The organism is Bradyrhizobium sp. 23AC (assembly GCF_054863025.1).
In genome coordinates, this window is sequence record NZ_JAVAYN010000034.1 from 1 (window position 1) to 47,323 (window position 47,323).

The following is a 47,323-nucleotide window of genomic DNA, read 5'->3' on the forward strand; positions in this document are numbered from 1 at the left end:
GCGGCGTGGAACACGATGTCCGGCTTGAACCCCGCCATCAGGCGCATGATGCGCTCGCGGTCGCGGATGTCGGCGATCCGCCCTTCGATCTCGGCGGCCGCGCCGCGCGCGGCGAGCGCTTCCGTGATGGCGTAGAGCGCCGGCTCGGAATTTTCCACGATCAGGAGCCGCGCGGCGCCGAAGGCCACGACCCGCTCGCAGATCTCCGACCCGATCGAGCCGCCGCCGCCGGTGACGATCACCGCCTTGCCGTTGATCAGCGCTTCCAGGCTCGCATAGTCGATCGTCTCGCTCGGCCGCAGCAAGAGGTCCTCGACCGCGACGGCCGTGAGCCGCGGCGTATCCCCGCTCTCGAGCGAGGGCATCCGGTTGACGATCACACCCAGCTTGCGCGCCCGCATCAGGATCGATTCCGGACGCGCTTCCGGCTCGAATGCCGACGGCGTCATGACGAGGCGCGCGATCGGCTTGTTGCGCTTGGCGAAATCGGCGACGACGTCCTCGACGTCGTCGATGCCCCCCAGCACCGGCACGTTGCGGATAAACTGGCCCCGATCCGAGCTCGACGGCGACAGCACGCCGACCGGCCAGATGCGCTTGATCGCCCCGCTCTCGATGCCGCGCAGGAGCACCTCGGCATCCGCGGCGCGGCCGATCAGCAACGTCGGCGCGGCCTCCTCGCCCCTGGCGTGACGCCGCACCCGCGTATAGCGGAAGTAGCGGTAGGCTATTCGCAGCGCGCTGAGGAACGAGATCTCGAGGAACCAGTAAAGGACGATCGTCACCTTGCCAAGGAAGAAGGCACCGCGGACATTGGGGGCGACGAAGATGTAATCGAGCACGAGCAGGGCGACCGTCAGCACGGTCGCGACGCGGATGATGTTCAGCGCGTCAGGCAGCGAGATGAAGCGCCACTTCGTCGTGGTCAGGTTGAAGATGAAGAACACGACCACGCTGAAGGCGAGAAAGTAGGGCAGGATCTGGAACAGCAGCGGCAGGCGGTCAAAGAAGCCGTCGCCACCCTCGAATCGCAGGTAGAAGGCAGCAAAAAGCGCCGCCGCGGTCGCCAGCAGGTCATGGAGCGCGATCAGGAAATTGCGCAAGGTGAGATGCGAAAGACGCGTCATCCGCCGACCGATGAAAATCCAGTTAGATGCAACCTGACCGCGCTGATAGCCCATCTCAGCAAGAGTTGCCAGTGCCGCGACATTGGCAAGATAGGGGCGCCTGTAACCTGACAGGAATCCGCAGCCCGCTGGCTTAAATGCGCTGCTTGCATTCCACTTTCACAATTTCAGGACGATCGGGTGGGAACCGCCTTCGGATTGCTCGCTGCGGGCAGCGGTCCACGCAACAACAGCATAAAAGACCAGGAGCTGAACACGAGGCAGATGCACTCGCCGAACGCTTTTAAGGGACTAGCCCTCTGGACATGGCGCACGATCCTGGCCCGATTTGAATTTGCCATCTAAGTGGACCAAGAAAAAGGGCCGAGTTGCGAGCGGCACAAACTTGCCAATGGCACGACGGACCGACTGGGAACTTGTCAGAAAGCTTAGCACGAAGAGCAAATCGGCCAGGCAGTTCACCTTGTGCGCTCATCCACGGGCCTGGATCCTGTTTAATTAGTTGGAAGAGCTGTTCAATCCCGGCAGATAGCCCTAAACCAATAAGCCTATAGATGATATCCAAAGCACTGGAGAGCAAAATGAGCGGAAGGAACGAGGTTATGCGCTATTTCTGAAATCGCTGAGGGCTGCATCACAAGTAGCGTTCCCTCGCAAACCATCAATCGATCGAGGGGGATATTGCGCGCGACGAAGATCTCTCCATGTACGACTCCGCCCGGCACGTCGGGATCAGGGCCATGGCGCGAAGCCAAGTGCTGAAAACTGGAGGCGGGCAAGCGACAGCCGATTTCCTCGTAAACCTCTCTTACGATACAATCCAAGAACGCCTCGTTGCCTTCGCGATGACCCCCAAACAATCCAACTTTTCCCGGATGCAGGATCCCAGGAATATTGTCACGCTGCTGCAGTAGAAGGCGCCCGTCCTGTGCAAAAAGAATGGCGGCTGCCGCTTCTCGTCGCTTACCATCCATGAGACTGCATCAGAGTACCATCTGATCGGGGGAAGAACCGACGGCCCGACGCCAGTTTATCAAACTTAGCACCAGACTATCAGGCGGACGCAAGGCAACTCACGGCCAACAATTAACATAGGTCAACATCAGGATACTTTCCAGTTTGATGTGGCGTTCACTGCAACCACTTGCATCCCAAGGCTGCTTCGCAATCAATAGCGGAGCAATTTACAATTTGACCCACGAGGCCCGCTTGTCTCCGTGGGGGTGGAGTGATTGATGATGCGATTGGCAAAGCGGCACAGTGAACTCAGCTCACCTTGCGCCCTAATGTTCTTGGCTAAGCAAACTTGAGGTGAATCAGCCGGTGGCCCAGGCCAGCAGCGCCTCGCCGTCGTCCTTGTGGGTAAGCCAGCTCAGGAGCCGGTAAAATACTTCGCAGTGCGTTCAGGAGATAAAGACGGGAGGGCGGTTCAGGACACCCTTCAGGGCTTTCCCTTCGTTCTTGGCACGATCTGTAGCTCGGTCGCAGCTGGAGGCCCTGACATAACATTAGGCACGTCCAAATCGCCCTCTCCGACGATCCCGACCTACTGTGTGCCCGCTCGCGCGCCGATACCAGGCGCGATTCAAGACCTCGGTCACGGTACCGAGCTGGGCGATCAGATCGTCCGAAAGGTCTTGCGGCTTGGTTCGCCGCGACAGGCGGACGAGGTTCTCTTGGTCGTCCCCATGATGATGCGTGCATCCGAGTCGCCGATGAAATGGCGCCGGTCGTTCGGGTTGTATCTGATGATTTGATGCTTGGGACGCAATCAAGAATGCTATCCAACCGTGCCGGATGTGTTGAAATGAAGCAGTGATTGTCGGAAGATCGGCAGTATCCCCTCTAGCGCGGGCTGATGAGCTTGATGCGTCCGGCAGTGTTTTTTGATCGTGACGGCGTCCTTAACGAGGACGATGGCTACGCTTTTGATCCGAACAAGATCCGGTGGGTTGAAGGAGCCCAACAGGCCGTCAAAGCGGTCAATGACGCCGGGTATTTTGCATTTGTGGTGACGAACCAATCAGGAATTGCGAGGGGATTTTACGAGGAGCGGCATGTTCGCAATTTGCACGAATGGATGTCGCATGAGCTTGAAAGCTTTGGCGCGCATATCGATGCGTTCGAGTTTTGCCCACATCACCCCGATGGCCTGATTGAGCGTTACCGCGTCCTCTGCAATTGTCGTAAGCCGCAGCCGGGGATGATCAAAGCCCTGCTTGAGCGGTACCCAGTTGATATCGATGCTAGCTTCATGATCGGCGACAAACAAAGGGATCTTGATGCGGCGCAAGCGGCTGGCATCGCGGCCTATCTGTTTGATGGGGCAAACCTCCATTCGTTCATCGCCCAGCTGTTAATGGACCGGTCCCCGGATCCCCCGCCTCAAATGCATTCGCGTCGCGGAGCTGCGAGGAATGAGGGTTGATGCCGTCGATTTCGCGACCGACGAATCATATCGCTAGCTAGTGCAATCCGAGGGGGAAGTTGGGGTCAAAGCGATAAATCGAAGCCAATCGCGCAAACGCAGCGAAGCGTACCGGTCCGCAAACAAGCGCTGCTGGCAAAGCAATATCGGGCCGCAACACTCGTCGGCATGGATTATCTCATTGGGCTGAAGCGGATTATGGCTCGAGTTCGATGCAGTTCTTGCCGAGGATCTGGCGCGGATATGCAAGTCGCACCTCAAGATCTGACTCAACCTAGGAGTCGGCTGGCTGCGAGTTCCTCCATCCTAGTCGTGGTTGAGGGCGCTGAACAAAAGAATGAGATTGCTGTCGAACTCGGAGCGGTATGAGAAGGCCGCGCTTTGGGCTCAAATTCTTGTAGCGGCACAACGTATCAAGATCACAAGCGGGTCGGGACCGTAGAGGCGGGATTAAGCGCGCGCGCAAGCCGGGGAACTTCGTCCGACTGGACAGCTCGCAATCCGTTGCTAGTATTTCCATAGCCTTGGAGGGCACATGAACTACATTTTCCCACTACTGGCCGTCGCCATCACCATCAGCCTTTTTGTGCTCTACGCGATGGTGCGGCAGCACTTTCGTCGATCCCGTCACACCGATGAGGTTCCTCACTGGCTTGACTCCAGCCTGAGATAGGCGCCATAGCAACTTACACCAGCCTTTCGGTAGGCGTCGGCATATGATCCAGCCGTCGCCAAATGGGGCGCATCGAAAAAACCGAAATTTCGCTTGCGTTGTCGGGCAAAACAGTGGCTTATGAGATGCTGGTCCAGCCGCTAATGGAGCCCAGCTAATGGCCGACGAATGCAAGGCTTTGTCCGACCTTCCGGAAGTAGCTAAGCTTAACGGAGAATTCCGAAGGAACTACGGGAAGCTTCTTGGAGCATTCTTATATCTGCGTTCGATCAGTGCCGCCCGTGGACGGTCCTGGTTTTGGACCGCTTTGCTTTCAGCCGTTTGCTCCGCCGGGCTGACGTGGCTGGGGAAGTGGGGTGTCTCGCTATGAGCCGCACGTGATAGGCTGGAAAACAGTCGGCTGTTGGCGGTGCATGATTTACGCCCGCGCTCTCTCAATCGAAGGGCGATGCACCTCACGACCAGGCGAGCGATTTCTCCAAGCGTGGGGCGAGATCGCTGCAAGGTGCAGACGTGCTGGCGAGGGGCCCGTTAAACCACCCCGCCGAAGTCGATGCCTTCCTTGGTGAGCTTCTCGGCTTCCTCTGATGGTCGTCAGCCACATTCTCGCCGCGAGATTCGTGGCGAAGAAAGCAGAGCTCGAGACGACTAGAGCTGCGGAAAAGAGGCGACAGCACTCCCGTAACTGGTTTTGGACCGGGGAGTGAGGTCGCCGAGAGGTGTCGGTCCTAAACTAAATGGCCTCAACCTTGAAGCTTCGGATATCCCGATGAGAATGCGATCATTTCTAAAAGCCGTATTCATCGTTCTCGGCATCTTCTTCGGATTGCTGGCGCTCGGCGTCATCACGTTCGAGGATAATGGCTCTGCCTATCTCGGCCCTCGGCACTAAAGGCGCACGGCCGTCCAGCCGCCACGCTTGACGCAAGCCTCGACCGCCGAGGCGCATTGCTCGCCGGCAGTCAAAATCCCGCGGTCTGCCCAAGATCGTTGGCGGCGGTCACCTGACCGGCCGACATCACGAAGTCACTCGGCAAAACCGAGCCGAGTTGAGACTTCCCGCTCTGTTGCTCGAGTTATAGGTCCAGACCACAATGGAACCTTCTGAGCTTTATTGACGGGGACGCCGGTGCAGGCGAGAACCTGTTCCTTCTTCATGCCCACTATCCGAGCTCGCGCGTCTTGAGCGATCTCCGCGCGCTGCAATACGCATGCGGCCACTGTCGCCGCCAGCGCTCGCCGAGCCGGGGAGGGCCGGCGCAAGCTGGTCACCGCGTCGGCAGCCGGTCAACCATATTCGCCAACACTTTTGGCGGCAGCCCAAGCCCCGAGAGCTTCCAGGTTGTCCCGTCGAGATGCATGCTGACGCTACCCGCGTCCTGACTCTCGCCAAGCCTCAACGCAAACTCGACAGGCTTCACTAGGGTGATCCGTGCGGCGAAAACGAAGATGTTCGAGACGTCGAGTTCGGCTAACGACGACATTGTCCCGAAAGTGACGTTCTCCGCGGCGTTGCGAACAGTACCGCTCTTCAAAAGGACGGAAAGGTTTTCCGGACTCATGAGCTTGATGGCGAGATCATTGGCGATGGTTGCGCCGAATGCGTTTATCGCCATTCGCTCTAACGGGCGCACCGGCCGCTTTTGGCCGAGTCGATCAAGGTAGGCGGACACAACCTGGTCGACGAGGGAATGGCGGATACGCGGCAAATCAGTTCGGGCCATAATATGAGCGGCGTCTCCGCTCCGAACGGCGGAAACCAGATCCAACGCGGAAACGAAAGCCGACCCAGCATACACCACAAGGCAGAGGAGGGCCGCAAAGGCGCCGAGGAGCCACTTCATGCAGCAGCAATCGTGGCGGCCGGGCTTTGTTCCCGGGCTACCTATCCGGTGGCGCCTTCGATGCATAGGATTGACGCGCGATTAGGCCTGTTCCGCCGTTGGTGCCGAGGCCGATGTCTAACCAATACGCCATCCCTGCGGAACGCGACACCGGCGAGGTGGTACCAAAGCGGGCACTCGCCGTCGAGCCGCCGCCGCCCTTGTGACCTGCACCGTCCGGGTGTTTTAGGCTCCGCTTCGTGGCTTCAGTGATCGGACCGACTGTTTAGGATGGAAGGCGCGTATCCAGCGCGCTTCATTGCGCGCAAAGCTAAATTGGCCAGAACTATCAAGCCGCCAATGATCTTTTCGGAGGCGTGCCGTGACGATCTGGCGTCAGCGTTTGCAAAAGCTCGAGCACGACTGCGCTACCAAGCACGATGCTGCATACGAATGTCATTCTCTGACGGTACGCGAGGCAGAATGCGAAGCCTAAAACCGCAAAAGCGGCGAGATGCTCTAACTCAGCAACGTTGCTCAGTTGCGGCCTATCGCGGATTGGAGAAAGACTAGCGTAGGTGATGAATGCAAGAGCAGCCCAGGCCACCGCGGCAGACAGTTTTTGCAACATGATGGCTCCTAAATCCGGCGCACAGCTGATTGGGCTTATCTCACTCAGCACTCGATGGAATAGGGCTCCAATTGATCTAGTAGCTCGTCGCAGAGCAACTTCTGGCAATCGTGGCGAACAACTGAGAGCCTTGATGGCGCGCAACCAACGGTATATGCAGCAGGTGGCCGCGCTGGGGGCGCAGCTTGAGTGTGGAATGATCCGTTCCCTTACCTCTTTGCGCTTTTTTTGCGCGCTTTATGTTTTCCTCTTCCACGTTCGATTTGTTCAGGAACTGCCTCCTGGACTGTCAAATCTCGTTGACAACGGTTTCACCGGCATGACGTTTTTCTTCATCTTATCCGGTTTTGTGCTTGCGATCAGCCATTGGGATCGTCCAGTCGCATATGGCAGTTTTGTATCGGCGCGCGTTGCTCGCTTATATCCCGCCTTTGCAGTTGCGTTCATCCTCTCGTATTGCGCCTACAATACCAGAGCCGCCTCGGACGCGCACGCGCTGAATCTTATTGCGAATGTCACGCTGATGCAGGCTTGGCTCCCAGGCATGTACGAGCTGGGTCTGAACCGAGGCTCATGGTCGATTTCTGTAGAGTTGTTTTTCTACCTCCTATTCCCGTTTGCATGTCTCGCTATCCAACACCGATTGCGTGATGCGAAGCTCGCCGTCTTATGGCTGGTTGGCTTGTGGCTTGCGAGCTTTCTGCCCGGCCTCGTGCAACATGTCGCGCCGCGGCCAGGGGGCATGTGGCTCTACTACGCATTCCCTCCGTTTAGGCTTGCTGAATTCCTGATTGGGATCGTCTTGGCCGTGATTTGGAAGCGAAATCTGATTGAGCCGCAACTTTCTCTGCTCTGCATATCTGGATTTGCATTCGTTGCATCGTGCTTCGCCGGTCTGACAACCAACAATCTGACGATACTCAATGCGACGGCTGTCCCATTTATTTTGGCGATCATTCACTATTCGGCTGAGAAGCGCCCTGGTTGGCTGGAATGGAAGCCTCTCGTCTACCTAGGCGAAGTCAGTTATGGGATATACATATATGGCTTCGTCACAATCCCGATGCTGATGTGGCCAATGCTACACCGCGGGTTCGATCATATGACTGTGCTCATCACCGGCCTCTTATCTACGTTAGGGCTGGCTGTGATCAGCTACCATATTCTCGAGCAACCGGCTCGCGTCTTCGTGCGAAACTACACATCGCGGACATCGAGAGTTCCGGCGGAATAGCCAGACCATGCAAACCCTTGGCAGCGTTGAGCTCAGAGATGAGCGCGCCCAGCCCGTCGGCCAATACTTTTTCGGAAAGGGGCAGGGTTGAACCATCTTCTTATTTGGGAAATACGAGGGGACCTTGAAGCCTCACGTTGAATGCCAAGCCTTCATCGATGGCGTGCTTGCAATTATAGGCGAGCCGAGCGGCCAGCCCAATAGCTGACCGAAGAGGATGAGCTGGAAGGGCGTCGCCGCCTCCCATCAGGCAGGAGGTAAAGGCTCCTGCCAGGATGGACGGGTTTCGTTGGGCGAACGTCGGAGAGAACAACGGCGGCTGCAGGTCATTTTCGCTCATCCCAACGACATTCTCCTCCGATTGCCTAGCAATCGCACACAGGTGAGAAGCTCGCTGATCGCAACCGGTTAAGGTCGCCAGTAGACCTCTAGCACCGCGGATGGTCAGTGTGAAGGCGAACCGCAACCTGTCGCCCAGTTGACTCCCGTTTTTGCTGAACTGACATCGTCAATTGCCAGATATAGCCTTCTGGAAGAAGCCGCCTTCGCGTCGAGGAAAGATGAAACGAGCGCTTGCCATTGCGTTACTAATAATTCTCCCAACGGCGTGCCTACACGCCGGTTCAACAATCGTCGGCGCCGGCTCGCAATCTTGCACCAGCTGGATGAATAGAAGGAAGAACCCGGTCGTCAAGGCAGCATTCGAATCCTGGGTTGTGGGCTTCGTTAGCGGGCTAAATGTCAGTGCTGAGAAGGACATCATCGGCGGTGGTGATTTCACCGCCATAGTGGCTTGGATGGACCGGCGTTGTATGTCCCATCCTATGGATCAAATTGGAATTGCGGCTCTAGACTTGGCGATGGAGTTAGCGGGTCAGACGTCCAATCGCTAAGGCCAGGCTGCGACCTCTCATTTCAGGCAGTTAGATCCTAAAGCTGTTCCCGAAGGCGTGCGCAAGCGAGCGCGTCCTGATTTCCTTAATCTGCAGGATACCCTGACAGATGATGTGGAAAGTTTAGGTGCGCACCTCCTTCAGGGATCTCCCAGTCCGTCCAGCGTCCGTTGAAGCTCGCGGAAGCAATTCGGCCCGATCCTTACGGCTAGCTCCTCCTCGCTTTCGGCAATCGCCGGTCGCAAGCGACCTAACAGTTCGGCGCCGGCTTCGGTCAAATAAAGTAGCGCCATCGATAGCTATTGCGCGATGGCTAGCTGATTGGCGCCTGGATTGGCTTTGATCAACGATAGGACGAAGAATTGCGACGGGCCGATCTGCAAGGCGGCAAGCCGCCCGGCTGATGTCTTTAAACCATTAGCTGGGTTCGCCGGTAGAGTGATTGAGACATATCTCGGAGGGAAGCAGCCGGCGGAACGGATTTGTCGCTGCGCTGTTGCGCCACGGCTTTACTTCGGGTGCAGTCTGCTGGACTCTGTTGGCCAGCCATCCGTCACCGCGCAGGTCTCCATTCATTGGGACAATCCTCACAAACGCGGGGCAGGAGCATCCGACTGGGTCGTCCGCCTCGATTGCAGAGTGTGTCGCAGAGCATCCGTTAATCATCGAGCCGGCGAAGCGCCGCACGGCCGAGGCGAGCAGCTTGGGAACTGCGGGAAACTTTTGGGAGCTTTCTTGTAAATGCGTTTGATCCGCGCCGCCCGCGGACGGTTCTCGTTCTTGACCGCGCTGCTGTCGGCGGTTTACTCCGCGGCGCTTACGTCGCTGGGGAGGCGGGGCATCTCGCTATCAGGTGCAGACGAGAGGCTGGACGAAACTGGCCAATTGAGGGGCATGATCTGTCCCGCGGTCTCGTCGCCGCGGAAAGTCAACGGGCGTGCAACTCACGACCAAGCGAGCGATTTCTGCAAGCGCCCACATGAGCACTCCAGAGGCCGGTCAAACCACGCCGCCGAAGTCGATGCCTTCTTTTGCGAGTTGTTCAGCTTCCTCGGCGGACGCAACTGGTTTCGTATCAAGGTAGGGATGCTCAGAAGCCGGCAGGATGGTGCGGATGTTCTGGCCATCCGCGCGCGTGATGCGGGCAACCCAGCCCCGCGGGCCGTGCTCAAATCGCTCGATGTGGTACTGCTTGTACGTGATCATGACTCTTGAACGCAACTGACCTGAAGCTGGCCCTTTTAGCCACAGTGATGCCGCCGCACAATAGGCCTTAAAGCCGAGTCAAGATCTCCACCGTGAACCGAGTCCTTTGGATCAAGGTTCAAAGGGAAGCCCGCCGGCCCGAATTTAATTAGCGCGGCTGCGAGCCGATGTCCGCTATCCGACGCTTTGCGGAGATGACCGCGCGTCGATATCTGAACTCGGGTCGCTGAAGGCCATAAGAATGCTAGACCCTCAGGAGCTGCTCACCAACGGACAACAAAAAGCCCCGGACGACGCCGGGGCTTTGAGTTGCTGATTTTGATCAGCTTGGGCAGATCATTATTTCGCGAGCACCGGGCCGCCGAGCGATAGCTGACACCCGCACGCACGGTGTGAAACACCGGATCGTGTTCGTACGAGAAACCAGGGAACGAGACGGTGGAGTTGTTCCGGAAGGTGCCGAAATCGGTGTAGCGATACTCAACACGGGTCGACCAGTTGGGCGTGAAGCCGTATTCCCAGCCTGCGCCGACAGTCCAGCCGGTGCGGGTGGTGGAGACGGTCTCGAACAGCGCGTTCGCGAGCACGTAGGTGTGGTCCATATCCCCCCAGGCCGCACCACCGGTCACGTAAAGCAGCGAATTGTTGAAAGCTACACCGAGGCGACCACGGATAGAGGCCTGAGCATCGATCCCGGAAGTCCGTGCCGTTCAGGTTTGCCAGGCGATAACCGCCCTTGACGTCGGCGCCTTCTATGTCGCCCTCGGGACCGGAAGACGAATTGGCCAAACTGCCAGTTGTAGCCAATGTGACCACCGCCAACGAAGCCATCAGCGTTGAAGCCTTGGACGAAGCCAGTGGGGGCGCCCGTTGCGGTGACGAACTCACGGGTGCTGTTATCACCCCAAGCCGCCGGCTGATGTCTTTTAAACATTAGCTGGGTTCGCCGGTAGATGGGACATATCTCGGAGGGAAGCAGCGCCGGCGGCACGGATTTTGTCGCTGCGCTGTTGCGCGACGGCTTTACTTGGGGCGCAGTCTGCTGGATTCTTTTGGCGAGCCGTCTGCCACCGCCCTGGCTGCTTTCATTGGTACGATCCTCACAAGCGCGGGGCAGGAGTATCCGAGCGGGGGGCCGCCTCCATTGCAGAGTGTATCGCAAAGCATCCCGGTCGCAACGCGAGCGGCACCTTGCAGGCTGCCGGCAATTGATCATCGAGCCGGCGGAGCGTCACATGGCCAAGGCGAGCAGCTTGGGAACGGCGGGAAGCTTATGGGAGCTTTCTTGTAAATGCGTTCGATCAGCGCCGCCCTTGGACGGTCCTGGTCCTCGTTATCTCTCTTCGAAGACTGGCGGCGGTTATATCAGCCTATGGAAATGCAGGGGTAGAACAGACCCCCTTGCAGCTGAATCTCAAGAAACCTCCCGGCGACGTCCTTCCGGATCTGTGCCGAAGAATGTCTAGGCAGGCTCAGATTTCCTGCACTGTGGATCACGAGGCCAGCGACAATCCGCTTGAGAAGAACGGTGATGTTCACTCTTCTAGCGTAGCGTCGCTCCTGATCGGAAGAGAGGCCTTTGATTTCTTGGACAAGATCGAGCAGCCCTGCTTTTAGCTCGTCGCCTGCTTGGTCGAGCAATGCTGGGTGAGCCAGAAAAGCAAGAACGGTGATCTCAAGGTCTTTGTATGTCCAGGCGGAGCGGCTACAGGCGCCATCACTCAAGACCTGCTCACATATGAGCACCTGCACATTCGAAATCCGATGGAAGATGACTTTGCTGCCGCAATAGGCACACAAGCATAGGTCACCGAAGATGTTAGCGAGATCATTTCCTTTGCGCCCACGATGCGCCAGATTCTGTTATAACTTCCAGAACTTGGCGGGTGGCAGCTACTCGATGTTCGGCAACTCGGGCGTTGCCTACCAGAGCGTCGGCTTTGCCTATGCTCCGGACACCGTGTTCACCTCGGCAGGCGGTGGCTCGTCGCAGGAGTCCGTGAAGACCTGGGGCTTCCGTGGTGCCTACACCCACAACTGGGATCCCTACTGGAACACCGCGCTGTACGGTGCCTACGCTCAGGCACAGTTCGGCTCGCTGGCTAAGACGAGCCTTTGCGGTGTCGGTGGTACGTTCGCGATCGCTGGCGTGACCTCGTGCAACCCCGACTTCGCCATCGGCCAGGTCGGTATCATCACCCGCTGGACCCCGGTCAAGAACCTCACGTTCTCGGCCGACCTGAACTGGACCCATCTGGACCAGAAATACGCGGGCATCTTCGCTTACGGCGGTTCGGGCACGACGGCCAAGCCGGCCGCTGCGTACGAGCTGAAGGATCAGGACACCATCACCCTGCTCCTCCGCGCTCAGCGCAACTGGTAAGTTCGCTCTAACGAACCCATTGGAGCTCTTGGTAGGAAACTACCGAGGGCTCCTCAGAGCCCTCGGCGGGAAACTGCCGAGGGCTTTGGTGTATTCGATGCATCCGAAGAGGCGTCTTGGACCCGGATTTGTGAGATTCGAAGCGTTTGGCGAGCTTTCTGCGCGAGCTCGGCGACGTCCATCGCCAACAAGCACGATCGGCAGCTCTAAAGCGCCTGCAGGTGCGGCTACAACGGGTGCGTTGTCAGCCAAAGCCTGCGGGCCACTTCTAACGGCTCGATGGCTAACCGCAACCACCACTCGACTTCGTTGCTTGCTCGATGCAACTCCCGGTGATGGGCGCGGCAGAGCGGCACGGTGAATTCGTCGCTCACCTTCAAGCCAAGGCCCCTGGGCTGCGCGAACCGTAGGTGGTGCGGATCGGACGGGCTCCGGCCACAAGCGAGGCAGGGCTGCTTGGCGACGAACCGCAGGTGTTCGCGATCGCGGCGCCGCTGCAATTTTCCGACGCGAGCCCAGCCGGCAGCGCCATCCTTGTCCGCCGCGTCCGGGCTCGTGGATTGTTCGACTTGCAGCCGGGTGAGCCGGTCCTCGAGAGCTTCGCCAAGCCGCTGGGCCCCCTGGACTGTGAGTGTGTTCGCCTGCTGCCACACCCGCTGTGCCCAGTGGTCGATGTCCTCCACATTGGCAAGCGACTGAAGTTCGGCGAGCAGGCGCGCGGCCATCGCTTCAGAAGTTTTGGGTTCCGCTGCGGGGGCCGCGGCCTGACCGGCGGGGGCACGTTTCGTTGCTGCGCGCCAGGGCGCGTGGGCTTTGGCCGTGGGCAGAGGCGAGCCAGGCGGGGCCACTCCGGGACGAGATCCAAATTCATCAGCCGGCGGGTTGGATGCGGGCCTGATGGCAAGATCCGGTGCGTCGAAATCATCTTCGCCGGCAATCCCAATCAACGTGAACAGCGCGTACCGCCGCGCGTAGGTTAGCGCTGCGCCCATCCGATGCGGCGCGGCGATGTCGGCGATGGTGCAGACCGGCCAGTCTGACGCAATCCATTCGCCTGAGCTGTGGAGCAGGGCGGTGGTGAGCCGGATCAGCCCGCTCTCCGGCTCAAGCGCCGTGGCCTGCACCGTGGCAATCTCCTGTTTGCTCAAGCTCTTGCGCGCAATCTCAAGTCCGCGCGCCAACGACGCATAGCGGAAGCTGTGGCATTCGCCGTTGGGGAAGGGCCCAGGCAGCGTCGCCGTGAGCAACTTTTCCGGGTTTTCCAGCTCGGCCTGTGCGCGGGCGAGCGCGGCAGCGACCTGATTGATGCTCTGGCTTGATTGATACATGGTTCTGCGCCGGTTAGCTTAAGGCGATGCGGTGAAGCGGTCTTGCGCGCTCGGCCGCAGCTCTCACCGTTCGGCCAAACAACCGAGACGGGGCTGTGGCGTCCTCAGGCGCCAGCTATGGACGCCCGGTCAGCTCAAAGCTGACCGCGCCGGATTTCGACCGCTTGGCACGTACCCCGTGGCCGGTTGCTTCTCGGGCATCTTCCGGCACGAGGGCCTTCAGTTCGCTTTTCGCCCGTTCATGGTCGATCGCCGCGTCACGCGTGCGGCGAAACACCTCCGCCAAAGCAGCCCATGCGTTGGAGGCGCTCATGTCCACCGCGCGCACCGCTTGCAGGCGCGCTCTCGGCGGCTCGATGCCGAACAGCCGGGGCGGCTCTCCGTTCGCCACACAGCGCCAGAATTTTTTCTCTGCGGTCAGCAGCAGGTGCTGGTAGAGAGGATCGGCGCCGACCGTCATCTCCACCCACTTGCCGCCGCCGGTAATGACCGACAACACCGCCGTCCGCGATGCCGTCACCCACATGTTGTGCTGCAGCTGCGACATGTGCTTTTCCACCGCGAGCTCTTCCGAAAAATTCCACGGCAGCATAAATTTGGCCTCGAACACCGCGCCCGTGGCTTCGATTCGGCCGTCGAGCGTGGCGGCCATCCAGCGGTGAAGTGGATGGAAGAACTGCCGCTGCACCTCGCTCACCTTGTGCCCGGTGTGGGTCTCGTACCAGTGCCGGTTGAGGGGCTCGGTGACCGAGCCGAGCCGCACCACCAGATCATTGGCCAAGTCTTGGGGTTCCCGTTCGCCGCGCTTCTCCTGCCACAGCCTCAGCAAGGCAGCCTCATCGACGCCCATGATGATCTTTGCGTCCGAGCCGCCGATGAAAGCGCGGCGGCTTGGCGGAAATGTTCGGCTATCCATCACATCCTCCATAAATATCTTTTTTAAACAGAAACGATCTTATCAGACAGTAACGATAAATCAATCTTTTTTCGACAGAAACAGCGAAAACAACGCCATGGTGACATGCCGATGATCACGCCGGAGCAATGCCGGGCCGCGCGAGGATTGCTGGACTGGAGCCAGCAAAGATTGGCCGACGAGGCGCAGGTCGGGATTGTCACCGTCCGCCAGCTCGAGGCCGGTTTCACTCAGCCGCGGCGCGCGACCCTGATCGTCGTGCGGCGAACCCTCGAGGCGGCCGGCGTCGAGTTCATCGACGAGAATGGCCGCGGCGTCGGTGTCAAGCTGCGCAGTGGTCGCCGCGATCCCGGGTGAGGAGTCCTGAACCCGCTCAATTGGTCAGGAGCGCCGCCGGCCAGCCTTGCTCGCGCTTGCGAGTCCGGGATCGAGCGCCAGTTCGGCGCGCAAGCGCGCAAACTTCAATCGATATCGCTCAAGAGATTCCGCAGATTGAACCGAGTTCTCATAAGGCGCGCCTCGATCGTGTGGGGCGCTTGGTCCAAAATAATCCGGGGCAGCGCTGGCCGGAATGGGCTTCAGCCTGGGATGGAAATACGGCGCGATCGTTGCGGCGATCCTTTGGCGCGTCATTGGCGGGAGACGCTCATCGTTCATGAACTCGAGCAGGCGTGTGAGCGGATCGGGAGCCGCGAAGTCTTTTCCAATCATCGTTGGTGGGCGGAAGCTGAAAGCTTTGATGGATGATCGGCTCGATGGCGTCGGTAAGGACACCTTCGGCAGGGCTGCTTTCGGCAATGACGGCTTCGGCAAGGAAGGGGGCGGCTTCGTTGACGACCGTTTCGGCAATGATCGCTTCCGCAATGATCGCTTCGGCACCAGGTCCTCCCGACAGCGCGTATCGTGCTGTTGCTGCCCTCTGTTAGTTGGGTTGAATTTCCGAGGATGCAAATTTTTTTTAACGGAATCCCTTTGCGCGCCGGGTTTTTTCCGCTACGGGGGGATTCTGACCCTGCTTTTTTTTCCTGTTTGACCTCGGACTTGCGCCGCAACGCGCAGAGAAAAGTCGAGCCCGCCCGCTACCCCTTACGCGGCGGCCGGAACGACAGGCCACGCCGGCTAGCAAGTCCCGCGAAGGAGTTAAAGGAACATGGGAATAAGGCTTACAGCGAAGAACCGACTGGGCTGATCAATTCATCGGGAATGCTTTCAAGGCGTTGCGCGCTCAAAGGTGCTGGCCGGCTAAAGGTGCATCTCAAACTGGTGTCGCCATGCGTTCAACCAAGCGGAGGATGAGCCGATGAGCCGATCGGATCAGGGTGCCCAGCTCGCACTCGTCTATGAGCCGCGCTTGCTGCCGTCTGAATCCCAGGCCCACTTTAGGATGATGCGTGACGCGATTGTTGCGAAGCTCAGACCGAGATGCGCCATTGAGCAGATGTGGGTCGGCGAGATCATCCATGGCGAATGGGAAATGCAGCGACTTCGGGGATTCAAGGATCTGATCGTTATTTCCGCCCGCGGTCCGGCACTGAAAAACCTGTTGAGCATCGCGCTAAATGCCAGCGGCGCTGCCGACATCGATGATTTGGCGGAGCGGTCAGTTACCAACAAAGCGGTGCGCAACAAAGTCACAAACATCTTACGCAAACACGGGATGTCGGAGGCTAGTATCGATGCGGAGGCCTTTCGCCATTGCTTGCTTGAGATGGCTGAGACCAATCGCCGGTTGGCTGAACTGAGTTCGCGCCGCGACAAAAACCTGCAGCAGCTTGAGGACTACCGGGCCGGCTTGGCGAGGCCCACGCATCCGGCCGAAGGCACCGATGTCATGATCAGTGGCGACGATGGCGACTGAACGTCAGATCGCGGCCAACAGGCGGAACGCGCAGAAGAGCACGGGGCCGCGAACGGCGGCGGGTAAGCGGCGGGCGGCGGGCAACGCCCGCCGCCATGGCCTCAGCATTGTCATCGGCAGCGCTGCGGATGATGAAGCCGTGAAATCCCTGGCTCTAGCCATCCTTGCGGGCAGCAGCGCTCCAGAGCTTCTGGAAGTGGCCTGCAGCGCGGCGCGCGCCTACCTCGAGCTCGCCCATATCCGTCAGATCAAAGCCGACCTCATCCAGCGCATGCTAGAGTTCGGCGCCGCGGGGCCGGGGCTCATGCGTGCGCGCCTGGCCGAGGCGCGCCACCTGCAAACGCTATTGCGGCGGCAATGGCAGAAACCAGAGCGGCTCAAACCGGTATCCGTGCCCTCGGAAACTGAGCGCCAGGCCGAGGTCGTGCGTCGGCTGCTGCCAGAGCTGCGCAAGCTCAACCGCTACGAGGCGCGGACCTATGCGAGGTGGGATCGCGCGTTGTCCGAGGTCGCGGGGCTGAACACGGTAAGGGAGCATCAATGAAGCCACATGCCTGCGCAGAACGAACCCAATCAAGTCGACAAATCAGGCCTTTGAGGTGGGCGCCGCGCCATGAACCCGCTGAGGTGCGCCCGCGTGGCGCGGTGCGCGCCCCAGTGCCAGAAATTGCTTTCATGCGATCGGCCGCTCCCCGCGCTGTCCTGCAGAATCCCTGTTCACAGGAAACTGAGGTTTGGGGGTAAGGGCGTCTTAGCGTTCGTCCGCAATCACCTTGCCGTCGTTCGGCAGCGCGCCGGGACTGACGAACTCGACGCTTCCGCCGAGTTTCGTCACGGCCCGCAAGCTGGTCGCAATCTCCTCGCGCAGGGCGTCACTCGTGGCCGCCGTTTCCGCTTTCAGCGTCATCGCGTCGGCCTCGCCCTGTCGCGTCACGACGAGGCGCAGTCTTCCGAGCGCGGAATGACGCTTGCCGATCTCGGCGATCTGTTCGGGGCGGATGAACATGCCCTTGACCTTGGTGGTCTGGTCGGCACGGCCCATCCAGCCCTTGATGCGCATGTTGGTGCGCCCGCACTTGCTTGGGCCCGGCAGTGCTGCGGTGAGGTCGCCGAGGGCGAGCCGGATCCAGGGATGGTGCGGATCGAGCGACGTCACCACGATCTCGCCGACGTCGCCCGGCGCAACGGGATCGCCGGTGCCGGGCTTGACGATCTCCATGATCAGATCCTCGTTCACGACCATGCCCTCGCGCGCCTCGGTCTCGAACGCGATCAGGCCGAGGTCGGCGGTGCCGAAGGCTTGGTAGGCATCGATGCCGCGCGCCTTGATCTCAGCCTGCAGCGAGGGCGGGAACGCCGCGCCAGAAACCAGTGCGCGCTTGATCGAGGAGACGTCCCGTCCCGAACTCGCTGCGGCATCGAGCAATATCTTCAGGAAGTCCGGCGTACCGCTGTAGCCGACCGGGCGGTAGGCCTCGATCAGCTCGAATTGCTGTTCGGTGTTGCCGGGCCCTGCCGGGATCACGGCGCAGCCGAGCGCACGCGCCGAGGCATCGAAGATGAAGCCGCCGGGGGTGAGATGGTAGCTGAAGGTGTTGAGGACGATGTCATCGGGTCGGAACCCGGCCGCGAACAACGCCCTTGCGCCGCGCCAGGGATCGGCCTGCCGCCCCTCCGGTTCGAAAATGGGCCCTGGGGAGGTGAAGAGGCGGGCAAACGACCCCGGTGCCGACGCCACGAAGCCTCCGAAGGGCGCCGAGGCCTTGTGCAGGGCGGGCAGTTCCGACTTGCGCAGTACCGGCAGGCCCGCCAGTGCCTCCCGGGAGGTCACTGCGGCGGGATCGAGGCCTCTCAGCCGCTCGGCATAGGCCGGGGCGGCCATCGCGGCTCGCAGCACCTCTGGCAGGCGGGAGAACAGATCGGCCTCGCGGGCGGCTTGTTCGCGCGTCTCGCGGGCATCGTAGTGGGCGGTCATGGCTGTTCTTTCCGTGTTGGCATCCGTTGCGCGCCGCCGCTGGCGTGGGTATCAGACGGCCATTGGCGAGGCCTGGAGAGGACGCGATGGCGGACGAAGGAATCATTGCGGCAGAGGAGGCGACGGACGTCGTCGCCCGCCTGAAGCGCCGCATGATCGAGGAGGCGCTGCCGCTGTGGTCGACCGTCGGCTGGGATCCTGCCGCAGGCGGTTTCATCGACCGGCTGCACCCCGACGGCGCGGCAGACCCAGTCGCGCCTCGGCGCGTGTTCGTGCAGGCCCGGCAGATCTATTGCTACGCCAAGGCCGCACAGATGGGCTGGTACCCTGAGGGCCGCGCCATCGCGCTGAAGGGGCTGGAGCATCTGCTCAGCAAAGCCAAAGCGCCCGATGGCCGGCCCGGCTATGTGCACCGGCTGACGCCGGAAGGTGCGGTGCTGGACGGCCGGCGCGATGCCTACGACCACGCCTTCATCCTGTTTGCGCTCGCGGCCGTCTACGCGCTCGACCAGGATGCGCAGGTTCGTGCCGAGATCGACGCGCTGCTCGCTTTCCTCGACGGCCATCTCCGCTCGCCGCATGGAGGCGTGCACGAAGGCCTTCCGGTGTCGCTGCCGCGCCGGCAGAACCCGCACATGCATCTGTTCGAGGCGATGATCGCGTGTTTCGAGGCGACCCACGACCTGTCGTTCCAGAACCGTGCCGGCGAGTTCTTCGCGCTGTTCCTGGCCAATCTCTACGACAAGCGGAAGTGTGCGCTCGGCGAGTATTTCGAGGAAGACTGGTCGAAGATCGAGCCGGTCAGCGTCGAGCCCGGCCACCAGGCGGAATGGGTCTGGCTGCTGAAGGGGTTCGAGCGCATCACAGGATGCCCGACCGGTCAGCGTCGTGCCGAGTTGCTTGCGACCTCGATGCGCTATCGCGACGAGGCCACGGGCTGTTTGATCGACGAAGGCGATGACACCGGCAATATCCGCCGCAGCACGCGCCGGCTGTGGCCGCAGACCGAGATCGCGAAGGCGTGGATCGCGCAGGCCGAGTCCGGCGAGGCGGGCGCAGCGGACGAAGCGCGTGCGACGCTGGTGCGGCTCGAACGGCATTATCTCAGCCATCCCGTGAGGGGCGGCTGGTACGACCAGTTCGATCGCGACGGCAAATCGCTGATCGACACCATTCCTGCGTCGTCGTTCTATCATGTTCTCTGCGCGGTCACGGAAGCGGAGCAGGTGCTCGAACCCTAAAAGTTCAGAGCCAGCGCTTGCGCCGCTTGAAGCTCTTGAGGTTCTTGAAGCTCTTGCGCTGGTCGCCGGCGCCGCCGAGGTAGAATTCCTTGACGTCCTCGTTGTCGCGCAATTCGTCGGCGGTGCCGTCGAGCACGACCTTGCCCTGCTCCATGATGTAGCCGTGGCTCGCCACCGACAGCGCGGCGCGGGCGTTCTGCTCGACCAGGAGGATGGTGACGCCGAGGTCGCGGTTGATCTTCTGGATGATCGAGAACACCTCTTTCACCAGCAGCGGCGACAGGCCCATCGAGGGCTCGTCCATCAGGATCATCTTCGGGCGCGCCATCAGCGCACGACCGATCGCGAGCATCTGCTGCTCGCCGCCGGAGAGATAGCCGGCAAGGCCGGTGCGTTCCTTCAGGCGCGGGAAATAGTTGAACACCATGTCGAGATCGGCATCGACCTCGCGGTCCCTGCGGGTGAAGGCGCCGAGCTTGAGGTTCTCCAGCGAGGTCATGTCGGCGACGATGCGCCGGCCCTCCATCACCTGGAAGATGCCGCGGCGGACGATCTTGTCGGGGTCGATGCCGTTGATCCGCTCGTTCTCGAACACGATTTCGCCGCGTGTGACTTCGCCGTCCTCGGTCTTGAGCAGCCCCGAGATCGCCTTCAGCGTCGTCGATTTGCCGGCGCCGTTGGCGCCCAGGAGCGCCACGATCGCGCCCTTGGGTACGTCGAGGCTGAGGCCGCGCAGCACCAGGATGACGTCGTCATAGACCACCTCGATGTTGCGCACGGCGAGGAGGGCGGCGGGAGCCACGGCGGTGGGAGTGGTGCGAGTGGCTTCTGCGATCTGACTCATGGTTCAAAACTCCGCTGTCGTCGCCCGGCTTGACCGGGCGACCCAGTATTCCAGAGACGCCTGACGTTCCCCGAGAGGCCGCAGCGTACTGGATCCCCCGCCTTCGCGGGGGATGACAGTTGTGTGTAGGGAAACAGCGTGCCTCACCAGCCCAGCAATTCCGGCTTGCGCGGCAGCTCGACGGTCTTGACCTTCTCGAGCTTGATCGTGCCCTTGGCCATGAGGTCGTTGAGGTCGCCGTCGGTCGCGCCAGAAACCTTGGTGCGATAGAGATCGACCTTCAGCGTGCCGCGATGGTCCTTGTCGGTCCAGGTCGAGGGATTGCAGACGCCCTCCATGCCGGCCGGCACCCAATCCTTCTTCTGGTAGAAGCCCTTGGCGACGTTGTCTCCGGTGGCGCCGCCGTTCTTGGCAGCCCAGTCGATCGCCTCCTTCATGTACAGAGCCGAGCAGACCGCCGCGACGTAGTGCACGGGACGGTAGACCTTGCCGCTGGCGTCGGACATCTTCGAGATCTCCATCAGCGTCTTCATGCCGGGCGCGTCGCCGCCCCAGCTCACCGCGGTGCGCAAGGGGAAGATCACGCCGTTGGCGGCATCTCCGGCCGTCTTGGCGGCGTTCTCGTCCATGCCCCAGACATTGCCCATGAACTGGATCTCGACGCCGGCGGTCTTGCAGGCCTTCATCACCGAGATGTTAGAGGCGGCGGTGTTGCCGAGATAGGCGTAGTTGGCGCCCGAGGATTTCAGGCTCAGGCACTGCGCGCTGTAGTCGCCCGGCGCGAGCGCGAACACCAGCGGCGGCAGCACCTCGAAGCCGAGCTCCTGCGCCATCGCTTCACCGGCGGCCTTCGGCGCGTTCGGATAGGGATGGTTGGCGCCCATGTGCACGAATTTCGGCTTGCCGGACTTGCCTTTGGCCTTCCAGTCCTCGGCCGCCCACATCAGCATCGCACGCAGCGAGTCCGAATAGCTCGGGCCGTAGAAGAAATTGTAAGGAGCGGGCTTGGCCTTGCCGCTGACGCCTTCGGGATCGGTGAGGGCGGCAGCATAGGAGCCGGACATGTCGGGGATCTTGTCCTGGGCGAGGAAGCCGGTCAGCGCCTCGGTGTCGGCGGTGCCCCAACCCATGATCGCGGCGACCTTGCTGTCCGGCGCCGACCACTTCTTGTAGAGCGCGATCGCGCGCGGCACCTGGTAGCCATAGTCGTTGGTGTCGACGTTGAGCTGCTTGCCGCCGACGCCGCCGTTCTTGTTGACCCAGGCGAAGGTGTCGGCGACGGCCTGGCCATAGGGTGTGCCGACGTCGGAGGTGCCGCCGGAATAGTCGGCGAGGTGCCCGATCGCGATCTGCGCCTGTGCGCCGGCCGAGAATGCGGCGATCGCGACGGCGAGCGATGCGGTGCTCAAAAGGGATTTCATCGTCATGGGTCGGTTCCTCCTGTTTATTGTTTAAGTGAAGTTGCCCGCGCTCAATGCGAGAACGGGTAGAGTTTCCAATACGCCTTGATCTGCCGCCAGCGATGCGCGAGCCCGTCGGGTTCGAACATCAGGAAGGCGATGATGATCACCCCGATCGCGATTTCGCGCAGGAAGGTGATGTTGGTGTTGAGCGACAGCGCCTTGTCGATCGCGCCGCCCTTCAAATAATGGCTGATGAACTCCATCCCTTCGGGCAGTAGCACCACGAAGGCGGTGCCCATCAGCGTGCCCATGATCGAGCCGGTGCCGCCGATGATGATCATGGCCAGGAACAGGATCGAGCGCTCGATGCCGAAACCTTCCTGCGACACCACGAGCTGGTAGTGCGCGTAGAGCGCGCCGGCGATGCCGGCGAAGAAGGCGGCGAGCCCGAACGACAGCGTACGGTATTTGGTGAGGTTGATGCCCATGATCTCGGCCGAGAGATAATGGTCGCGGATCGCCACCAGCGCACGACCGTCGCGGGTGCGCATCAGGTTGGTGACGAGGATGTAGCTGAGCAGCACATAGGCCAGCACGACGTAGAAATACTGTTTGTCGCCGCGCAGCGTGTAACCGAAGATCGAGAACGGGTTGGCGCTCGCCGGCACCGAGCCGCCGGTGAACCATTCGGCGCGGGAGAAGAAGTCGAGCAGGATGTATTGCGCGGCCAGCGTCGCGATGACGAGATAGAGCCCCTTCAGCCGCGCCGCCGGGATGCCGAAGATCAGGCCGACCAGCGCGGTGACGATTCCGGCGAGCGGGATCGCGAAGAACACCGGGATCGGCGCGTTGTTGGAGATGTAAGCCGAGGTGAAAGCGCCGAGCAGGAAGAAGGCGGCATGCCCGATCGAGATCTGGCCGGTGAAGCCGACCAGGATGTTGAGCCCGAGCGCCGCGATCGAGAAGATGCCGATCTGGATCAAGATGCTGAGCCAGTATCCGCTGAAGAATTGCGGCGCGAGGCATAGCAACAGCACGCCTGCGATGGCGAAGTTGCGGCTGGTCGTGGTCGGGAAGATCGTGGTGTCGGCCGCATAAGAGGTGCGGAAATCACCAGCAGGAATGAGGGCAGGGCCGGCCATGGGTCAGATCCGCTCGATGTCGTGGGTGCCGAACAGCCCGTAGGGCTTGATCATCAGCACGATGATGAGGACGTAGAATGGCGCGATCTCGTAGAGATTGCCCCAGTGCAGGTACTCGCTGTCGACATATTGCGCGACGTTCTCGAGCAGGCCGATGATGATGCCGCCGAGCACGGCGCCGCCGACGGAGTCGAGTCCGCCGAGGATCGCCGCCGGAAACACCTTGATGCCGTAGGCGGCAAGGCCCGAGGACACGCCGTTCACGACCGCAACGACGACACCCGCGACCGCCGATACCGTCGCCGAGATCGCCCAGGCCATCGCGAATATGCTTTTCACGGAAATGCCGAGCGATTGCGCGACCTGCTGGTTGAACGCGGTGGCGCGCATCGCAAGGCCGTATTTGGAGGCGCGGAAGAACCAGGCCATGCCGATCATCATGGCGACGGAGACCACCAGGCTCATGACATAGACGGTCTGGATCTGTAAGCCCAGCAAGCTGACCGACTGGCTCTCGAACACGCGCGGGAACGGCTGCGGATTGACGCCGAACATCCATTTCAGCGTTGCCTGGAGCACGGTGGAGAGGCCGATCGTCACCATGATCACGGAAATGATGGGTTCGCCGATCATCGGCCGCAGGATCAGCACCTGGACCGCGATGCCGAACACGAACATGAACACGAGCGTCATCGGCATGCCGATCCAGAACGGCACCTGATATTTGGCGAGCAGAGCCCAGCACACCCAGGCGCCGACCAGCAGCAATTCACCTTGCGCGAAGTTGACGACCTGCGTCGCCTTGTAGATCAGCACGAACGACATCGCGACCACGCCATAGAGCGTGCCGACCACGAGACCGTTGACCAGGAGCTGGATGAGGAAGGCGGTGTTCATGTCGGTTGACCCAGCTCGTCATTGCCGGGCTTGACCCGGCAATCCATCGATGCGGAAGGAAGATTGTTCGGAAGAGGATGGATGCGCGGGTCAAGCCCGCGCATGACGACCATTTGTTTCACTCCGCAGCCTCCGCCATGTGCCCGTGCCCGCCGAGGTCCACCACGCGCAGTGTCGTCCGCACGCGCTGGGTGGTGCCGTCCTGGAAGCGGATCACGGTGTCGACGGGGATGTCGGCATCGCCGCGGTAGATGGCATCGATGATGCCCTCGTATTTCTCGTTGATGACGCTGCGGCGCACCTTTCTTGTGCGGGTGAGCTCGCCGTCGTCGGCGTCGAGCTCCTTGTAGAGCAGCAGGAAGCGCGAGATGCGCTGCGCCGGCGGCAGCGTGGCATTGACGGTCTCGACCTCCTTCTGAAGCAGCCTATAGACCTCTGGCCGGGAGGCGAGATCGCTGTAGGTCGTGAAGGAGAGGCGATTCTTCTCCGCCCATTTCGAGATGATGGAGTAGCGGATGCAGATCATCGCCGCGAGCGCATCGCGGCCGGCCCCGAGCACCACGGCTTCGGCGATATAGGGCGAAAACTTCAGCTTGTTCTCGATGAACTGCGGCGAGAAGCGCTCGCCGCGCGAGGTCTCGGCGAGATCCTTGATACGGTCGATGACGACGAGCTGCTGGTTCGCGTTGAAATAGCCGGCGTCGCCCGACAACATCCAGCCGTCCTTGATGTCGGCGACGCTGGCCTCGGGGTTCTTGTAGTAGCCGAGGAACATGTTGGGATGCCGCACCACGATCTCGCCGACGCCATGGACGTCGGCATTGTCGATGCGGATCTCGACTTCGTCGGACATAGGCACGCCCGTGGTGTCTGGATCGACCTTGCCCTCGGGATGCAGCGTATAGGCCCCCAGCAGCTCGGTTTGGCCGTACAGCGTGCGCAGCGGCACGCCCATCGCCTGGAAGAACTTGAAGGTCTCGGGCCCGAGCGCCGCGCCGCCGGTCGCGGCCGAGCGCAGCCGGGTGAAACCGAGGCGATCGCGCAGCGCGCGGAACAGGATGGCGTCGGCAAGGCCCGAGCGCTTGCCGTGTTCGAGCGCGGCGAGGCCGCTCTTCATGCCGACTTCGAACAGGCGCTGCTTGAGAGGCGCCGCGTCCATCACCTTGGCGCGGACGTCGGCGGCGATGGATTCCCAAACCCTTGGGGCAAAGAGCACGAATGTCGGCGCGATTTCGCGCAGATCGTTCATCATCGTGTCGGGCTCTTCGACGAAGTTGATCTTCATCCGGCAGAGCAGGCCTTTGCCGAGCACGTAGACCTGCTCCATGATCCACGGCAGCGGCAGCACCGAGACGTATTCGTCGTCCGGGCCCTTGGGGTCGAAGGCAAGATAGGTCGCGCAGTGGCCCAGCACGCGTCCGGCGGCGAGCATCGCGAGCTTGGGATGGGACGTGGTGCCAGACGTCGTGCAGAGGATCGCGACGTCCTCGCCCTTGGTGGCATCGACCAGCCTGTCGTAGAGCTCCGGCTCCCGTGCGGCACGGGCCCGGCCAAGCTCGGCAAACCTCTCCGCCGACATCAGCCTGGGGTCGTCGTATTTCCGCATCCCGCGCGGATCGGAATAGATGATGTGCTTCAGCTTCGGCGCGCGGTCGGCGAGGGTGAGCAGCTTGTCGACCTGCTCCTCGTCCTCGGCGAAGACGAGCTGCGCCTCGCCATAGTTGAGGAGATAGGAGGCTTCCTCGTCCAGCACGTCGCGATAAAGTCCGAGGCTGAGGCCGCCGATGGCGTGCGTCGCCACTTCCGCCGCCACCCAGTCCGGCCGGTTGTCGCCGATGATGCCGATGACGTCGCCGCGGCCAAGGCCCATTTCGAGAAGACCGAGCGCAAAGTCGCGCACGCGGGTCTGGTAGTCGCTCCAGGTGAACAGCCGCCAGAGCCCGAGATCCTTCTCGCGCAATGCGATCTCGTTGCCATGCTCCTTCGCATTGAGCCGGAGCATCTTCGGATAGGTGTCGGCCTGTGCGACGCGGCCTGCGTAATCCATCATGCCGCGCTCTCCTGCGCGGGTGCAGCGTCATCCGGATCGACCAGCACCTCGTCTTCTTCGCCAAGATAGGCCCGCCTGACGTGGGGATCGGCGAGCACCGTCGCCGGATCGCCTTCGGCGATCTTCTTGCCGAAATCCAGCACCATGACGCGGTGGGAGATGTCCATCACCACGCCCATGTCGTGCTCGATCATCACCACCGTCATCCCGAATTCCTCGTTGAGATCGACGATGTAGCGGGCCATGTCCTCCTTCTCCTCGAAGTTCATGCCGGCCATCGGCTCGTCGAGGAGAATGAGACGCGGCTCCAGTGCCATGGCACGGGCGAGCTCCACGCGCTTGCGCAGGCCGTAGGAGAGGGTGCCGGCGGTGGCCTTCCGCACCGACTGGAGGTCGAGGAAGTCGATGATCTCCTCGACCTTGCGGCGGTGCTCGAGCTCCTCCTTGCGCGCGCCGGTGAGCCAGTACAGCGAACCCGTGAGGAAATTGTTCTTCAGGAGGTGATGGCGCCCGACCATGATGTTGTCGAGCACGCTCATGTGGTGGAACAGCGCCAGATTCTGGAAGGTGCGGCCGATGCCGAGCGAGGCGCGGGCGTTCGGCGTCAGGGCGGTGATGTCGCGGCCCTGGTAGAACAGCTGGCCTTCGGTCGGCTTGTAGCGGCCGGAAATACAGTTCACGATCGAGGTCTTGCCGGCGCCGTTAGGGCCGATGATCGAGAACAGCTCGCCCTCCCTGATGGAGAAGCCGACGTCGGTCAGCGCCCGGACGCCGCCGAATCGCAGGGACACGTCGCGCACTTCAAGACTGGTAGCCACCAAACGAAACCCTCCCGGTGATGGCGCTTTTTAGTGGCGCTCTTCGTCCGTTCCTGCCCAGCGATCCTAGTACGGCGGTGCCGGTGAGGCCATGCAGCAGATGGTCTCGACCGGAGCCGCGCCACTCTCGTTCCCGTCAGGGATCAAAAGCCGCATCGTCCGAGGTGGTCCTCAATAGGGGAAAGCGCTATTTTGAAATGTCTCGCGGCTGACAATTCTGCGACAAAGTTTGCCGGGCGGCGGCGGCCTTCATCTTTCGTCGGATGGCGGTTGGAATCATCATGCTGCAATGCAGCAGAAGACGGAGTGACGAAACGGTGCGGCTGGCCGCGAGATCATGATTTCAGAAGATCAACTGAAGCGCGTCGCCGCCTGGTCGCGCGAGCTCACGCAAGCGGAGATCGAGGTCGCGCGCGCCGGAATCACGGAGCGGTCCTACGGCACCGGCGAGACCGTGTTCATGCGCGGTGATATTTTTGCCTATTGGGCCGGCATGGTGGGCGGCCTTGCCCGCATGGGCGGGGTCTCCAGGGACGGCAAGGAGACCAGCCTCGCCGGGCTGACGGCGGGGGCCTGGTTCGGCGAGGGCAGTGTGCTCAAGAACGAGCCGCGCCGCTATGACGTGGTCGCGCTGCGCGACAGCCGCGTCGCGCTGATGGAACGCAGCGCCTTCATGTGGCTGTTCGAGAACAGCGTCGGCTTCAACCGCTTTCTGGTGCGCCAGCTCAACGAACGGCTCGGCCAGTTCATCGGCATGCTCGAGGTCAACCGCACCCTGGATGCCACCGCGCGCCTCGCCCGCAGCATCGCCTCACTGTTCAATCCGATCCTCTATCCGGAATCGACCGCTCATCTGGAGATCACCCAGGAGGAGATCGGTGCGCTCTCCGGCATGTCCCGCCAGAACGCCAACCGCGCGCTGAACCGGCTGGAGAAGGAGGGACTGCTGCGGCTCGAATATGGCGGCGTCACCATCCTCGATATCGAGCGGCTGCGCGGGTATGGCGATTAGGCGCGGTCATCGCGCATTCGCGGGTGCATGGACCGGCCAGAGGTCGGCGCGCCAGCGGATCGCGATCGCCAGCATCGCGATGAAGCCGGCGGCGGCATAGAGCGAGCCTGTCGCGGAATAACCAATGATGTCGATCAGGCTGCCGGCCGCGAGCAATCCGATCGGCAGGCCGTAGATCACCATCATGCGGACGCCCATCACGCGGCCGCGAAGGTGTGCGCTTGCGGTGCGCATCAGGATCACGGCCGCCGAGATCATCGACATGCTCTGGGCGATGCCGGCGAGCATGAGGCAGGCCATCGCCACCGGCATGGTCCTGATCTCGACGAATACCAGCAGCATGGCGTACCAGGCCAGCGTCGCGCCGATCAGAAGCCGGGCAATGCGCACGCCGCTGACGAGGCTCAGCGTGATGGAGCCGATCAGCGAGCCGACTGCGAAGCTCGCCGAGAGGTAACCGAGGCCGGTCTGGTCGGTATGAAAGATCTCCCGGGCGATGTAGGGCAGCAATCCGCCAGTGAAGGGAAATGCGGTGAGATTGGCCAGGAAGGCGACGCACAGCGCCGCACGCATTCCCGGGCCACTCCAGGCGTAAACGATCCCTTCCTTCAGATCGCCGAGCAGCCGCGAGATGGCATGGCTATTCGCCGGAAGATCGCTCGTGATGACGGTCCTCTTGGGCCGGGTCAGACACAGCATGAGAAGCGCGGCCACGAAGTAAAGACAGGCAATCGCCACATAAACGAGGCCGATGCCGAGGATGGCGAACAGCCCCGCGCCCGTCAACGCTCCGGCGATGCGGGCGCTGTCCTGTGTCGTGCGCGCGACGCTGATGGCACCCACCAGCTGCTCGGCCGGCATGATCTCGGCGAGCAGCGCGCCGCGGACGCCGAGATCCGAGGGGCGAATCAGGCCCATGACCGCGACGATGATCATGACGCTCAGCGGCGACAGATGACCGGTCAGCGCCAGCACCATGATGGTGGACGAGAGCACAGTATAGGCAAGACGCATCGCGACCAGCAGATCGCGATGACCCATGCGGTCGCCGATCATGCCGAACACCGGCGCGACCAAGGTCCCGACGAATTGGAGCGAGGCAAGCACGGTGAGCAGCAGCACCGAGCCGGTCTCGACCAGGATGTACCAGCCCAGCACCAGCGTCTCGACCTCGAACGCCCAGGATGTGAGCAGGTCGGACGGCCACTGGAAGCGATAGTTGCGGATGCGGAATGGCGCGAGCGCCGACGGCCGCGCGGCTGCGCTCAAGACGCGATGACGCGTGTCACGGCGAATCCCTTGCCTTGTTGTTTCTTCTTTCCGATCAGCAACGTAGCGTTGGCGACGCGCGTGTCAATCGGACCGGCCGCATGCTGCCATGCATGGCTGCATCAGCACGTCCGCTGCAGGCGCGTGACCGGTCCGTGCGAATGTCTGCCCCTGGTTTCTGCGATCGGTTCGTCCATGGACTCAGGAGGCGGTCATAGTGTCTTCATCTTGCTGTGGCCCAACAGGTCGCGGGCGCGGGGAATCGGAGCGATCGCAGCATGTGGGTACGGTGGCCGAGGTTTGCCGCGCAGTCTTTTTGTTTTGTACTTCTCGTAAGCGTCATGGTCTCGCCGGGGCAGGCGGGGTCGCAAGACTTGTTGGCGCTGATGCAGCGCATTACGGCGCTGGCGAAGGAGGCCCGCTATGGCGAGGCGGTCGGCTTTGCCAGGAAGCTCGTCGTCGAGGCCGAGAAAAGCACGGGGCGACAATCGCCCCTGACCGCGACCACGCTGGTCGTGCTGGGGCAGGCGCTCCAGACGAAAGGCGAGACCGCTGAGGCCGAAAGCGTGCTGAGGCGGGCCCTCGTCATTCGCGAGAAGAGCCTTGGTCCCAATCATCCCGATGTCGCAGCCGTGCTCGCCACGCTGGGCCAGATCGAGCTCGGCCAGAACCGGCTCGGCGATGCCGAGCGCGACATGTCGCGCGCGATCGCCATCGACGAGAGCGTGCTGGGCCCTGACCATCTCACCACGGCGCTGGCGCGGATGCAGCTCGGCAATCTCCGTCACCGCCAGATGAAGGAGACGGAGGCGCTCGATCTGTTCAACCGTGCTCTCGTGGTGTTCAGGAAGTCTCCGGGACAGGCTGACTTCATGATCCCGGTCACCTTGAACAACATCGCGGAGGTCAATCGGGCGCAAGGCCGGTTGCAGCAGGCCGAGGCGAGTTTTGCCGAAGCGCTTGTGCTTCAGGAGAAGCAGCATGGCCCGGACAGCATCTATCTGACAGCGACCCTCAACAATCTCGGCGAGCTCCGCCGTGCGCAGGGACGGCTTCCGGAGGCCGAGCAATTGGCCCGACGGACCTTGGCTATCAGGGAGAAGGCGCTCGGACCTGATCATCCAGATGTCGCCGCGAGCCTCAACAATCTGGCCCTGGTGTTCTCGCGCGAGGGCCGGGACGCCGAGGCCGAGGGGCTGCTGACCCGCGCGCTCGCGATTCAGGAGAAGGCCGTCGGGATAGCGCATCCGAACGTGGCGACGGCATTGAACAACCTTGCGGAGGCCTGGGCCCATCTCAATCGCAAGCAGGAGGCGGAGCAGCTGTTCCGCAAGTCGCTGGCGATCCGCGAGAAGGCGCTCGGTCCGGCGCATCTGGATGTTGCGATCGCGCTCGACAATTTGGTGACGCTGATGAGCGAGGCCGATCGTTACGCCGAGGCCGAACCGTTCGCGCGCCGGTCGCTTGCGATACGCGAGGCCGCGCTCGGGGGGTCTCACCCGCTGGTCGCCAACAGTCTCAACAATCTGGCCGTCATTCTGGACAGCACCGGCCGGCCGCAGGAGGCCGAGCCGCTGCTGAAGCGCGCGCTGGATATCCGCCTGCGCGCTCTCGGCGAGCAGCATCCGGATGTTGCCAACAGCTTCGCCAATCTCGGCGCCCATCATATCGATTTGAAGGATTGGCAGCAGGCCCGCGACGCGTTCGCGCGCGCGGTCGCGATCCAGAACGGCCGCCGCGCCGCCGAGCAGGAGAGCCGCGGCGATGTGAAGGTCCATGAAGAGACCAGTCCCTATCCCGGACTGATCGTAGCCACCTATAACCTCGCGAGCGCCAATGCGGGGCAGGCCGGCGCCTTACGATCGCAGGCGTTCGAGGCGGCGCAATGGATCGGTGACGAGCAGGCTGCGCGGGCGATTGCCGGTATGTCGGCCCGCATCGCCGATGGCAGCGGGGATCTCGCCGCGCGCGTCCGCGAGCGGCAGGATCTCGCCGCGCAGGCTGTTGCGACCGACAAGATGCTCGTGGCGGCGATCTCGCAGGCGGATGCTGCGCGCAACCCGGCGGCGGAGCAGGCGCTTCGTGCCCGAGCCTCGGCCATCTCAGGTCAAATCCGGGAATTGGATCGCACGATCGCTGCGCAGTTTCCGGACTACGCAGCGCTCGTCACCAAGGCGCCGATTGCAATCGAGGATGCCCAGAAGCAGCTTCGTCCCAACGAGGCGATGTTGCTGTTCACGACGACGTCACGCGCCACCTTCGTCTGGACCGTGACGCGCTCGGACGTGCGCTGGCATTCGGCGGATCTCGGCGAAAAGCAACTCGCTGAGGCCGTCGGCGCCTTGCGCTGCGGTCTGGATACGGATGCATGGCTGGACAAGGCGACCACATGTCCGCAGAAGCTCGGCCGCAAGACCCCGCTTGGGGCGGACGAGCCATTGCCGTTCGACCAGGAGCGCGCCTTTGCGCTCTACCAGGCGCTGCTCGGGCCTGTCGCGCGCGACATCGACGGCAAGGAGCTGATCCTGGTGCCGTCAGGCCCGCTGGCGACGCTGCCCTTTCAGGTCTTGCTGACCGAGAAGCCCGTGGCAAATGGGGACTTCACGAAGGCACCCTGGCTGGTCAGGCGATTTGCCACCACCATCTTGCCCTCCGTCTCCAGCCTCAAGGCATTGCGGCAGGTCGCACGCAAGAGCGCGGCGTCGAAACCGTTTCTCGGCGTCGGCAATCCCGTGCTCGACGGCGATGGCCGCAGCGATGTCGCGATGGCGCGGGCCAAGCTGGCGCGCCAGATCCAGACCTGCGCCGCCCTCCCGACGCAGGCGACCCAGGTCGCACAACGGAGCTTGCGTGCCGTCGACGCGCTGTCGGGCGGCACCGCGGACATCGTGCAGCTCAGGCGGCAGATGCCGCTGCCGGAAACCGCGCTCGAACTGTGCGCGGTGGCCAGCACCTTCGCGCCCGTCAAGGGCGACGTCGTCCTCGCCGGCGACGCCTCCGAGACCAGGATGAAGACGCTCGGCCAGAGCGGCGATCTCGCGAAATACCGCATCCTGCATTTTGCGACCCATGGCGCGCTTGCGGGGCAGGTGCGTGGATCGATCGAGCCCGGACTGATCCTCAGCCCGCCAGCGGCGCCGACGTCCACCGATGACGGCTATCTCTCATCGTCGGAGATATCCGGCCTCAAGCTCGATGCCGATTGGGTGATCCTGTCGGCCTGCAACACCGCTGGTGGGCAGGCCGCCAATTCGGAGGCCTTCTCCGGTCTTGCGCGGGCCTTCTTCTATGCCGGCACGCGCGCGCTGCTGGTGTCGCACTGGGCGGTGAACTCCGACGCCGCGGTCGCCATCACCACCGGCACGATCGAGGCGATGAAGACGCATCCCGATATCGGCCGAGCAGAGGCGCTGCGTCGCTCGATCTCGGCACTGATCACCAAGGGCGGCGAGAGCGCGCAGCCCGCAACTTGGGCGCCCTTCGTGCTGGTGGGAGCCGGCGCCATCTAGCTGTTCAGCGCGCCGCCGCGCGCTGAACCGGCTGGTTGCGGGGATGAGTGAAGCCGCGCTTGCGGCCGTTAACCAACCACCGCTTGCTCTTCCTGCACGACGAGCCCATGCTTGCCAGGTCGCTGGGCCCATCCGACAGGCCCAGTAGACCGCGTCATCGCGGCTTCCGCGGGGGCTTGACCCATGAACTGCTCTTGCTGCGGTTCCGAGGTTCAGAGCGGCTTTGCTTTCTGCCCGAAGTGCGGCACGAAGCAACCGAACGCGTGCCCTGGCTGCGGCTATGCATGCGCACCGGATTTCACGTATTGCCCGAAATGCGGCGCCCTCGTCAGTGAGGTCCCCAAAGCCGGGGGACAGGCGCAGCCGAGCCGGCCGCCAGCACCGGTCCGAGCGTCGTCACCGCCGCTGGCGCCGGGGGTCGACCCTCACCAGGCTTTTCGACCGCAGCCGGACAGGATGGACAACGAAGCCAACCGCCGCACCATTACCGTGCTGTTTGCCGATCTCAGCGGCTTCACCGCGATGAGCGAGCGCCTCGACCCCGAGGTCATGCAGGCCCTTCAGAACGAATTGTTCGAGGAGCTTACGGAAGCGGTGCAAAGCTTTGGCGGCTTCGTGGACAAATTCATCGGCGATGCGCTGCTGGCGCTGTTCGGCGCGCCAGCAGCGCACGAGGACGATCCGGAGCGGGCGGTCCGCGCTGCACTCGACATGATCAAGCGGACCGAGCAGCTCAGCGAGCGTGCGAAGGTCTATGCCGGCGCACCGCTGCTGCTCCACATCGGCATCAATACCGGGCACGTGGTTGCGGGCGGACTGGGTGTGGGCGTTGCCAAGTCCTATTCGGTAACCGGCGACACGGTGAATACCGCGCAGCGATTGCAGTCGATGGCGCCGCCGGACGAAGTGCTGGTCGGGCCGTTGACCTACCGCCTGACCCGGCATGCGTTCTCGTATGAATCGCTCGGAGAGGTCTCGCTCAAGGGCAAGATGGGCAGTGTCCTGGTCCATCGTCTCAAGGGACCGCTCGACACGCCGCGTGCGGCGCGAGGCCTCGACACGCTGGGCCTCAGTGCGCCGCTGATCGGCCGCGACGTCGAGCTTGCCCGCATGATCGGCAGCCTCGATCGCGCGTGCGGCGGTGCGGCGCAACTGGTGCGGCTGGTCGGCGAGGCGGGCATCGGCAAAACGCGCCTGGTGAACGAATTCGTTGCCCGCATCCGCGATGAGGAGCGCTTCGCAGGTGTGGCGATCCGGCAGGCCGCCTGCTCGCCCCTTGGCGAACAATCCTACGGCACGCTCGCCGCGGTGCTGCGCAGCGCCTATGGCATCGCGCAGAAGGCCAGCGCTGCGGCGGCCGAGGCCAGGCTGGCTGAGGCGCTGTCCGAGCTTGGCCTTCCGACCGAAGAGACAGAGCGGCTGATGCCGCTCTATGTCCATGTCCTTGGCCTCGGCGGCCCGGACGCCGCATTGCAGCACGTCGAGCCCGAACAGCTCCGGCGGCAGATATTCTTTGCGATCCGGACCGTCTTCGAACGGCGCCTGGCCTTGTCACCGCTTCTGATCATCGTCGAGGATCTGCACTGGGCCGATGCCGTCTCCCTTGAGGCGCTGCGGTTCCTGATGGATCGGCTGGAGCGCACGCGGTTGATGCTGTTGTTTACGCATCGGCCAATGCTGGAGCTGGATCAGTTCGGTTCGGGCCGGATCAGCCACGCGAACCTTCGATTGCTTCCGCTCGGTGACGCCGACGGACAGAACTTGCTGGCGGCTTATTTCAGTCACGGTTGGCGCGAGCCGCCGGGAAATCTGTTCAGTCGAATCCTGGAGCGCGCGAGCGGCAATCCGCTTTTCCTCGAGGAAATCATCCGCGGTCTCATCGAGGCCGGCGCCTTGGAGCGTGACGGCTCGCAGTGGCGGATAAAGTCGGATGAGGCCGCCGCCGACATCCCGGCAAGCATTCAGGCGCTGTTGCTGGCGCGGCTGGACCGGCTGCCGCATGAGGTGCGCCGGCTTGCCCAGGAGGCCGCGGTGATCGGTCCGCGCTTCGACGCGGCTCTGCTCGGTGCGACGGCAACCGGCCCGGCGAAGGTCGAAGTGGGCCTCGAACTTCTGTGCGACGCCGAGATTGTCGAGGAGGTTGCGGGCGCAAACTCGATCTCGCTGCGATCCTACCGTTTTACGCAGACCATGCTGCAGGACGTGATCTATCAAAACCTGCTCTTGCAGCGGCGGATCGAGCTCCATGGACGGATTGGTGCCGCGCTGGAGCGGCTCTATGGCAGCGAGCCCGAACGGCTCGAGGACCTCATCCTGCTCGGTCATCATTTCAGCCTGAGCGCGCACAAGTCGAAAGGCGCGCTCTATCTGCGTGCGGCCGGCGATCGCGCACGCGCGACCTATGCCAATGACGACGCCATCCGTCTCTACCAGCAGGCCCTCGCCATGTTGCTGACCGGCGGCGCGTGCGAGCCGGATCGCCTGGTTCTGTACGAGCGGATCGCGGACCTCTGCGCCGCGACGGGCCGCCGCAACACGGCCGAGGAGCACTACCAGAGCGCGCTGGAGGGGCACCGCGCCGCAGAGGACCGCATTGGCGAAGCGCGAATCCTTCGCAAGCTTGGCAGGTTGTTGTGGGACGCCGGCAAGCGCATCAACGCAGAGAGACACTACGCCGAGGCGGCTGATCTGCTTGGAGGGACCGATGCGCCGATCGAACGGGCGCACCTCTTGCAGGAGCGCGGCCGTCTCGCGTTTCGCATGGGCGATCACGTGGCCGCCGCGACATGGGCGGACGAGGCGCTTGGCTACGCCCGATCCGTCCCGGCGGACGCGGACGAGCAGGCCGGGTTCGAGGCGGCGCGCGCCATTGCCGAGGCTCTCAATACCAAGGCGGTTGCACTGGCACGGCTTGGACGACACCAGGATGCGGTGCGCGAAGTGGAGCAAAGTGTCGCGGCAGCCGAAGCCGCCGGCCTTCTCAATGTGGCCTGCCGCGGCTACACCAATCTCAGCGTGCTCTACACGATTGTCGACCCGGCGCAAGCCATGGAGGTCTGTCGGCGCGGACTGGATGTCGCGCATCGTATTGGCGATCTCGGGTTCCAGGCGCGTCTTCTCGCCAATTTTGCCGTTGCCTGTTGCACCTTCACGGACAAATGCACCGACGAAGGGGTGCCGGCTGCCGAAAAGGCAATCGAGATCGACCGTGCGCTCGATCAGCGCGAGCATCTCCCCGTGCCCCTGATCGTGCTCGGGCAAATCCATCAATGCCATTTCCGGCCCGATCAGGCCGCCCGCTGCTACAATGAGGCCATCAAGGTCGCGAGCGAAACCGGCGAGCCGCAGCAGCTTTTTCCGTGCTATGATGGTCTCGCGACGCTGAACCTTGATCGCGGCGACATGCCCGAGGCCGAGCGGTATTTCGCGCTGGCCGATGACGTCTGCACCAGGCACGGGCTTGATCCCGCCGGACTGATTGTACTGCCATTTCTTGACTAGGTCATGTGAAGGAGTTCAACCATGTCAGAACGTCATGTCGATGGACCGCTGCAACCGGGTGATCGCGCACCGAACATCGTGCTGGACGCCATCACCCGCGAAGGGAAGATCGCGCTCGAGGATTTTCGCGGGCAAAGTCCGATATTGGTCGGTCTGTTTCGAGGCCTGCACTGCCCGTTCTGCCGCCGCCATATCGCGGCCCAGGCGCAGCTTGACGCGGCCCTGCGTGACAAGGGCGTCGAAAGTCTGACGGTCGTCAATACGCCGATCGAGCGCGCTCGGCTCTACTTCCGTTATCACCCGTTGCCCAATCTGCTTGCCGCCTCCGATCCCGAGCGGGTCTCGCACCGCGCGTTCGGCCTGCCCAATCTCGAGTTCACCGAGAAGGAAACCGAGTGGCCGCGCAAGGTGGGCATGGATGTGGTCATGAGCATGCATGTTGACATTCCCGGAGAATTGCCCGGGCCGATGAATCGTTTGGCGGCCGCCGAGCAGCTCAACAACAAGGATGGCTACGAGATGATGGAGGCCGATCAGCGCATGGCTGCAACCGGCCAGGGCCAGCTATTCGGCCAGTTCCTGCTCGATCGGGAAGGGGTCGTGCGCTGGGCCTTTACAGAAGTTCCGGAAGGCGGCCAGCGCATGTTCGGGATGCCGAGCCCGGGTGAGTTGATGTCGGCAGCCTCGCAGGTGGCGGGCTAGACATCGTCGCGCGGTTGGCGCGGTGCCCTTGACCGCCACGAACCGGTGCGCTTGAGGGTGCAGCCGCCATTTTCCCGACCACGCCTGCGCGTGACGAGCGATTAATCCGCGCGCACTTAATCCGAGCGCACGATGACCGACATTCAGGAAAGGCTCCTCGAAAGCAAGATGACCGAGATCGAGCGGGCCCGATCCTGGAGCCCCCGTGTGATCTCCAAATTCGAAACGCTCATCAGGAGCGGTGACGATCTATCGCTCTACCGCGTCAATCCGCTGGCATTCGCGCGCGACCGCGCCATTGCAGAGCCGGAAAGCATTGACCTGTTTCTCTATGCGACGAGAAGCGGGCTATTCGAGATGAGCTGGGACGTTGTTTGTCCCCAATCCGGCATGGTGCTCGATAGCTTCGGCGCCTTGCGCACGCTCAAGACCCACTATGTTTGTGGTTTGTGCGACGTCACTGGTGAAACCGATCTCGACGACTTCATAGAGGTCACGTTTACGGTGTCGCCCCAGCTTCGGCGGCTTCCGTTTCATGACCCTGCCTCCCTCTCGGTCGAGGATTTCCATTGGAAGCTTCGATTTCTGAATGACGCGCGGATACCTGGCCAACAAATCCGATTTCTCGACTATTTGCATGCGTTCGTTCGCGGCCTTTCGTTCTTGCCGCCAGGCTCCGCCACGACCATTCGTTGCGAACTCGGTCCCGGCGCTCTGGCGGGGGTCAATATTCAAACCCAGGCCGCGTTCGTCGTTGCGGTGGCCGGCGAGCCGACAAACTCGCAGACAATCTTGCGAGTTGGATACGATGGGCAGCGCTTTTCCCCCTCGCTGGCCGCCGTGCCGCCCGGCCCCGTCATTGTCGAGGCGGAGAACCGCGGATCCATGCGAGGCTCCCTGCTCCTGATCAACTGGCCGCCTGAGGTTCTGGCTCAAGCGATCAAGCCGCCGCTTAATTTCGAGCCCTACATGTCCGGCGGGATGTTGCTTGCGAGACAAACGTTTCGCCGCCTGTTCCGGTCAGAACGCGTGGACGAAAGGGAGGGCCTGGGTATCCGGCAGGTGACCCTGTTGTTCACGGATCTCAAAGGTTCGACCGCCATGTACGAACGGCTCGGCGATCTCAATGCCTATGCGCTGGTCCGCGAACATTTTGCCTTGCTCGGTGCGACCGTTCAGGAACATTCCGGGGCCATCGTCAAGACGATCGGCGATGCAGTCATGGCGGTCTTCTCTCGCCCGACGGACGGGGTTTCGGCGGCGCTCCACATACTGGGGGAAATCGAACGTTACAATTCCGACCATGGCGATCCGAGCATCATCCTGAAGATTGGAGCCCATTGCGGCCCCTCCATCGCCGTGACCCTGAACGACAATCTGGATTATTTCGGTCAGACCGTAAATGTTGCCGCGCGTGTCCAGTCGCTGGCGGATGCGGGCGAGATTTGTATCTCGGAGGCGCTGTATTCGGCGCCGGGAGTGAGCGATCTCCTTTCCGGGCATGCAATCGCAGTGTTTGAAGCTCCTCTTCGCGGCGTTGAAGGAAATGCCAGCGTGTATCGTGTCGTCCCCGGGTAGGACCCTTACGTCCCTTGCCGGGGCAGCTTCTTCGCGAGCGCGGCTGCCATGGCCGAGATCAGCGGCCGCATGAAATAGGCTTCATCGGCCGGCGAGACGTCCGTGCGCAGTCCATGCGCAGCAAGCTCGCCCGAGACCGCCGGGCCCACCGACGCAATCAGCGTCCGGTCGAAGCCGGCGCGCAGCTTCGCCTCGCTGCCATGCGCCTTGGCGGCCTCGATCAGGCGGCGGACCTGGCCGAGATTGGTGAGCGCGACGGCATCGATCCGCCCCGCGGCCATGTCGTCGATGGCGGTGACGATGTTGGCATCCGCTGCCTTGGAATCGTAGGCATAGGGCAACACGGCATCGACCTCGGCGCCTTGCGCGGCAAGGGCGCCGATCAGCGCGCTATGGTCCTTGTCGGGATAGAGTTGAAGGCCAAGGCGCCGGCTCTTCAGGTCGAGCCTGCCCAGCATCTCGATCACGCCCTCGGTGGTCGGCTTCTCCGTGGTCTGCTGCGCCTCGAGGCCGATCTCACGCAGCGCCTTGCCGGGCTTCGGTCCGCGGGTGAATTTTCGCGATCCGGCGAGCGCCGCGACAAACGCGCCGTCGAGCCCACGCGCCCGCGCGAGCTTCATGATCCGCCGAAGGCCTTCGCCGGTCATCAGCACAAGGTCGTCAAGGGGCCTGTCGATGGCGCGGCGGATCCAGGCCTCGACGGGGGCAGGGTCCGGTGCATCCTGGATGGTAAACATCGGGCATTGCACGACCTCGGCGCCTTGCTCGGCCAGAAGCTTCGAGAACTGCGCCTCCTCGCGCGTTTCCAGGATCAGGATGCGGTAGCCGTTCAAGCGCTCGGCCATGGCGTACTCCGGTCAGTTAAAGCAATCGTCCGTTCATCCTGACTCCGCGCTTCAGGTCGAAGCAAGTCTTGGGATTGGCGCAAGGGGACGTCGGTGATAGAGCAGGGCGCAAATCGCGGGTCGTTCCGCATCATTTGCCCAAACCTTCATCAAGAGCCAAGCCTGTTCATCAACATGCCCGATCATCAATATGTCCTGACCCTGTCCTGTCCGGATCGTCCCGGCATCGTCTCGGCCGTGTCGACGTTTCTCGCCCACAACGGACAGAACATTCTCGATGCTCAGCAGTTCGACGACATCGAGACCAAGAAGTTCTTCATGCGCGTGGTGTTCACCGCGGCCGATCTCGCCGTGGAACTGTCGGCACTGCAGACCGGCTTTGCCGCGATCGCCGAGCGTTTCGGCATGGACTGGCAGATGCGCGACCGGGCTGCGCATCGCAAGGTGATGCTGCTGGTCTCGAAGTCGGACCACTGCCTGGTCGACATCCTCTATCGCTGGCGCACCGGCGAACTGCCGATGAATTTGGCCGCGATCGTCTCCAACCATCCGCGCGAGGTCTATGCCGGGCTCGATTTCGGCGGTGTCCCGTTTCATTATTTGCCCGTCACCAAGGAGACCAAGCGCGAGCAGGAGGCGCAGATCCTCGATCTCGTCGGCAAGACCGGGACCGATCTCGTCGTGCTTGCCCGCTACATGCAGATATTGTCCGACGATCTCTCGGCAAAACTGTCGGGACGCTGCATCAACATCCATCACTCGTTCCTGCCGGGGTTCAAGGGCGCAAAACCCTATCACCAGGCCCATGAGCGCGGCGTCAAGCTGATTGGCGCCACCGCGCATTACGTCACGCGCGATCTCGACGAAGGCCCGATCATCGACCAGGACGTCGAACGCATCAGCCATCGCGACACGCCGGAAGATCTCGTCCGCAAGGGCCGCGACATCGAGCGCCGCGTGCTGGCGCGTGCGATCCGCTACCATCTCGACGACCGCGTCATCCTCAACGGCCGCAAGACCGTGGTGTTCATGGATTAGCGAATAGGGAGTGGCGAGCAGCGAATAGAAGTTGGGGGGGCGTACTCGCCACTCCCTATTCGCCATTCGCCCCTTATCGCACCGCGCCGGCCGACGTCGTCCCCGTCGCGCCCTTCTGCGCCTGCTCTTCCTTCTCGCGATCCGCCGCAGGCAGCAGCCGCTTGCGTTCGCGCTCCTTCATGTAGGCGTCGTATTGCGGCGTGCCCGCTCGCGGCGGGGCATCGGCCGGCAGCCCGCCTGCCCATTGCGGGACGTAGTCGCCCATGCCGGCGGAGAGTCTTTCGTTGACGGTGCCGCAGCCTGCAAGGTTGGAAGCCAGCAAGGCAACGACGGCAGCGATTGAAGGCAAACGGATACGCATGAGCATTTTCTGGGTCGATCTGGACCGGGCGCGGATGACCGGCGCCCGACGAGCGCCAGCGGCGCACTCTAGTCCTCAACAAGTAAAATTGGCCTATTCGACGACGGATTTCGTTGTATACAAAATGGTATAATAGTAAGTAATTTTTGGCGTTGATTGGGTTTACCTAGGTGGTACGGTATACAATCCGTATTCTCGCCGAGGGAGCAGTCGGGGTTGGGAGAATTCGATCTCGTCGTCCGGCGAATGTTCGAATTCTGCAAAGCAGAGGCGGATTTCTCCAACCACGTCGCCGCCAGGCGCTCCTACAGTGCGGCATCAACCCGGAGGACCCGGCTCGTACAGCGACAGGCTTTTTTGTTGACAGGGCCATTTTATTTGTACAATCGTACAAATGTCTCCCCCGCCGTCGATCCGATCGCGCGGCTTGCGCCGAATGGTCGCCCAACGTCCGATTGACAATGGGGTTGCAGAGGACGCCATGTGGCCGCGCGGCATGGCACGTCCGTAGGTTAGAGCGCGGCAAGGACCGGGTACTCGGTCTGGCGCATAACAGGTCAGGAATGAAGGGGAGGGACATCTGATGTTCGAACGAAGAATCTTTTCGCGCACCGTCGCAGCAGCCGCCATCGCGGGCGTTGCAGGCCTTGCGCCTGCCAAGGCCGAGGACAGCGTCAAGGTCGGCCTGATCCTGCCGATGACCGGCGGCCAGGCCTCGACCGGCAAGCAGATCGAAAACGCGATCAAGCTCTACATGCAGCAGAAGGGCGACACCGTCGCCGGCAAGAAGATCGAGATCATCCTCAAGGATGACGCCGCGATCCCGGACAAGACCAAGACGGCTGCGCAGGAGCTGATCGTCAACGACAAGGTCAACTTCATCGCCGGCTTCGGCGTGACGCCGGCCGCGCTGGCGGCCGCGCCGCTGGCGACGCAGGCCAAGATTCCGGAAGTCGTGATGGCGGCCGGCACCTCCATCATCACCGAGCGCTCGCCCTATATCGTGCGCACCAGCTTCACGCTGGCGCAGTCCTCGACCATCATCGGCGACTGGGCGGTGAAGAACGGCATCAAGAAGGTGGCGACGCTGACCTCCGACTACGCGCCGGGCAATGACGCGCTGAACTTCTTCAAGCAGAACTTCACGGCGGGCGGCGGCGAGGTGGTCGAAGAAGTCAAGACGCCGCTGCAAAACCCGGACTTCGCGCCGTTCCTGCAGCGCATGAAGGACGCCAAGCCCGACGCGATCTTCGTGTTCGTGCCGGCCGGCCAGGGCGGCAACTTCATGAAGCAGTATGCCGAGCGCGGCCTCGACAAGGCCGGCATCAAGGTGATCGGGCCGGGCGACGTCACCGACGACGACCTGCTCAACAACATGGGCGACGCCGTGCTCGGCACGGTCACCGCGCATCTCTACTCCGCGGCGCATCCCTCGCAGATGAACAAGGATTTCGTCGCAGCCTACAAGAAGTCGTTCGGCAATCGTCCGGGCTTCATGGCGGTGAGCGGGTATGACGGCATCCACCTGATTTACGAGGCGCTCAAGAAGACGAATGGCGACACCGACGGCACCAAGCTGGTCGAGGCCATGAAGGGCCAGAAGTGGGAGAGCCCGCGCGGCCCGATCTCGATCGACCCCGAGACCCGCGACATCGTGCAGAACATCTACATCCGCAAGGTCGAGAAGGTCGACGGCGAGCTCTACAATGTCGAGTTCGCGACCTTCGAAGCCGTCAAGGATCTCGGCAAGACCAAGAAGTGACCCGCGAAAGCGGGGCATCCCGGGGCGCGCATTAGCGCGAACCCGGGATCTCACACCCCTTGCTCCGCGTCATGCCCGGGCTTGTCCCGGGCATCCACGCGAAGCCGGGAGAACAAAGTCCGGACAAGAACGTGGATGGCCGGGACAAGCCCGGCCATGACGATAACTCCAAGCTGAGACGATGACCTCTATCCTCACCAACCTGTTCGATGGCGTTGCCTACGGCATGCTGCTGTTCGTGCTCGCGTGCGGGCTCGCGGTCACGCTCGGATTGATGAACTTCGTCAATCTCGCCCATGGCGCCTTTGCCATGGCCGGCGGCTATGTCTGCATGGTGCTGGTCAACCGGATGGGCTGGCCGTTCTTCGCAGCGCTTCCGCTCGCTTTCGTCTCCTCTGCCGCGATCGGCATCGCGCTCGAGCGGACGCTGTACCGCCACCTCTATGCGCGCAGCCATCTCGATCAGGTGCTGTTCACCATCGGCCTGACCTTCATGTCGGTCGCCGCCGTCGACTACATCCAGGGCTCCTCGCGGGTCTTCATCAATCTGCCGGCGGCGCTTCAGGGTCAGTTCGACCTGTTCGGCGTCGGCATCGGCCGCTACCGGCTGATGATCATCGTGATCTGCGGCCTGCTCACCATCGCGCTCCAGATGGTGCTGGCCAAGACCCGCTTCGGCAGCCGCCTGCGCGCCGCCGTCGATGACCCGCGCGCCGCGAGCGGCCTCGGCATCAACGTGCCGCAGGTGTTCGCCTTCACCTTTGCCTTTGGCTGCGGGCTTGCCGGCCTCGGCGGCGCGCTGAGCGCCGAGATCCTCGGCCTCGATCCGTATTTCCCGCTGAAGTTCATGATCTACTTCCTGATCGTGGTCACCGTCGGCGGCTCGTCCTCGATCACCGGCCCGTTCCTGGCCTCGCTCCTGCTCGGCATCGGCGACGTCGCCGGCAAATATTACGTGCCGAAGATGGGCCCCTTCGTGATCTACACCATGATGATCGTGATCCTGATCTGGCGTCCGAACGGCCTGTTCGGCCGCACGGCCGCGCGTTGAGTTCGCCGATGAGCGCTTCCTCCGACGTCGGTCATCACGCCCAGCGCCAGGCGCGCTGGCACTACGGCGAAGTCGCCTTCTGGCTGATCGTGCTGGCCTGCGGCTTTGCATTTCCCACGCGCTATCTGATCATGACCGACATCCTGCGGCTGGCGCTGTTTGCGATGTCGCTCGATCTCATCCTCGGCTATGCCGGCATCGTCTCGCTCGGGCATGCTGCCTTCTTCGGCGTCGGCGCTTATGCCGCGGGGCTTCTCGCGCTTCATGGTATCGTCAACGAACCCGTGCTGGCACTGATCGTCGCTGGCCTTGCCGCGATGGTCCTCGGCTTTGCCACCAGCTTCCTGGTGATCCGCGGCGTCGATCTTACCCGGCTGATGGTGACGCTGGGCATCGCCTTGCTGCTGGAAGCGCTCGCCGAACGCTTCTCCAACATCACCGGCGGCACCGACGGCCTGCAGGGCATCGAGATGCAGCCGATCTTCGGCCAGATTCCCTTCGATATGTTCGGCAAGGCCGGCTTCTTCTATTCGCTGGCTGTCCTGTTCCTCCTCTTCCTGTTTGCCCGCCGCGTGGTGCATTCGCCGTTCGGCCTGTCGCTGCGCGCGATCAAGAACAATCCGCTGCGCGCCGCCGCGATCGGCATTCCCGTCAACCGCCGCTTGATCGCGATCTACACGCTCGCGGCGTTCTATGCCGGCGTGGCTGGCGCGCTGTTCACCCAGACCACGGCGATCGCCTCGCTCGACGTGTTTGCCTTCGAACGCTCCGCCGACCTGATGCTGGTGCTCGTCATCGGTGGCACCGGTTACCTCTACGGCGGACTGGTTGGCGCGGTGATCTTCCGCATGCTCCAGGAAGTGTTCTCCACCATCACCCCGCAATACTGGCAGTTCTGGATCGGCCTGGTGCTGGTCGTGATCGTGCTGGTCGGCCGTCAGCGCCTGCACCGCTGGGTGCTGTACGTGCCCAATCTGGTCATCAGGCAGATTGCGGGACGCAAGGCCGTTGTCGCCGTGCCGGAGAGCGACGCATGACCATCGTGCTCGAAACCCAGAATCTCGAAAAGCAGTTCGGCGGGCTGCGCGTCACCCGCGATCTGTCCTTGAAGATCGAGCAGGGCGCCCGCCACGCGCTGATCGGCCCGAACGGCGCCGGCAAGACCACGGTCATCAACCAGCTCACCGGCGTGCTCAAGCCGAATTCGGGCCGCATCCTGCTCGAAGGGCAGGACATCACCGATTTGCCCGTGCACAAGCGCGTGCTGCGCGGCCTGTCGCGCACCTTCCAGATCAACCAGCTCTATCCTGACCTGACGCCGCTCGAGACCATCGGCCTTGCCGTCTCCGAGCGTCTCGGCCATGGCGGCGACTGGTGGCGGCGGATGGGCACGCGCAGCGACGTCAACGGCGAGATCGCCGATCTGCTCGCGCGCTTCCACCTGCTCGACGTCATGAACGAACAGACCGTGACGCTGCCTTACGGCAAGCAGCGCCTGCTCGAGATCGCGGTTGCCATCGCCGCCAAGCCGCGCGTGCTGCTGCTCGATGAGCCCGCCGCCGGCGTGCCAGAGAGCGAACGCCACGACATTCTCGCGGTCGTCGGCAGCCTGCCGCGCGACGTCACCGTGCTGCTGATCGAGCACGACATGGACCTCGTGTTCTCCTTCGCCGACCGCATCTCCGTGCTGGTTTCGGGCGCGCTGCTCACCGAGGGCGCGCCCGAGCAGGTCGCGCGCGATCCGCAGGTCAAGGCCGTCTATCTCGGCGAGGAGGCGGTCAATGTCTGACCTGCTCGCGATCGATGCACTTCGCGCCGGTTATGGCGAGGCGGTGGTGCTGCCCAACATGTCCTTGCGCCTCGCCGAGGGCCAGGTGCTGGCGCTGCTGGGCCGCAACGGCACCGGCAAGACCACGCTGATCAATTCGATCGTCGGCGTCACCCGCCGCTTCTCAGGCAGCGTGGCGCTCGCCGGCACCGATGTCACGTCGCTCCGGCCCGACCAGCGCGCGCGCGCCGGCATCGGCTGGGTGCCGCAGGAGCGCAACATCTTTCGCTCGCTCACCGTGGAAGAGAACATGACCGCGGTGGCGCAGCCCGGTCCCTGGACGGTCGAGAAGGTCTACGAGATGTTCCCGCGGCTGAAGGAGCGACGGAGCAATTTCGGCAACCAGCTCTCCGGCGGGGAGCAGCAGATGCTGGCGATCGGCCGCGCGCTCACCCTCAATCCGAAAGTGCTGTTGCTGGACGAGCCGACAGAGGGCCTTGCCCCCATCATTGTCGAAGAGCTCTTGAAGGCGATCGGCAGCATCACGCGGGCAGGCGGCATCTGCTCGATCATCGTCGAGCAGAATGCCCAAAAGATTCTGGGGCTGGCCGACCGCGTTGTGATATTGGAGCGCGGGACGATCGTCCACGATGCTCCGAGCGCCGTGCTGAAAACCGACCCCTCGGTCCTGGAACGCCATCTCGGCGTCGCCGGGGCGGCGGCTCACTAAACTAAAATGTCCAGGGAGTAAGACATGCAGCGAACCAAAGCCCCCTTCCGCGCCGACGAGGTCGGCAGCCTCCTGCGTCCGGCCAAGATCAAGGAAGCCCGTAGCCGTCTCGAGAAGGGCGAGATCTCGGCCGACGATCTGCGCAAGATCGAGGACATGGAGATCGAGAAGGTCGTGCACAAGCAGGCCTCCATCGGGCTCAAGCTCGCGACCGACGGCGAGTTCCGCCGCTCCTGGTGGCATTTCGACTTCCTGGCCAAGCTCACCGGCTGCGAGCTGTTTCATCCCGACACCGGCATCCAGTTCGCAGGCGTGCAGACCCGGCACGACGCGGTGCGGGTGATCGACAAGCTCGACTTTCCCGACGACCACCCGATGCTGGACCACTTCCGCTTCCTGAAGAAGGTCGCCGACCAGGCCCACGTCACCGCCAAGATGACGATACCTTCGCCGGCAGTGCTGCACTTCCGTGGCGGCCGCAAGTCGATTTCCAAGGATGTCTATCCCGATCTCGAGGCCTTCTACGAAGACCTCGGCAAGACCTACCGGAAAGCCGTCAAGGCGTTCTACGACGCCGGCTGCCGCTATCTCCAGTTCGACGACACCGTGTGGGCCTATCTTTGCTCGCAGGATGAACTGCAGAAGGCGCGCGAGCGCGGCGACAATCCGGACGGTCTCCAGCAGATCTATGCCCGCATCATCAACTACGCGCTGGCCGAGAAGCCCGCCGACATGGTGGTGACGACGCATGTCTGCCGCGGCAATTTCCGTTCGACCTGGATTTCTTCGGGCGGCTATGAGCCGGTTGCCGAGACCATGCTCGCCGGCACCAATTACGACGGTTACTTCCTCGAATATGACAGCGATCGTGCCGGCGGCTTCGAGCCGCTGCGCTTCCTGCCCAAGGGCAACAAGGTCGTCGTGGTCGGCGTCATCACCTCCAAGTTCGGCGAGCTCGAGAAGAAGGACGACATCAAGCGCCGTCTGGAAGAAGCCGCCAAGTTCGCCCCGCTGGAGCAGCTCGCGCTGTCGCCGCAATGCGGCTTTGCCTCGACGGAAGAGGGCAACGTCCTCTCCGAGGAAGAGCAGTGGGCGAAGCTGAGCCTTGCGGTCGAGATCGCGAAGGAAGTGTGGGGCTAGTAAGCGTCACAGAACTCCGCTGTCATTCCCCGCGAAGGCGGGGAATCCAGTACGCCGCGGCTTCTCCGTATCACGTCGGCGTCTCCGTAATACTGGATCGCCCGGTCAAGTGTTCAGCCCGGGGACATGACCGACGGGTGTTCGGGGACATGGCCGACACATCATAGTGCATGGATTTGGCAGCGTG

Annotated in this window: 41 protein-coding genes and 1 pseudogene; 23 read left to right on the forward strand and 19 right to left on the reverse strand. The window is 62.6% G+C overall.

Going from position 1 to position 47,323, the window contains the following annotated elements:
* Both RAD10_RS39640 and RAD10_RS39645 read right to left on the reverse strand, forming a co-directional pair.
* Positions 1-1,127: nucleoside-diphosphate sugar epimerase/dehydratase (locus tag RAD10_RS39640; RefSeq protein ID WP_461621718.1), on the reverse strand; the 1,127-nt coding region annotated here is incomplete at its 3' end.
* A 548-nt stretch (positions 1,128-1,675) separates the two neighbouring features.
* On the reverse strand, positions 1,676-2,101 hold the full coding sequence (locus RAD10_RS39645; protein WP_461621719.1) for an NUDIX domain-containing protein: 426 nt from the start codon (positions 2,099-2,101) through the stop codon (positions 1,676-1,678).
* 884 nt (positions 2,102-2,985) lie between these two features.
* On the opposite strand from RAD10_RS39645, the gene RAD10_RS39650 reads away from it, so the two are divergent.
* From RAD10_RS39650 to RAD10_RS39660, 3 genes are all read left to right on the forward strand, one after another.
* Positions 2,986-3,555, forward strand: coding sequence for a D-glycero-alpha-D-manno-heptose-1,7-bisphosphate 7-phosphatase (locus RAD10_RS39650; RefSeq protein ID WP_461621720.1), 570 nt, complete (start codon positions 2,986-2,988; stop codon positions 3,553-3,555).
* A gap of 535 nt (positions 3,556-4,090) precedes the next feature.
* The gene (locus tag RAD10_RS39655) at positions 4,091-4,228 is read left to right on the forward strand and encodes a hypothetical protein (RefSeq protein WP_461621721.1); all 138 of its coding nucleotides are present in this window, start codon (positions 4,091-4,093) and stop codon (positions 4,226-4,228) included.
* Between the two features lie 769 nt (positions 4,229-4,997).
* Complete coding sequence (locus tag RAD10_RS39660; protein WP_461621722.1) at positions 4,998-5,120, forward strand: hypothetical protein; 123 nt, start codon at positions 4,998-5,000, stop codon at positions 5,118-5,120.
* 376 nt (positions 5,121-5,496) lie between these two features.
* Here the strand turns inward: RAD10_RS39660 and RAD10_RS39665 are convergent, their stop codons facing one another.
* Positions 5,497-6,072, reverse strand: coding sequence for a DUF2939 domain-containing protein (locus RAD10_RS39665; RefSeq protein ID WP_461621723.1), 576 nt, complete (start codon positions 6,070-6,072; stop codon positions 5,497-5,499).
* 328 nt (positions 6,073-6,400) lie between these two features.
* Entirely contained in the window at positions 6,401-6,682 is a 282-nt protein-coding gene (locus RAD10_RS39670) for a VanZ family protein (protein ID WP_461621724.1), read from the reverse strand.
* A gap of 133 nt (positions 6,683-6,815) precedes the next feature.
* On the opposite strand from RAD10_RS39670, the gene RAD10_RS39675 reads away from it, so the two are divergent.
* Positions 6,816-7,916, forward strand: a complete 1,101-nt coding sequence (locus RAD10_RS39675) for an acyltransferase family protein (RefSeq protein WP_461621725.1) — start codon at positions 6,816-6,818, stop codon at positions 7,914-7,916.
* Positions 7,917-9,808: 1,892 nt separating this feature from the next.
* Here the strand turns inward: RAD10_RS39675 and RAD10_RS39680 are convergent.
* Together RAD10_RS39680 and RAD10_RS39685 are read right to left on the reverse strand one after the other, a co-directional pair.
* Positions 9,809-10,015 carry a hypothetical protein gene (locus RAD10_RS39680; RefSeq protein WP_461621726.1) on the reverse strand — a complete coding sequence of 69 codons (207 nt, stop codon included), beginning with the start codon at positions 10,013-10,015 and terminating at the stop codon, positions 9,809-9,811.
* Between the two features lie 263 nt (positions 10,016-10,278).
* Positions 10,279-10,707 carry an outer membrane protein gene (locus RAD10_RS39685; RefSeq protein ID WP_461621751.1) on the reverse strand — a complete coding sequence of 143 codons (429 nt, stop codon included), beginning with the start codon at positions 10,705-10,707 and terminating at the stop codon, positions 10,279-10,281.
* Between the two features lie 89 nt (positions 10,708-10,796).
* Between RAD10_RS39685 and RAD10_RS39690 the strand changes: the two genes are divergently transcribed.
* Positions 10,797-10,952: a hypothetical protein gene (locus tag RAD10_RS39690; RefSeq protein ID WP_461621727.1), complete on the forward strand. Its 156-nt coding sequence runs from the start codon at positions 10,797-10,799 to the stop codon at positions 10,950-10,952.
* Between the two features lie 428 nt (positions 10,953-11,380).
* Here the strand turns inward: RAD10_RS39690 and RAD10_RS39695 are convergent, their stop codons facing one another.
* Complete coding sequence (locus tag RAD10_RS39695; RefSeq protein ID WP_461621728.1) at positions 11,381-11,740, reverse strand: hypothetical protein; 360 nt, start codon at positions 11,738-11,740, stop codon at positions 11,381-11,383.
* A 139-nt stretch (positions 11,741-11,879) separates the two neighbouring features.
* On the opposite strand from RAD10_RS39695, the pseudogene RAD10_RS39700 reads away from it, so the two are divergent.
* A pseudogene (locus RAD10_RS39700) lies at positions 11,880-12,398 on the forward strand (porin); the annotation flags it as partial.
* Between the two features lie 227 nt (positions 12,399-12,625).
* On the opposite strand, the gene RAD10_RS39705 reads toward RAD10_RS39700, so the two are convergent.
* Positions 12,626-13,726, reverse strand: coding sequence for a DUF968 domain-containing protein (locus tag RAD10_RS39705; protein ID WP_461621729.1), 1,101 nt, complete (start codon positions 13,724-13,726; stop codon positions 12,626-12,628).
* Between the two features lie 115 nt (positions 13,727-13,841).
* A complete protein-coding gene (locus RAD10_RS39710; protein WP_461621730.1) occupies positions 13,842-14,642 on the reverse strand; it encodes a YqaJ viral recombinase family nuclease in 801 nt (266 codons plus the stop codon).
* Positions 14,643-14,753: 111 nt separating this feature from the next.
* On the opposite strand from RAD10_RS39710, the gene RAD10_RS39715 reads away from it, so the two are divergent.
* From RAD10_RS39715 to RAD10_RS39730, 4 genes are all read left to right on the forward strand, one after another.
* A complete protein-coding gene (locus RAD10_RS39715) occupies positions 14,754-14,999 on the forward strand; it encodes a helix-turn-helix domain-containing protein (RefSeq protein ID WP_038949003.1) in 246 nt (81 codons plus the stop codon).
* A gap of 214 nt (positions 15,000-15,213) precedes the next feature.
* Positions 15,214-15,675 carry a hypothetical protein gene (locus RAD10_RS39720; protein WP_461621731.1) on the forward strand — a complete coding sequence of 154 codons (462 nt, stop codon included), beginning with the start codon at positions 15,214-15,216 and terminating at the stop codon, positions 15,673-15,675.
* 267 nt (positions 15,676-15,942) lie between these two features.
* On the forward strand, positions 15,943-16,500 hold the full coding sequence (locus RAD10_RS39725; RefSeq protein WP_461621732.1) for a hypothetical protein: 558 nt from the start codon (positions 15,943-15,945) through the stop codon (positions 16,498-16,500).
* Positions 16,490-17,044, forward strand: coding sequence for a hypothetical protein (locus tag RAD10_RS39730; RefSeq protein ID WP_461621733.1), 555 nt, complete (start codon positions 16,490-16,492; stop codon positions 17,042-17,044). Before RAD10_RS39725 ends, RAD10_RS39730 begins: the two co-directional genes overlap by 11 nt.
* A 207-nt stretch (positions 17,045-17,251) precedes the next feature.
* On the opposite strand, the gene RAD10_RS39735 is transcribed toward RAD10_RS39730, so the two are convergent.
* Positions 17,252-18,475 (reverse strand): phenylacetate--CoA ligase family protein, encoded by a 1,224-nt coding sequence (locus RAD10_RS39735; protein ID WP_461621734.1) that lies wholly within the window; start codon positions 18,473-18,475, stop codon positions 17,252-17,254.
* 86 nt (positions 18,476-18,561) lie between these two features.
* Between RAD10_RS39735 and RAD10_RS39740 the strand changes: the two genes are divergently transcribed.
* Positions 18,562-19,716, forward strand: a complete 1,155-nt coding sequence (locus RAD10_RS39740) for an AGE family epimerase/isomerase (protein WP_461621735.1) — start codon at positions 18,562-18,564, stop codon at positions 19,714-19,716.
* Positions 19,717-19,720: 4 nt separating this feature from the next.
* Here the strand turns inward: RAD10_RS39740 and RAD10_RS39745 are convergent, their stop codons facing one another.
* The 6 genes from RAD10_RS39745 to RAD10_RS39770 all read right to left on the reverse strand — a co-directional run bounded on the left by RAD10_RS39745 (position 19,721) and on the right by RAD10_RS39770 (position 26,870).
* The gene (locus RAD10_RS39745) at positions 19,721-20,560 is read right to left on the reverse strand and encodes an ABC transporter ATP-binding protein (RefSeq protein ID WP_461621736.1); all 840 of its coding nucleotides are present in this window, start codon (positions 20,558-20,560) and stop codon (positions 19,721-19,723) included.
* Between the two features lie 143 nt (positions 20,561-20,703).
* Positions 20,704-21,987: an ABC transporter substrate-binding protein gene (locus tag RAD10_RS39750; protein ID WP_028143366.1), complete on the reverse strand. Its 1,284-nt coding sequence runs from the start codon at positions 21,985-21,987 to the stop codon at positions 20,704-20,706.
* A gap of 44 nt (positions 21,988-22,031) precedes the next feature.
* Positions 22,032-23,105 carry a branched-chain amino acid ABC transporter permease gene (locus RAD10_RS39755; protein ID WP_461621737.1) on the reverse strand — a complete coding sequence of 358 codons (1,074 nt, stop codon included), beginning with the start codon at positions 23,103-23,105 and terminating at the stop codon, positions 22,032-22,034.
* Positions 23,106-23,108: 3 nt separating this feature from the next.
* Positions 23,109-24,002, reverse strand: coding sequence for a branched-chain amino acid ABC transporter permease (locus RAD10_RS39760; RefSeq protein WP_461621738.1), 894 nt, complete (start codon positions 24,000-24,002; stop codon positions 23,109-23,111).
* Positions 24,003-24,120: 118 nt separating this feature from the next.
* Positions 24,121-26,052 (reverse strand): AMP-binding protein, encoded by a 1,932-nt coding sequence (locus tag RAD10_RS39765; RefSeq protein WP_461621739.1) that lies wholly within the window; start codon positions 26,050-26,052, stop codon positions 24,121-24,123.
* The gene (locus tag RAD10_RS39770) at positions 26,049-26,870 is read right to left on the reverse strand and encodes an ABC transporter ATP-binding protein (protein ID WP_104463664.1); all 822 of its coding nucleotides are present in this window, start codon (positions 26,868-26,870) and stop codon (positions 26,049-26,051) included. The genes RAD10_RS39765 and RAD10_RS39770 overlap by 4 nt, the downstream gene beginning before the upstream one ends.
* Positions 26,871-27,207: 337 nt before the next feature.
* Here RAD10_RS39770 and RAD10_RS39775 point away from each other — a divergent pair, with 337 nt between their 5' ends.
* The gene (locus tag RAD10_RS39775; RefSeq protein ID WP_038949013.1) at positions 27,208-27,882 is read left to right on the forward strand and encodes a Crp/Fnr family transcriptional regulator; all 675 of its coding nucleotides are present in this window, start codon (positions 27,208-27,210) and stop codon (positions 27,880-27,882) included.
* Between the two features lie 6 nt (positions 27,883-27,888).
* On the opposite strand, the gene RAD10_RS39780 is transcribed toward RAD10_RS39775, so the two are convergent.
* Positions 27,889-29,151 (reverse strand): MFS transporter, encoded by a 1,263-nt coding sequence (locus RAD10_RS39780; RefSeq protein ID WP_461621740.1) that lies wholly within the window; start codon positions 29,149-29,151, stop codon positions 27,889-27,891.
* 386 nt (positions 29,152-29,537) lie between these two features.
* Here RAD10_RS39780 and RAD10_RS39785 point away from each other — a divergent pair, with 386 nt between their 5' ends.
* The 4 genes from RAD10_RS39785 to RAD10_RS39800 all read left to right on the forward strand — a co-directional run bounded on the left by RAD10_RS39785 (position 29,538) and on the right by RAD10_RS39800 (position 38,441).
* Positions 29,538-32,660 (forward strand): CHAT domain-containing tetratricopeptide repeat protein, encoded by a 3,123-nt coding sequence (locus RAD10_RS39785; protein WP_461621741.1) that lies wholly within the window; start codon positions 29,538-29,540, stop codon positions 32,658-32,660.
* A 183-nt stretch (positions 32,661-32,843) separates the two neighbouring features.
* A complete protein-coding gene (locus RAD10_RS39790; protein WP_461621742.1) occupies positions 32,844-36,161 on the forward strand; it encodes an adenylate/guanylate cyclase domain-containing protein in 3,318 nt (1,105 codons plus the stop codon).
* A 21-nt stretch (positions 36,162-36,182) separates the two neighbouring features.
* Complete coding sequence (locus RAD10_RS39795) at positions 36,183-36,863, forward strand: redoxin domain-containing protein (RefSeq protein ID WP_461621743.1); 681 nt, start codon at positions 36,183-36,185, stop codon at positions 36,861-36,863.
* Positions 36,864-36,995: 132 nt separating this feature from the next.
* Positions 36,996-38,441: a DUF5939 domain-containing protein gene (locus tag RAD10_RS39800; RefSeq protein ID WP_461621744.1), complete on the forward strand. Its 1,446-nt coding sequence runs from the start codon at positions 36,996-36,998 to the stop codon at positions 38,439-38,441.
* A 5-nt stretch (positions 38,442-38,446) separates the two neighbouring features.
* Here RAD10_RS39800 and RAD10_RS39805 read toward each other — a convergent pair whose 3' ends face one another.
* Complete coding sequence (locus RAD10_RS39805) at positions 38,447-39,286, reverse strand: uroporphyrinogen-III synthase (RefSeq protein ID WP_461621745.1); 840 nt, start codon at positions 39,284-39,286, stop codon at positions 38,447-38,449.
* Positions 39,287-39,460: 174 nt separating this feature from the next.
* Here RAD10_RS39805 and purU point away from each other — a divergent pair, with 174 nt between their 5' ends.
* Positions 39,461-40,324 carry a formyltetrahydrofolate deformylase gene (gene purU, locus RAD10_RS39810; protein ID WP_104463655.1) on the forward strand — a complete coding sequence of 288 codons (864 nt, stop codon included), beginning with the start codon at positions 39,461-39,463 and terminating at the stop codon, positions 40,322-40,324.
* 73 nt (positions 40,325-40,397) lie between these two features.
* On the opposite strand, the gene RAD10_RS39815 is transcribed toward purU, so the two are convergent.
* Complete coding sequence (locus tag RAD10_RS39815; RefSeq protein WP_461621746.1) at positions 40,398-40,691, reverse strand: hypothetical protein; 294 nt, start codon at positions 40,689-40,691, stop codon at positions 40,398-40,400.
* Positions 40,692-41,268: 577 nt separating this feature from the next.
* On the opposite strand from RAD10_RS39815, the gene RAD10_RS39820 reads away from it, so the two are divergent.
* The 6 genes from RAD10_RS39820 to RAD10_RS39845 all read left to right on the forward strand — a co-directional run bounded on the left by RAD10_RS39820 (position 41,269) and on the right by RAD10_RS39845 (position 47,136).
* Complete coding sequence (locus RAD10_RS39820; RefSeq protein WP_461621747.1) at positions 41,269-42,447, forward strand: ABC transporter substrate-binding protein; 1,179 nt, start codon at positions 41,269-41,271, stop codon at positions 42,445-42,447.
* Between the two features lie 181 nt (positions 42,448-42,628).
* Positions 42,629-43,498 carry a branched-chain amino acid ABC transporter permease gene (locus RAD10_RS39825; RefSeq protein WP_212250637.1) on the forward strand — a complete coding sequence of 290 codons (870 nt, stop codon included), beginning with the start codon at positions 42,629-42,631 and terminating at the stop codon, positions 43,496-43,498.
* Positions 43,499-43,506: 8 nt separating this feature from the next.
* On the forward strand, positions 43,507-44,535 hold the full coding sequence (locus RAD10_RS39830) for a branched-chain amino acid ABC transporter permease (RefSeq protein WP_028143351.1): 1,029 nt from the start codon (positions 43,507-43,509) through the stop codon (positions 44,533-44,535).
* Positions 44,532-45,287: an ABC transporter ATP-binding protein gene (locus tag RAD10_RS39835; RefSeq protein WP_461621748.1), complete on the forward strand. Its 756-nt coding sequence runs from the start codon at positions 44,532-44,534 to the stop codon at positions 45,285-45,287. Before RAD10_RS39830 ends, RAD10_RS39835 begins: the two co-directional genes overlap by 4 nt.
* Positions 45,280-45,996, forward strand: coding sequence for an ABC transporter ATP-binding protein (locus RAD10_RS39840; protein ID WP_461621749.1), 717 nt, complete (start codon positions 45,280-45,282; stop codon positions 45,994-45,996). The genes RAD10_RS39835 and RAD10_RS39840 overlap by 8 nt, the downstream gene beginning before the upstream one ends.
* 24 nt (positions 45,997-46,020) lie before the next feature.
* Entirely contained in the window at positions 46,021-47,136 is a 1,116-nt protein-coding gene (locus RAD10_RS39845; protein ID WP_461621750.1) for a cobalamin-independent methionine synthase II family protein, read from the forward strand.
* Positions 47,137-47,323 lie beyond the last annotated feature (187 nt).

Bases quoted from the DNA above. Each gene is read 5' to 3' on its own strand.
- RAD10_RS39645 (WP_461621719.1), bottom strand. From the start codon at position 2,101: ATGGATGGTAAGCGACGAGAAGCGGCAGCCGCCATTCTTTTTGCACAG.
- RAD10_RS39650 (WP_461621720.1), top strand. From the start codon at position 2,986: ATGAGCTTGATGCGTCCGGCAGTGTTTTTTGATCGTGACGGCGTCCTT.
- RAD10_RS39655 (WP_461621721.1), top strand. From the start codon at position 4,091: ATGAACTACATTTTCCCACTACTGGCCGTCGCCATCACCATCAGCCTT.
- RAD10_RS39660 (WP_461621722.1), top strand. From the start codon at position 4,998: ATGAGAATGCGATCATTTCTAAAAGCCGTATTCATCGTTCTCGGCATC.
- RAD10_RS39665 (WP_461621723.1), bottom strand. From the start codon at position 6,072: ATGAAGTGGCTCCTCGGCGCCTTTGCGGCCCTCCTCTGCCTTGTGGTG.
- RAD10_RS39670 (WP_461621724.1), bottom strand. From the start codon at position 6,682: ATGTTGCAAAAACTGTCTGCCGCGGTGGCCTGGGCTGCTCTTGCATTC.
- RAD10_RS39675 (WP_461621725.1), top strand. From the start codon at position 6,816: ATGGCGCGCAACCAACGGTATATGCAGCAGGTGGCCGCGCTGGGGGCG.
- RAD10_RS39680 (WP_461621726.1), bottom strand. From the start codon at position 10,015: ATGATCACGTACAAGCAGTACCACATCGAGCGATTTGAGCACGGCCCG.
- RAD10_RS39705 (WP_461621729.1), bottom strand. From the start codon at position 13,726: ATGTATCAATCAAGCCAGAGCATCAATCAGGTCGCTGCCGCGCTCGCC.
- RAD10_RS39710 (WP_461621730.1), bottom strand. From the start codon at position 14,642: ATGGATAGCCGAACATTTCCGCCAAGCCGCCGCGCTTTCATCGGCGGC.
- RAD10_RS39715 (WP_038949003.1), top strand. From the start codon at position 14,754: ATGATCACGCCGGAGCAATGCCGGGCCGCGCGAGGATTGCTGGACTGG.
- RAD10_RS39720 (WP_461621731.1), top strand. From the start codon at position 15,214: ATGGGCTTCAGCCTGGGATGGAAATACGGCGCGATCGTTGCGGCGATC.
- RAD10_RS39725 (WP_461621732.1), top strand. From the start codon at position 15,943: ATGAGCCGATCGGATCAGGGTGCCCAGCTCGCACTCGTCTATGAGCCG.
- RAD10_RS39730 (WP_461621733.1), top strand. From the start codon at position 16,490: ATGGCGACTGAACGTCAGATCGCGGCCAACAGGCGGAACGCGCAGAAG.
- RAD10_RS39735 (WP_461621734.1), bottom strand. From the start codon at position 18,475: ATGACCGCCCACTACGATGCCCGCGAGACGCGCGAACAAGCCGCCCGC.
- RAD10_RS39740 (WP_461621735.1), top strand. From the start codon at position 18,562: ATGGCGGACGAAGGAATCATTGCGGCAGAGGAGGCGACGGACGTCGTC.
- RAD10_RS39745 (WP_461621736.1), bottom strand. From the start codon at position 20,560: ATGAGTCAGATCGCAGAAGCCACTCGCACCACTCCCACCGCCGTGGCT.
- RAD10_RS39750 (WP_028143366.1), bottom strand. From the start codon at position 21,987: ATGACGATGAAATCCCTTTTGAGCACCGCATCGCTCGCCGTCGCGATC.
- RAD10_RS39755 (WP_461621737.1), bottom strand. From the start codon at position 23,105: ATGGCCGGCCCTGCCCTCATTCCTGCTGGTGATTTCCGCACCTCTTAT.
- RAD10_RS39760 (WP_461621738.1), bottom strand. From the start codon at position 24,002: ATGAACACCGCCTTCCTCATCCAGCTCCTGGTCAACGGTCTCGTGGTC.
- RAD10_RS39765 (WP_461621739.1), bottom strand. From the start codon at position 26,052: ATGATGGATTACGCAGGCCGCGTCGCACAGGCCGACACCTATCCGAAG.
- RAD10_RS39775 (WP_038949013.1), top strand. From the start codon at position 27,208: ATGATTTCAGAAGATCAACTGAAGCGCGTCGCCGCCTGGTCGCGCGAG.
- RAD10_RS39785 (WP_461621741.1), top strand. From the start codon at position 29,538: ATGCAGCGCATTACGGCGCTGGCGAAGGAGGCCCGCTATGGCGAGGCG.
- RAD10_RS39790 (WP_461621742.1), top strand. From the start codon at position 32,844: ATGAACTGCTCTTGCTGCGGTTCCGAGGTTCAGAGCGGCTTTGCTTTC.
- RAD10_RS39795 (WP_461621743.1), top strand. From the start codon at position 36,183: ATGTCAGAACGTCATGTCGATGGACCGCTGCAACCGGGTGATCGCGCA.
- RAD10_RS39800 (WP_461621744.1), top strand. From the start codon at position 36,996: ATGACCGACATTCAGGAAAGGCTCCTCGAAAGCAAGATGACCGAGATC.
- RAD10_RS39805 (WP_461621745.1), bottom strand. From the start codon at position 39,286: ATGGCCGAGCGCTTGAACGGCTACCGCATCCTGATCCTGGAAACGCGC.
- purU (WP_104463655.1), top strand. From the start codon at position 39,461: ATGCCCGATCATCAATATGTCCTGACCCTGTCCTGTCCGGATCGTCCC.
- RAD10_RS39815 (WP_461621746.1), bottom strand. From the start codon at position 40,691: ATGCTCATGCGTATCCGTTTGCCTTCAATCGCTGCCGTCGTTGCCTTG.
- RAD10_RS39820 (WP_461621747.1), top strand. From the start codon at position 41,269: ATGTTCGAACGAAGAATCTTTTCGCGCACCGTCGCAGCAGCCGCCATC.
- RAD10_RS39825 (WP_212250637.1), top strand. From the start codon at position 42,629: ATGACCTCTATCCTCACCAACCTGTTCGATGGCGTTGCCTACGGCATG.
- RAD10_RS39830 (WP_028143351.1), top strand. From the start codon at position 43,507: ATGAGCGCTTCCTCCGACGTCGGTCATCACGCCCAGCGCCAGGCGCGC.
- RAD10_RS39835 (WP_461621748.1), top strand. From the start codon at position 44,532: ATGACCATCGTGCTCGAAACCCAGAATCTCGAAAAGCAGTTCGGCGGG.
- RAD10_RS39840 (WP_461621749.1), top strand. From the start codon at position 45,280: ATGTCTGACCTGCTCGCGATCGATGCACTTCGCGCCGGTTATGGCGAG.
- RAD10_RS39845 (WP_461621750.1), top strand. From the start codon at position 46,021: ATGCAGCGAACCAAAGCCCCCTTCCGCGCCGACGAGGTCGGCAGCCTC.